The following is a 56,428-nucleotide window of genomic DNA, read 5'->3' as shown; positions in this document are numbered from 1 at the left end:
CCGACCTGATGGTCAAGGAAGGTCTGATCAATCTCGATTTCGCCGACGTGCGCTCGGTCATGCGCGAGATGGGCAAGGCGATGATGGGCACCGGCGAAGCTTCGGGCGAGGGCCGCGCGATGGCCGCCGCCGAAGCGGCGATCGCCAACCCGCTGCTCGACGAAACCTCGATGAAGGGCGCCAAGGGCCTGCTGATCTCGATCACGGGCGGCCGCGACCTGACGCTGTTCGAAGTCGACGAAGCGGCGACCCGTATCCGCGAGGAAGTCGACCAGGACGCCAACATCATCCTGGGCGCCACTTTCGACGAGGAACTCGAAGGCGTCATCCGCGTCTCGGTGGTTGCCACCGGCATCGACAAATCGGCGGCTGAAATCGCCGCTGCGCCGATCTCGATCCGCACGGCGCCTCCGAAGCCGGTCAGCCGCCCGGCGGCTCAGATCGCGGAGGCTCGCCCGGCGCCTGTTCAGCAGGCGGCCTACGAGCCACGCGCTGTCGACCCTGTCGCCGAAGCCATCCAACTGGCCGAAGCCAATGCCGCGGCGATGGCGCAGGCGCGCCCGGCTCCTGTCGCTCACGCAGAAGATTTCCGCCCACAGAGCAAGATCTTCCAGGCGCCGCCAGCACAGCCGATGCCGCAGCCGGTGGTCCAGCAGATGCAGCCGGCCCCGCAGCCGCGCGAGATGCTGCGCGAAGCCCCGCAGCCTGTTGCCATGGCACCTCAGCGTATGCCGCGCGTCGAGGACTTTCCGCCGGTCGTCAAGGCCGAGGTGGATGCCAAGAGCCGCCCGGTGGACCACGAGAACAACAGCGGACCGATGGGCCTGCTGAAGCGCCTGACCAACGGACTGACCCGCCGCGAGGAAGAACCCGCAAGGCTGCAGCCGGCGCAGCCGCGTGAGCCCAAGCTGCGCCAGGCGGCGCCCGAAGTGCGCCGCCTCGCCAGCCAGGATGCGCAGCTCTATGCGCCGCGCCGTGGCCAACTCGACGATCAGGGCCGCCTGACGCCGCAGGTGAGGACGACTCAGGAAGACGATCAGCTGGAGATTCCGGCGTTCCTGCGCCGCCAGGCCAACTGATTGGTAAACGGACTGTAACATTTGTTAACAGGCAAGCGAGGAATCGCTTGCCTGTTAACGTTTTAAATGATGTGATTTCAATAACTTACAAAGTCGCACCCATTCCAGTTCGCGGTTACACAGAGTAAGAAACCGTGATTTGGAGTCTCCCTGACGGGACATTATCTTCGCTGCCTACCATCATCGGTTTGCCGGGATTTCGGGGGAAGTCGCCCTGCCAACCGATTCACACAAGAGCCGCGCCCTCGGGCTGGAGAAGCGGACCTAGGCATTACGGGCTTATGGGGATTGTCTTGCACGACTATCAGACGACATTGAAGACGCGCGCGTCGCTTACCGGCACCGGCGTCCACAGCGGCAAGGAAGTGTCCATCAGCTTCATGCCGGCGGATGCCGACACCGGCATCGTTTTCCAGCTTTTCAACGGTGCCGAGCAGGGCCGCGAGTTTCGTGCCCTGGTTTCGGAAGTCGGCGCCACCGACCTGTGCACCATGCTTGGTGATCCCGCCGGCGAGCATATCGCCACGGTCGAGCACATCATGGCGGCGCTGTTTGGGCTCGGCATCGACAATGTCGCTGTCGAGATCGACGGTTCCGAGGTTCCGATCTTCGATGGCAGCGCCATGGCGTTCGTCGAAGCCATCGACCAGGCGGGCATCGAGACGCTTTCGGTCAAGCGCCGCTATATCAGGGTCATCAAGCCGGTCCGCATCGAGAACGGCGCCTCGTGGGCGGAGTTTCGGCCCTATGACGGAACCCGTTTCGAGATCGAGATCGACTTCGAAAGCCCGGCGATCGGCCGTCAGCTGTTTGCCTCCGACCTCAATGCCGATATTTTCCGTCGCGACATCGCGCGCGCCCGCACCTTCGGCTTCATGAAGGATGTCGAGCGGCTGTGGGCTGCAGGCTATGCGCTCGGCTCCTCGCTGGAGAATTCGCTGGTGATCGGCGACGACAACCGCGTCATCAACATGGGCGGCCTGCGCTATCCCAACGAATTCGTGCGCCATAAAACGCTGGACGCCATGGGCGACCTGGCGCTGGCCGGCGCCCGTTTCATCGGCTGCTTCCGCTCCTATCGCGGCGGCCACAGGATGAATGCCGCGGCCCTGCGCCGCCTGCTGTCGGATCGCACGGCGTTCGAGATCGTCGAGACGACGCGCCGGGAGCGTGGCCGCAGCGCCGAGATGAACGCCGTCAACGCGCCGCTCTACGCGCCCTGGATGATCTGATTTTCCCAGGTTTTTCGGGTTCCATGGGGAATTGCGCGTGTTGCAGGAATGCACCACCCGCCAGTGAAATTGCATTGATGTCCAAGCTGCGTCCGGCCGCCACAAAAATGTGCGATTGGCCGGAGATAGCGTTGCCGGGCAAGGCGGTTATGGTTTATGGCTGCTGCCGTCGATTAGTGCATGTCGTTCAAAAGTGGGGACCAGTTTTGAAACAATGGCATGCAACTGGCATTGAAATAGCGCCGAAAGGGCGAGATCCAATCATGTTCTTCAAGCGAGTTGGTCAATTGAAAGCACCGCAGAGGGCCGTTTTCCTGGCGCTTTCAGTAGTTGTTCCATCGCTCTTCCTGTCGGCCTGCATGTCGTCGGAGAAAGATATCGACCTGTCGACCTATGTCGACCAGACCGAACCGGCCGATGTTCTCTACAATCAGGGCCTTGCCAATCTCAATGCCGGACGCCTGCAGGAGGCGAGCCGCAAGTTCGACGCCGTCGACCGCCAGCACCCCTATTCGGAATGGGCTCGCAAATCGATGGTGATGGGCGCTTTCGCCGATTATCGCCAGGGCAATTACGACGAGGCGATCGGCTCGGCCAAGCGCTACCTCACGCTCTATCCATCGACCGATGACGCCGCCTATGCGCAGTACATCATCGGCTTGAGCTATTACCGCCAGATCAAGGACGTGACGCAGGACCAGAAGGAAGCGCGCCAAACCGTTCAGACAATGCAGGATCTGGTGACGCGCTGGCCGACATCGGAATATGTCGACGACGCCAAGGAAAAGATCCGCTTCGCCAACGATCAGTTGGCCGGCAAGGAAATGCAGATCGGCCGCTACTATCTCGAGCGCCGGGAATACATCGCCGCCGTCAAGCGCTTCCGCACCGTGGTCGAGAATTATTCCAACACGCGCCATGTCGAGGAGGCGCTCGCCCGCCTGACCGAAAGCTATTACGCGATGGGTCTGACTTCGGAGGCGCAGACGGCCGCCGCCGTGCTCGGCACCAACTATCCCGACAGCTCGTGGTACAAGGATTCCTACAAGCTGTTGCAAAGCAATGGGCTTGCACCGCGCGAAAATGCCGGATCGTGGATATCCAAGGCCGGGAAATTGATCACCGGGGCTTGACCCCCCAAGCAGACGTCGCGGGCTTCGCCAACGCGCCGTCTGCCTGATTTCGTTGTTTGTCGCAGGTTCTTGTCGCAAAACCGCGGAACACTTTTGCGGAACCTGCTTGGAGCATCGGATCGAAGCGTACGCAGCGCTTTTTTCGGATTGATCCGGTGCTCAAACAAAAAGATAGTGCGCCGCTGCGACTGCAAATGGTCGCGTGCCGTCCTAGATTCGGGTTCTGATGCTCTCCAGACTGTCGATCCGCGATATCGTCCTGATCGAGAAGCTGGATATCGACTTCCAGCCGGGTCTTTCGGTGCTGACCGGCGAAACCGGTGCCGGCAAGTCCATCCTGCTCGATGCCCTGTCGCTGGCGCTTGGTGCGCGCGGTGACGCGTCGCTGGTGCGCCATGGCGCGGCGCAAGGCCAGGTTATCGCCGTCTTCGACGTGCCGCGCAATCATCCGGCCCGTGCGCTGCTAGCCGACAATGCCATCGAGGATGACGGCGACATCATCCTGCGCCGCCTTCAGACCGCGGACGGCCGTACCCGTGTCTTCGTCAACGATCAGCCTTCGAGCGTCACCTTGATGCGCGATGTCGGGCGCGCGTTGGTCGAGATCCACGGCCAGCACGATGAACGTGCTCTGGTCGATCCCGGCGCTCACCGCGAGGTGCTCGATGCTTTCGGCGGCCATCTCGGCGCCGTTCGCTCGACTGGCGAGGCATGGCGGCATTGGCGCGCCTGCGAGCAGGAGTTGTCGCGCCACCGTGCCAAGGTGGCGGCGGCGGCGCGCGAGGCCGACTATCTGCGTGCGGCGGTGGCGGAATTGACAAAGCTCGATCCGCAGCCGGGTGAGGAGACCGATCTTGCCGAACTGCGCGCGTCGATGATGCGGGCCGAGAAGATCGCGTCCGAAATCCATGACGCGCAGGATGTGCTGTCCGGCCCGTCGTCGCCCTTGCCGCAACTGGCCAGCCTGCTGAGGCGGCTGCAACGCAAGGTGACGGAGGCGCCAGGCCTGCTCGACGACGTGGTCAAGTCGCTCGACGAGGCGATGCTGTCGCTCGACGCGGCCCAATCGGGCGTCGAGGCCGCACTGCGCGCCACCGAATATGATCCGCAGCGGCTGGAGAAAGCGGAGGAGCGGCTGTTCTCGTTGCGCGCGGCCTCACGCAAGCACAGCGTCGCCGTCGACGATTTGGCGCAACTGCGCGACACGATGTCGGCCGATCTCGCCGACCTCGACGCCGGCGAGGAACGCCTGCACGGGCTGGAAAAGCAGGCCGCCGCGGCACGCGAGACGTATGACATCGCAGCCGCACAGCTGTCCTCGCTTCGTCATGCGGCGGCGGTCGGCCTGACCAAGGCGGTCATGGCGGAACTGCCGGCCCTGAAGCTCGAACGCGCGGCCTTCATCGTGGAAATGAAGAGCGATGCCGAGAGCCGCATGGAAGAGGGCATTGACCAGATCGAATTCTGGGTGCGCACCAATCCAGGCACGCGGCCCGGGCCGATGATGAAGGTGGCCTCCGGCGGCGAGCTTTCGCGCTTCCTTCTGGCGCTGAAGGTGGCGCTGGCCGACCGTGGCTCGGCGCCGACGCTGGTTTTCGATGAAATCGACACCGGCGTGGGCGGCGCTGTCGCCGACGCCATCGGCCAAAGGCTGGCGCGGCTGTCGAAGCGCGTGCAGGTGCTGTCGGTGACGCACGCGCCACAGGTGGCGGCGCGCGCGGCGACGCATTTCCTGATCTCCAAATCCGGCACCACCGACCGTGTCGCGACCGGCATTGCCGAGATGGACCGGCCGGCGCGGCAAGAGGAGATCGCGCGCATGCTGGCCGGCGCCACGATCACCGACGAGGCCCGCGCCGCCGCCGAGCGACTGCTGCGCGAGAACATCGCGGCGTCCTGATGGCGCATGGTTCGGCAGTGGATCGAAGCAAAGGAAGCCGAGAAGCCAACGGTTCGCGGGCCGTATAAGAAACACTCAGCGGCTTAGGAGAATCCGATGGATTTGGAAGAGGAAACTGTCGAATTGACAAAACTTCTCTCAGGAAAAATGGTGATCCACGTTTGGCGGTTTCGTGCGGCAGAAGTACTGATTGAATTCACAGATGGAACCCGACTGTTCGTCGATGCACGGTCCGACGCGATTGAGTGCTCAGTGACCGATGGGATTTCAGACTGACCCACCACCTACGGTTCGCCGACCAGTGAAAATCCGGGCTTTGCAACAGAGTCAGCATATGGCTCCATCCCGCTGTTTCGGCGTGGTTTTGTCAGAATTCAGCTCCCTTCCATCCGAATCCTGATCTATTGTCCCGGGCCAACAGCAGCCAGGTGCAAAACCATGTCCGAAAAACCAGTCGATGCCCTGACCGAAAGCGAGGCCGAAGCCGAGCTGAAGCGTCTGGCGGAAGTGATCGCCGAGCACGACCGGCGCTACCATACCGAAGACGCGCCTATTATCACCGACGCGGAATACGATGCGCTGGCACGGCGCAACCTTGCCATCGAGGAGCGCTTTCCAGCGCTGGTGCGCGAGGATTCGCCATCGCTCAGGGTCGGTGCGGCACCCGCGGAAGGCTTTACCAAGGTGCGCCATGCGGTGCCGATGCTCAGCCTTGCCAAGGCTTATACCGACGATGACGTCGCCGATTTCATCGAACGCGGCCGGCGGTTCTTCGATCGCGACAAGGAGCTCGACATCGCCTTCACGGCCGAGCCGAAGATCGACGGGCTTTCGGCTTCGCTGCGTTACGAAAACGGTGTGTTCATGCAGGGCGCAACGCGTGGCAACGGCGCCGTCGGCGAAGACATCACCGCCAATTTGAAGACGATTGCCGATATTCCAGCGAGGCTGAAAGGTTCGGACTGGCCCGAAACCATTGAGATCCGTGGCGAGGTCTACATGACCTATGCGGAATTCGAGGCGTTGAAGCAGCGGTCGGCGGCGGTCGGCGGCCAGGACTACGTCAATCCGCGCAACACGGCGGCCGGTTCGCTGCGCCAGAAGGATCCGTCCGTTACCGCCAGCCGCAACCTCAAATTCTTTGCCTATGCCTGGGGCTATACGACAGCGGATCCGGCTCCGACCCAATATGATTCGGTGCAGAAATTCGCCGAGTGGGGGTTCAAGATCAGTCCGCTGATGGTGCGGGCGAAATCGGCCGACGAGTTGATCGCGCATTATCATCGGATCGAGGAGCAACGTTCGGCACTTGGCTATGATATCGACGGCGTCGTCTACAAGGTCGACCAGCTGGAATTGCAGCGCCGATGGGGGTTCGTCACCGGTGAGCCGCGCTGGGCCGTCGCGCACAAATTTCCGGCCGAACAGGCGATGACGACTGTGCAGAAGATCGACATCCAGGTTGGCCGTACCGGCACGCTGGCGCCGGTCGCGCGGCTGGCGCCGGTCACTGTCGGTGGCGTCGTGGTCGAGAATGTCACGCTGCACAATGAGGACTACATCAAGGGCCTGGACAGCACCGGCCAGCCGATCCGCGACGGCATCGACGTGCGCATCGGCGATACGGTGGTGATCCAGCGGGCAGGCGATGTCATTCCGCAGATCGTCAGTGTCGTCATCGACAAGCGGCCGGCCGATGCCGTGCCATACGAATTCCCGCATACCTGTCCGATCTGCGGCTCGCCGGCGACGCGCGAGATCAACGAGAAGACCGGCAAGGAAGATTCCCGCCGCCGCTGCACCGGCGAGCTGATCTGCCCGGCGCAGGCGGTGGAAGGATTGCGCCACTTCGTGTCGCGCGGTGCCCTGGACATCGAGGGGCTGGGGGCCGAGAACATAGATACGTTCTTCAATGCGGGATTGATCAAGACCGCCGCCGATATCTTCACGCTCAAGGATCGCCGTCCGGCCGTCACCAGGGCGCTGGCCGAGCGCCGCGAGGAGCAGGCCAGGCAGCGCGAGGCCGCATCGGGCAAGACACGCAAGAATGTGCGCAGCGTCGAGGATCGCAACTATGAAAGCCTCGACAAGCTGTTCGCGGCCATCGACTCGCGCCGCGAGCCGGAACTCGACCGTTTCATCTTCGCGCTCGGCATCCGCCATATCGGCGAAACGACGGCGGCCGTGCTTGCCCGCACCTTCTCGACCATCGAGGAGCTGATCCGCGTCGGCAAGGAGACAGCGGCCGCGGAGGATCCACATACTGTCTTCCCATCGGTCAACGGCATCGGCGATACGGTGATCGATGCGCTGCGCGGCTTCTTCGGCAATGAGCGCAACGACGACGTGCTTGAGAAGCTGCTCGAGCAGGTCAAGCCGAAGCCGTATGTCGTCACCGTCTCGGCCGACAGTGAGGTCGCCGGCAAGACGGTCGTGTTCACCGGCTCGCTGGAGAAGATGACGCGCTCCGAAGCCAAGGCCATGGCGGAGCGCCTCGGCGCCAAGGTCGCGGGCTCGGTTTCGGCGAAGACGGATCTGGTGGTCGCCGGGCCGGGCGCCGGCTCCAAACTCAAGCTTGCCAGTGAGCTCGGCATCGAGGTGATCGACGAGGATGCCTGGCTGGCGCGGATCGGCAAGGCGTGATGGAAGGCGCATTCAAGGGGTTCGGCCCAAAGGCCATTCCGTTCCTGAAGGCTCTGGATTTCCACCAGAACCGGGAATGGTTCCTGGAGAATCGCGACCTGTTCGAAAAGGAATTGCGCGATCCCTTCGGCGATCTGGTCGACACGCTGACCGAGCGCTTCGCAAAGGCAGGGCTCGGCCTGCGCGGCGACCGCAAGAAGTCGCTGTTCCGGATCAATCGCGACGTGCGCTTCGCCAAGGACAAGCGGCCCTACAACAGGCATTTGTCGGCCATCCTGTCGCCCGACGGCACCAAGATGGAGCAGGGCGTGTTCTACGTGCATGTCGGGCTTGAGCGCTGCTTCGCCGACATTGCGTGGTGGCAGCCGGAGCCGGCGCTGCTGCTGGCGATGCGCAAGGCCATCGCGGCAAAGCCGGGCGAATTCCAAAAGATGGTTGCGGCGTTGAAGAAAAATAGCCTCGAACTCGAGACCGAAGGCCGTATGAAGCGCACCCCACGCGGCTTCGAGCATATCAGCGATGCCGACCTGGCCGCCGCCATCCGCAACCGGCATTTTGTCGTCCAGCATGTCATCGATCCGGCGGGAATCCACACGGCTGATCTGGTCGACGAACTCGTCGATTTCACCTTGCGCGCCAAGCCGCTGCTCGACTGGGGCAGGGCGATCGAGGGCAAGATCCCGAAGGAATAAGCGTCTAACTCAGCCGATCCCGCGATCATTTCCGCTGATCGTTTGGCTCAAGCGAATTCGTGTGACACGGCAAGCCGCGCCACCTACATACCGCGCTTCCCTTGTTGTTGTGCATGTCGTTATCCCCCTTTTGGGCGACATGCATCAGGAGTGGTTGATGGCGACGGACGTAATTTCCGAGAGCGGCGACAGAAGCGATTTCTGGCAAGGCGTGCGGCTGTCGATGCCTGTGGTGGTGGCCTCGGCGCCCTTTGCGGTGCTGTTCGGCGCGCTCGCCGTGGACAATGGCTTCTCGGTCCTGGAAGCCTTTCTGATGAGTGCGCTGGTCTATGGCGGCGCCAGCCAGATGGTCGGCATCCAGCTGTTCGGCCAGCATGTGGCGCCGTGGCTGATCGTCCTGTCGATCTTCGCCGTCAATTTCCGCCACGTGCTCTATTCCGCCGGCATCGGCCGGCGCATCGCGCACTGGCCCCTCATCCAGCAGGCGCTTGGTTATTTCATCCTGACCGATCCGCAATTCGCGGTGGCCGAAGCGCGGGCGCAATCGGGCCGGACGGTCGGCTTTGCCTGGTATCTGGGACTTGGCTTGCCTGTCTATCTGTTCTGGATCCTCGAAAGCGCGCTTGGCGCGCTGTTCGGCAAGCTGATCCCCGACACGCACGCGCTGGGCATCGATTTCCTGCTGCCGATCTATTTCCTCGGTCTCGTGCTGGGCTTCCGCAAGCGGCCTCTGTGGCTGCCGGTGGTCATTGCCAGCGCTGCCGCCTCCATCATCGCCTACAAGACCGTGGGCTCGCCCTGGCATGTCTCGATTGGCGCTGTTGCCGGTGTGCTGCTGGCGGTCATCCTGCCTCCCCACCATAGCGGCGTAAAGGCACGGCCATGAGCACGACCTTCTGGATCATTATCGCCGGCGCAATCGCGACCTATCTGACGCGCATCGGCGGGCACCTGGTGATATCGCGCTTCGATACCATCCATCCCCGCGTCGAGGCCGGCCTCAATGCCGTGCCGGCGGCGGTGCTGACGACGCTGGTAGCGCCCGAGCTGTTGAACGCCGGCCCGGCGGAATGGGCCGCACTGGTGGTCACCGCCGTGGTTTCGCTGCGCGGTGGGTTGATGGCGATGTTTTTGGCGGGCGCGGCGGTATTGATCGTGGCGCGGCAGTTCGTCGGGTAGGGCGTATCGATATTCAGGTGATGACGGCCTGCAAACGGCGGCTTCCTGCGCTTCCCCGTTCTACCGCGTCGCGGTAGAACTGAGCTCACGTACCCAAAAGTACGCTTCGCTCCGGTTCACGGAACCCATCGTTTTCGCTCGTCCTGACCTGAATCTCGACACGCCCTCGGCGCCTCAGAAAAATCAAATCTTCGCGTCGTGCGGCAGCGGCGCGGTGGCCTTCTCCAGCCAGGCCAGCGTTTCGCCGTCGAGCATCGGGCCGATCTCGGCCAGCACGCGCGCGTGGTACGAGTCCAGCCAATGCAGCTCGTCACGCGTCAGAAGGTCCGACTGCACCAGCCTGGTATCGATCGGCGCCAGCGTCAGCGTCTCGAAGCCGTGCATGGCGATGTCGCCGCCCTCGATCTCTTGCGCCGGCGTCACCAGGATCAGGTTCTCGATGCGGATGCCGTAGGAGCCTTCCTTGTAGTAGCCGGGCTCGTTGGACAGCATCATGCCTTCGAGCAGCTTTTCGGTGCCGGTGCGGGCGATACGCTGCGGGCCTTCATGCACGGCCAGATACGAGCCGACGCCATGGCCGGTGCCGTGGGCGAAGTCGCAGCCGTGCTTCCACAGCGCCATGCGCGCGACGGCATCGATCTCGGAGCCGCGCGTGCCGGCGGGAAAGCGCAAGGTGGAAATGCCGATCATGCCTTTCAGCACCAGGGTGAAGCGTTCGCGCATCTCCTGCGTCGGCTGGCCGATCGGCACGGTGCGGGTGATGTCGGTGGTGCCGTCCTGATACTGCGCGCCGGAATCGAGCAGGAACAGCTCGCCGGCCTGCAGCTTGCGGCTGGTGGCGCGCGACACGCGGTAATGCATGATGGCGCCGTTCGGGCCGGCGCCCGAAATGGTGTCGAAGGAGACGTCGCGCAGCGGCATCTGGGTTTCCTCGCCGGTCCGCCGGCGCTGTTCCTCCAGCCTGGTGACGACAGCGATCTCGTCGAGCGAGCCGGGTTTTTGCCGCTCCAGCCAGCACAGCAATTTCGCCACGGCCGCACCGTCACGCCGATGCGCGGCGCGCGAGCCGTTGATCTCGGCCTGGTTCTTGGTGGCGCGCGGGATTCGGGCAGGATCTGCTGCTGCAATGACGGCGCCGCCATTGTCCTCGACCAGCATGCGCAGCCGGTCAGCCGCCAGCACCGGGTCGAGCGCGATTTTCGCGCCACTCTTGGCAAGCGCTGTGATCGCGGCTTCGAATTCGCCGGGCTCATGCGGCTCGGCGAGCTGGGTGAGGTAGGCGGCGACCTGGCGCGAGAATTTGCGCTTATCCATGAAAAGCTGGTGCGACCCATCGGCGGCGAGGATGGCGAAGCCGAGCGCCAGCGGCGTGTGCGGCACGTCGCCGCCACGGATGTTGAAGGCCCAGGCGATGGAGGAGGGGTCGGTCAGCACCGCATGGGTGGCGCCGTCCTTGGCGATCGCCGCCGCTAGCCGCGCCAGCTTGTCCTTGGCGAGCTCGCCGGCAAAGCCGATCGGGTGGAGCTCGACGGGAGCCACCGGCGCGTCGGGCTGATCCTTCCAGATGATGTCGATCGGGTTTTTGTCGAGCGGCACCAGTACGGCGCCGTTCTTGTCGACTGAGGCCTGCAGCGCCTTGACCTCGCTGATCGTGTGCAGCCATGGATCGAAGCCGAGCCGTGCGCCCTTGCCAAGATTGTCTTTCAGCCAGACAGCCGGCGGATTGTCGACCAGGCTTTCGATCGAAAAGACGTCGAGATCGACCTCGCTGCGCACCTGCAGCGTGTAGCGCCCGTCAACAAAGACGAAGGCGCGGTCGCGCAGGACGATGGCGACGCCGGCCGAGCCGCTGAAGCCGGTCAGCCATTTCAGCCGCGCCGAACGATCGGCGACATATTCGCCCTGATGCTCGTCGGCACGCGGGACGATGAAGCCGTCCAGCCCGTTGGCTTCAAGCCATTGGCGCAGCAGCGCCACGCGCGGTTTGCCGACGGCCGGGTCGCCCGCGGAATCGAAGGTCTGGAACATGGTGGGCCTCCTGCATGTCCGCGCAACCGTAGCGTACGGTCGCGGAAATCGGAATCGATTTCCGGCTGCGCGCAACCTGCTACAGCATCGCCGGACTGACAACTGGGGGAATTTGGTCCAGGCTCGGTCGGTGCCGGTCTAATGCTTCAGGTGGATCGTCACCCAGCCCTCGCGGTGCAAGGTTCTGACATGGCGGAAATTCTGGCCGACATAGGCCGAGATGACCGCGTCCCGCTGGCGCTCGAGGATGCCCGACAGCACGATCGAACCGCCAAGTGCGATATGATGGGCCATTTGCGGCGCCAGCCGCATCAGCGGCCGCGCCAATATGTTGGCGACGATCAGATCGAAGGGTGCGCGCTTGCCGAAGATCGGATGGTGAAAGCCGGGCGCGGTTGCTGTTTCCACCAGTGCCTTGACGTGGTTGAGCCGCGCATTGGCGGCAGCCACCCGCACCGCCACCGGATCAATGTCGGTGGCCAGCACCGGAATGTGCGCCAGCTTGGCGACGGCGATCGCCAGTACCGCGCTGCCGGTGCCGAGGTCGAGCGCATTGCGCGGGTGTTCGCGCCGGACCACTCTTTCCAGCATTTCCAGGCAGCCGGCGGTGGTGCCGTGATGGCCGGTGCCGAAGGCGAGGCCGGCTTCGATTTCGATGGCGAGTTCGCCGCTGTGGCGTTTCCTGCGGTCATGTGCGCCGTGGACGAAGAAACGTCCGGCACGCACCGGCTTCAACTCTTCCAGCGAATGCGCCACCCAGTCGATGTCGGGCAGGGGCTCGCGCTCGATCGGCTTCGACAGGGAAAGGCCGGCAAGGATGTCCTTCAAGCGGGTCTCGACCGCATCGACGTCGCCATCGGCATAGAGCGACACTTCGTGGATGTCCTTGTCCTCGTCGACCTCCAGCACGGCGATCGGCAGCCCCTCTTCCTCGAAGGCCGCCTCAAGCGCCGCGAAAATGCTGACGGACTCGATCTTTCCGGTGGTGAAGTAAAGGCGCGTCTGGGTCATGAAATGGTAATCAGCCTTTCGCCGCCAGCCGCTTCAGCTTGGCGATGGCCGTATCGGCGCTTTCGCCGTAGGCGATTGTGCCGGCAAAATCGCCCTTGGCGTTGAGCAGCAGCACCGAGGCGGTATGATCCATCGTGTAGTCGCCGTCGCCGGTGTCGACCTTCTTCCAATAGATGCCGAACGACTTGGCCATGGCATGGACCTTGTCCGGAGCGCCCGTGATGCCGACGATACGGTCGGAGAAATTGCTGACATAGGCGTTCATCACCTCAGGCGTGTCGCGCTCCGGATCGACCGATACGAAATAGGCGTGCAGGTTCTTGCCGTCGTCGCCGAGCGTCTTCAGCCAGCCGGCCAGTTCGAACAGCGTGGTCGGGCAGACCTCGGGGCAATGGGTGAAGCCGAAGAAGACGACGCTGGGCTGGCCCCGGAAGGCGGCTTCGGTGATCGGCGCGCCTTTCTGGTCGACCAGAGTAAAGGCGGCCCCGAATGGCTCGCCGCCATAGTGGCCGCGATACCAGTCGAAGGTCAGCCAGCCGATGCCGGCCGCCATCAGGACGAGAATACCGACCAGGATAGAACGCATCATCAGAAAAGTCCGTCTGCAGAAATCGTCGCGCCGGCTCAATGCCGCGCCTGTGTGACAGTCTTAGCGGTTCGGCCCCGCACAGGCAAAGTGCCGCGTTGCCGCAACCGCTGCGGTGTCGACCTATCTGCTTGCAAAGCCGGGCCGCTCGCCCCACCTGTGACCGGCAACTCGAACCGCAGGAGGGTCCCTTGCAACGACTGATTGGGCACGGACTGATTGGGCGAAGACTGATCGGCGGTGCCTTGGCCGCGTGCGTTGTCCTAGGTGCCGGGGCCGCCGTGGCCGATGAAGTCGGCAAGGTCGGCGTCGACTGGCTCGGCAACGACATCATCGTCGAGGCGATCAAGGACCCCAAAGTGGAGGGCGTGACATGTCACGTCTCCTATTTCGATCGCGGCATCATCGATCGCCTGCACAAGGGCAACTGGTTCGAGGATCCGTCCGATTCCTCGATCTCCTGCCGCCAGACCGGCCCGATCACCATCGGCGACATCGACATGAGCGAGGGCGGCGAGGAAGTGTTCAAGCAAGGCATCAGCCTGATCTGGAAGAAGCAGGTGGTGAACCGCATCTACGACAAGGCCAACGAGACGCTGATCTATCTCTCGCATTCGCGCCAGGTGCAGAACGGCTCGGCCAAAATGTCGGTCACCACTGTGCCGCTCTACGGCCAGAACGTGGTGTGGAGCAAAGGCAAGCCGCAATAGGCGATTCAGTTCCTTCCCGGGCGCACGATTGGCCCCGCTTGCGGGACCAATCGCCTGGGCGAATCCTTGCCGGGAAACGATCTGACGGACGATTGGCCCCGCTTGCGGGACCAATCGCCTAGGCGTAAAGCCGCCGGCATGGACCGTTCCGAAGATCTCGTCCCGAAAGACCCCGAGCCACGCATCCATCCGACCGCGGAGTTGAAGGCGTGCAAGCTTGGGCGTTATGCCTCGATCGGCGAGCGGGTGGTGCTTCGCGAGGTCACCGTCGGCGACTTCTCCTATTTCGAACGCCATTCGGAAGCGATCTACACGACGATCGGCAAATTCTGCTCGATCGCCGCCAACAGCCGCATCAATGCGCTGGAGCATCCCATAGAGCGGCTGACCCAGCACAAGCTCAGCTACCGGCCGAACGAGTATTTTCGCTGGCTGGGCGTCGATGCCGCCTTCCGCGAACGGCGGCAGGCGAAAGCCGTGACCATCGGCCATGATGTCTGGATCGGCCACGGCGCGGTGATCATGCCCGGGGTCACCATCGGCAATGGCGCGGTGGTCGGCGCCAACGCAGTGGTGACGCGTGATGTGCCGCCCTACGCGATCGTCGCCGGCGTGCCGGCGAAGGCTCTCCGGCCACGCTTCGCTCCGGATATCGCGGCGCGGATCGAAGCTCTCGCCTGGTGGAACTGGCCGGTCGAAAAGCTCGCCAGAGCGGTTCCCGACATGCAGGCAATGCCGATCGAAGCATTCCTCGATCGTTGGGAAAACGACGCCGTCTGACCAGCTCAAGACGTCGACGGTAACCAATTTTCTTAACGTAAAATATTAAAGTTAAGAAATGGAAAACGGATTGTATCCGTGAAATTAAACACTCCAAGGTTGCAAGACTTTCGGCAAAATGCACTACTCGTTTCGGGGGTAAGTCGTAAGAAGTCGAAGAAAACACTACTAGCAACAATGGAGAGAAGTCATGAAGAAGTTCGCTTTTGTACTCACCGCTGCTATGGTTTCGTTCTCGACTGTCGGCGCCTATGCCGGCGGCTGGGGAGGTAGCTCGGGTAGCCTGATCAATGTGTCGCCGTCCATCGGTGTCGGCCAGGTGACCGCGCTCAATGGCATCCTGAGTGGCAACAACATCCTGAGCGGCAATGTCGTCCAGGGCATTCTGAACGGCAACAAGACCAACGTCCTTACCGGCGTTCTCAGCGGTATCGGCGTCAATGTCCTTGGCGGCAACAGCTACAAGCTGGGCGGCCGTCACTGAGCAGGAAAGTCACGGGCATCCTTATGTCACGTGTCGTGGGCAGGAGGGTCTTCAACACCCTCCTGCCTCCGCTTGTGGGCCTACCCAGTCAAGCGCGGGAATGAGCTAGATCTTCGCCCGCAGGCCCACAAATGCATCGACCGTGTGTTCGCGCTCGTCGATCACGGTCTTGAAGGTCTCGGAAACGTCGACGCGAACGACAATGGCCATCGATTTGGTCGCGTTGTACGTCGCTTCGGCATAGACGCCCTTGCGGCGCTCCTGGTTCTCGTAGAGCAAATTGTCCTTGAGCTCATAGAAGATGCCGGAAGCGATGCCGAGGTTTTCGCGCACCTTCATGCCCAGTTCCAGTTCCGCGCGCTGCAGCCACGAAGCCAGGGGGTCGTCGGTTTCGGACGTTTCGTAGCGGCCGAAATAGGTGCCGCGCAGCTCGAAGCCGTGCGGCAGAGGCTTGCCGAAGGTGACTTGCCAGGTCGGACGCCAGCGCTGGTAGATGTTATCGGCGCCACGCAGGAACTGCGCACCCAGCGCCACGCCGAGCGTCGAACCGTCGGTGGCCTTGTAGGCCGCCTCGGCGCGCAGCGTATAGGCGTTGAACGACAGGAACAGCGGCGGGTAACCGATTTCCTCGACGCTGGCGAAGAGCGCAGACGCGGACGCGCCGAAGGCAAGCTGGCCAACTGTCCGGGTGACCCGAGCCGCCAACTGGAAGAGATTGCGGTCGGCATGCAGCTTCGCCGGCAAGATGAGATCTTCCTGGAAATGCGTCGCGCCGAGCTTTTCGTAGCTGTCGGCGGCCTCGAGGATCAGCGATGTGGCGTTGCCGAGGTCGATGCCGAGTTGTGTCTGGGCGCCGAAGACCTGCTTGAACTCGCGCGTACCCAGCGTCAGCGGGCCGATATCCAGATTGTCGCCGGTGCTGGAGACGCGATAGCTCAGCGATCCCCTCAGTTCGAGGCCCGGGCCGAGCCGGCGGAAGGCCTCGGCCGACAGCGACAATCCGCGGTCGTCCTCGATCGACGTCTTGTCGTAATGCGTTACCTGGAAGTCCGCGCTGAATTTCGCGTTGGCGTCGTTGTCGCCCCATTGCTGCTGCAGCGAACCGCGCAACAGTGTGTACCAGTCCTTGACCGCATGGTCGCTGTCCAGCGCGTTGTTGGTCCAATGCCTTTCGAGACTGCCGGTGATTGTCGGATCGGTCGCTATTTCGGCAGCCGGTGCTGTTGATGGTTCTGCCCTGGCGGTCACGGCCGCGCAGGCCATCAGCAGGCCTAGGCCGGCGCTGCCAAGCAATCTGCGGGAAAGTGGAGCGACCGTCTGTCCTTCTGCCGGTCGGCGCTTTCGGGAAACCATGCTCCGCGCTCTCCGGACTGAAACCCCTTCCGCCATGCGGGGGTGGCGCAGCGGAAGGGGCTGGAGGTAAACCGCTGTGAAGCGGAAGGAACAGGCACTCTTGCCTGCGGGAGTACTGTGGCATTGAACCCATAAGGTGTGTTTTCCAGACTATTCTCCCTATGCGTGCAGGCAATTGTACCTGAGGTATTTGTTCGCATCGGGAACCTGAAGCGGTCGCTGATTGTTTCTCATCGCGCCGCAGCGTCGAGGATTTCGATAGATGGAAAAGCATTTCACCAAGGTTGCCAACTGGGTCGCCCGCATAGCCGGCCTGCCGCCGACATTCGCCGTCTGTTGCCTCATCATCATCGCCTGGGGGGTGAGCGGTCCGTTCTTCGGCTTTTCGGACACTTGGCAACTTGTCATCAACACGGGCACGACCATCATCACCTTCCTGATGGTCTTCCTGATCCAGAACACTCAGAACCGCGACGGCGCGGCGATCCAGGCCAAGCTCGACGAACTGATCCGGGTCGGCAAGGGCCACAACCACTTCATCGGCATCGAGCATCTGACCGAATCCGAAGTCGAGGAAATCCGCGCCAAATGCGAGCGTGCGGCAAAGCGGCATGACGAACAGATCGCCGACATCGCGGCGAAGAAGGCCGTGGCACAGAAGCGCGGGTCGAAAAAGCAAGCGGCCTGAAGATCAGCCTTTCATGAAGGCTGCGAAACTGCCTTTGTGGTCCGGATGCCAGCGCGACAAAGCGGGGCGGTTCTCGATGATGTCGCCGATCGCCCAGGCCATGCGCTTTTCATCCAGCGGCCGGGCCGCCTCATTGTCCGGGCACAGGATGTAGAAATCTCCCCTGGTCAGGGATTCCAGCATGAAATCCACAACCTGTTCGCCGGTCCAGGCGCCGGCCGGTTTTTCCGTCGCACCCTCGGTCAGACCGGTAAAGGTGAAGCCGGGGATCAGCAGATGGGCAGCGACATGGGCGCCGGGTTCGTTGCGCAACGCGTGCGCCAGGCCTTCCGTGAAGGTTTTCACTCCTGCCTTGGAGACATTGTAGGCAAGATTGCCGGGCGGCGTGGTGATGCCTTGCTTGGAGCCGGTGTTGACGATCAGACCCGGCCTGGCCGAGGCCAGCATGCGCGGCGCGAAGGCCTCCACGCCATGCACAACGCCCCAGAAATTGATGTCCAGCAGCCGTTTCCAGGCATCGCGGTTTTCCCACGGCTTTCCGGGGTTGTCGCCGACGCCGGCATTGTTCATCAGCAGCGACACGCCGCCGAAGGCGCCGAACGCTCTCTCGGCGAGGCGGTCCACCTCATCCGCCTTCGAAACGTCGGCGGCGACGGCAAGCACGGCATCGTCGCCGGCAATCGCGGAAACGGCGCGCGAGGCGTCGTCAAGCCGCGCGCCGCCAATGTCGGCCAGCACGATCTTCATGCCTAGCAATGCAAGCCGCTTGGCGGCCGCCAGACCGATGCCGCTGGCAGCGCCGGTGATCACGGCGGCATTGCCTGGAGCAAGCGCGGGCAGGGCGGTCTGGATCTCGGCGTCGGTGATCATGGGCGATGGATTCCTTGTTCGATGCGCCGAACTTAGCGCCGGAACGGGCCGGTGCAAGCCTCTGCTCGTCTTGTCGGGTTGACCAGTCCGGCCGAGGCTGCGCATGTTGCCCTTTGTCCCCGCAAAAGAGATTTAGGCCTGGGGACAAACGGAGGTTCCTGATTGACGGACTGGGTTGCAATTCTGAAGGAGCAGACCGCCATTGGCGACCAGATGGGCCGCGAGGTGCCGCAGATGCTGGCCAATCCCGACATCAGCGAAGCGCAGGTGAAGACACTCTTTTCCGCGCTGGAGAAACAAGCCGAGTTCGTCGAGAAACTGCGCATGGCGCTGGAAAAATTCGGCCATGATTTCTCGATCATCAAGGCCGCGGAACGGCTGGAGGAGCTCTATGCCGACCTCGCCGCATCGGTGGCGGAAAAACTGAAAGCGATGCGCAAGTAGGGCAATTTGGGAAAGCCGTGCAGCGCTCTACCTTGAAAATGTGTGAAGACAACTACTTTTCGATCACCCGCGCAAAGCGCCTATCCGGTACGAGCCATATCATCGCGACCAGCACATAGAGCGCGACGCCGATCCACTGGCTGACGAAGGTCAGCACGACGGCCACGATATAGACAGCCAGCGAGAGCTTCCCCTTGCGGTCATTACCCAGCGCCTTGGCAAAGGCGGTATCATTGCCGTGCAGGCGATGCAGCGCGGCGGCGAGTATGGTGTAGGCGATGGCGCATAGCGCGAGGTCGGTGCCATAGACTGCTACCGGCACCGGCGCAAAGTGGTTCTCGCCCATGAAGGCTGTGGTCACCGGCATCAGCGACAGCCAGAACAGCAGATTGAGGTTCGCCCACAGCACGCGCCCGTCGACCCGCTGAACGGTGTGGAACATGTTGTGCAGATTGTTCCAGTAGATGCCGACATTGATGAAGGACAGCACGTAGCAGAAGAAGATCGGCCACAACGGCACCAAGGCGGAGAAATCCTCGCCATGCGGCACTTTCAACTCAAGCACCATGATGGTGATGATGATAGCCACGACGCCATCGGTGAATGCCTCGACCCTGCCTTTGCCCATGGATCCCACCTTTGCCCGCGATGAATTGTCGAAAGAGAGTAACGCTAGCGGATGTTGAGGAGCCAATAAATGGCAACCGCGAAATTCCTCAACCATGTCCAAGGAAAATCCGGCATCAGTCCCGCTGGCCAGGACGGTTACGGCCGCCCACCTGTTGACTTTTCTTGGCTTGGCCGCTCCTCTTGCAGGGCAGTCTTGGCCGAAGCAGATGAACGGCCGGGATTCGAATGGAGGGGACTGATGAGATTTCGTTTTCTGCTTGTGGCCGCGACCATCCTGGCCGCGGTGTTCGGGACGTCCGCCGCGGCCTTCGCCTACAGCGCTCACACCTCGACCAACCTCAACGTCCGCAGCGGGCCGGGAGCGGGATACGCCAAAGTGGGAACGCTGCCCGCCGGCTTCAGGGTCAATGTCACCGGCTGCCAGCCGGGCTGGTGTAGAATCCATGGCGGCGGCGTGAGCGGCTGGGCCAGCGCCGGTTATCTTGAACGCTCCCAGATCGTTCGCCCGCCAATCATCATCGTGCGTCCGCCGCATCGGCCGCCACACTGGCACAAGCCGCACCGTCCTCCGCACCATCGGCCGCCGCACAGGCCGCGTCCCGGCAAGTGCAAGATCGCGCCCGGCTTTGCTTGCAGGTAACGCCGACCGGTTGAACGATAGATGACGGATCGGAGCCGCTGGCCCCGATCCGAGCCTGTTCAGCCGGCGGACATCCCGCTCAAGCAATGTCCACCGTGCTGTCAGGAGCCTGCCTGTCGGTTGGAACGTCGTGGATGAAACCGCGTTAGATCCTCGATCCCCGAAATTGGTGACGAGGTTGGCCATGGCCATTCGCGATTTTGCGCATACGCACGAAGGGGCAGGTGGCGATGCTCTCGCAATCCCCACCGTCGCCGCGATGATTGCGGTGCTGTTTGCCGGCAGCACGGTGCTGACGCCGCTCTACATCGTCTACAAGCAGCAATTCGGCTTTTCACAAATCACCCTGACGCTGATCTACGCCGTGTATGTCGTCGGCAATCTGGCGGCACTTCTGATGTTGGGCAGCGTCTCCGATATTGTCGGACGCCGGCCCGCGAGCCTGGCGGCCATGCTCGTCGCCATCGTCAGTGCGCTTGTCTTCCTGTTTGCCGTAAACGTCGTCTCGCTCGACGTCGCCCGCATCCTGAGCGGGCTTGGCATCGGCGTCGGCGCGGGGACCGGAACCGCGTGGATTGCCGAGCTTCTTCCCGGCGCGGACAAGTCGCGCGCCAGTGTGATTGCCACCAGCACCAATTTCCTCGGCCTCGGCCTCGGCGCACTGATTTCGGGATTTCTGGCTGAATACGAGCCATGGCCGTTGCGGCTGATCTTCATCGTCTATCTGGCAGCACTTGTGGTGGTGACGATCCTGGTCTGGCGCACTCGCGAAACGGTGTCGAAGCCGGGCGGCCTCGGGGGGATCTCCTGGCGGCCGCGACTTTCCGTCCCGGAGGAAATCCGTGCGCGCTTCGTCGCGCCGGCGGTGACCGGCTTCGGCGCGATGGCGCTGGTCGGGTTCTACGCCGCGTTGGCGCCGAGCATCCTGGCGCAGCAGCTGCATGAGACCAACCATGCCGTCGCCGGCGCGCTGTTCTTCGAGCTGGCGATCGTCACCGCGATCAGCATTGTCGTTCTGATGCACATGAAGAGCAATAAGGCGATGCTGGCTGCGCTGGCATTGATGATCCCAAGCGTCTTGTTGGTGGTGGCGGCGCAGATATTGGCCTCGATGGCACTGATGGTTGCTGCGACGGCCTGTTGCGGCGTTGCGGCGGCGCTTGGTTACCGTGGCGGCCTGCAAGTGGTGAACGAGATCGCGCCCAAGGATCGTCGCGCCGAAGTGGTGTCCAGCTTCTTCATCTGCTGCTTTGTCGGCAACGCCTTGCCCGTCATCGGCATCGGCATCGTTTCGACCTATGCCAGTCCCGTCGCTGCCAGCCTGGCGTTCGCCGGCATGATCGTGGTGTTTGCGTTGGTGGCGCTGGCTTTTGGGCTGAAACAACAACGGCGTTGAGGGCCTGGAGCGGTCCAGCGGAACCGGGTTGGCTTCAGCCGTTCGGTGTTTCAGGCGAAAGATGCGCGCGTCCGCGCGGCACGCCAAGACCGGTGTCCGGCGGCTCGCCGGCGGCCGGCCTGTCCTCGATCATGTGCGTGGTGCGCCAGCGGCCGAAACGATAGTAGGCCGCCGCCAGTACAAGCGAGCTGATCGAACCCGCCGGGAAGCTCCACCACAACGCTTCCTCGCCGATCACGCCACGCATGAAATAGGCAAAGCCGGTGCGCACGACCAGCACCGAAATGACCAGGATGATCAGCGGCGGCATCACGGCACCCGTGGCTCGTACGGTGGCAAACAGCACGATGGTTATGCCGAACAGGATGAACGACCACGAGGCGACATTGTTGATGTGGACGGCGATGTCGATCGCCGCGCTGTCGCGGCTCAGGAACAGGCTCAGCACCGAACGGTCGAAAACCGACAGCACGGCAACCAGTGCGCCGGTCAGGACGAGGTTGAAGCCGACGCCTGAGGCGGCGATGCGGCCGATCCGGTCCCAGCGCCCGGCGCCGACATTCTGTGCCGCCATCGAGGACACCGCGGCGCCGATGGCGAGCGCCGGCATCTGGATGTAGGTCCACAGCTGGGCGGCGATGCCGTAGGCGGCGGCGACCTGTGAGCCGTAGGAATTGACGATGCCCATCACCGTCAGTGCCGCCGCCGAAATGACGATCATCTGCAGGCCCATCGGCACGCCCTTGAAGACGACGATGCGCAGCAAGGTGGGATCGGGCCGCAGCAGAGCGAGGTTGGCGCCGGCCAGCCGCAGCGGATGCTTGCGCACATAGAGCACGATCAGGATGGCGATCACGCTAACCGTCTGGCCGATCAGCGTGGACGTGGCGGAGCCCGCGATGCCGAGTTCGGGAAACGGTCCGATGCCGGCGATGAGCAATGGGTTGAGCACGATGTCGAGGACGACGGCCAGCGCCATGAAGAAGAAGGGGGTGCGTGAATCGCCGGCACCGCGCAGCACGGTCATGACGAAGGACAGAAGGTTCATCATCGGCACGGCGACGAAGATGATGCGCAGATAGGAGCGCGCCAGCGGCAAGGCGTCGGCCGGTGTGCCGAGCGTGTTGAGAATGGCGTCAACCCAGATCCAGCCGCAGACCGCGAAGACAACCGAGACGAGGAAGAAGAACGTCGCGCTGGTGCCGACAATGCGGCGCGCCTCGGGCAGGTCGCGGGCACCGACCGACTGGGCCACCAGGATGGTGGCCGCCATGCCGATGCCGAACACAGTGCCGAGGATCAGGAACAGGACGAGGTTGGCATTAGAGGTGGCGGTCAGCGCCGATTCGCCGAGAAAACGGCCGACCCAGACGGCGTTGATCGAGCCGTTGAGCGACTGCAGCACGTTGGAGCCGAGCACCGGCAGGGCGAACAGCAGAAGCGTGCGCGGGATCGGGCCGCTGGTCAGGTCGCCGGTGCGCCGGCGCGCGGGCATTTTTTCGTCCATGGCGGGCAACTCGGCGGATGGTGATTTGGATCCAGTCCACGATGATATCGCAGGCGGGACCGAGATGCACCCTTGCGAACGCGCGGCTGAAAGGCCGCTGCCCCGTTCATGCCTGCCGCGAGCCCAGCGGACGCGCCAAGCGCGCCCGCCCGTGCAGTGGCCGTTACTTCCCGGCGAGACCCGGCAGCGTGACCTGATAGACCAGGAACATGGTGTCGACATCGGCGCCGTCTTCCGCCTTGTAGGGTGCGCCGACCTGAAAACCGTCCTGGGCGAGGAAGTCGTTGTCGTTGGCGACGAACAGGAAGTAGTCGTCGGGCAGCTTCGGATCGAGAACGCTGACCACCGACATCGCCTCCCACTTCTCCGACAGGTTGTTCTTGTCGTTCGGCGCGCCATTGTGCAGGCCGAAGCGGCCGAGTTCGCCCTTGTCGTTGATGTCGATGAACGGCGTCAGCTTGGCCGGCATCACCGACGGGTCGAGCACGCCCTTGGGCGCCAGCGGCTTGTCGGCGGCATCGAAGGCGCCGCCGGCGATGTCGGTCGCGGCCGAGACGTCGACGACGAAGATCTGGCGCACCAGCGAGGTGTCGCCCTTCAGCCCCTGGCCGTTGCCGCTGTCGCGCGCCAGCATCAGGAAGGTCTTGTCGGAGAGCGCCACGATCTCGCTCTGCGCGGCGATCTTGGTCTTGCCCTTGGCATCCTTGAACACCGGCAACGGCACGACATACTCATGCGCCAGTTTGAGGTGGGCGAGGTCGGACGCGTCATAGACCAGCGCACGCGTGTTCTGGCGCGTCGCGGGCGAATCGCCGCCATCCTGCCGGGGCGCCGATTGCAGCACCGCGATCAGGAACTTGCCGTCCGGCGTCATCGCCATTCCCTCCAGGCCCTGGTTGTTCTGGCGGCCGGTCTCGGGGTCCTTCGGATCGGGCTCGGCGGCACCGGGTCCCGGATTGTCCGAGGCGAAGTTCGGCGTGCCGTGGCGCATCGGCACGAAGGCGGCCGGTGGCTGGGTTGCCGACAGCAGATGCCCGTCGGCGGAAAACCGATAGATGTTCGGGCCGTATTCGTCGGAGATGAACATCGAACCATCGGGCAGCCGCACGATCGCCTCGTTGTCGAGCGCCAGCTTGCCATTGTCGGCTTGCGGCAGGATCGGCATGTCGCCGCTTGCCGCGCGCACGCCGTTGAGTGGGTCGAGGCCTGTGGCATCAGCCCCCTTGTCGTCGGTGAGAAGCATGGTGTCGGCGAGCGTTGCCTTGACGCCCGTCTGCTCCTGGCCGGCAGCAGGTGCCGCGCCCGGTGCGACCGGAGCAAATTCGATGGCGATCGTGTTGAGGCGCGGCCGGTAGTTGGTGGTGCCGACGACATTGTAGCCACGGTCCGGCAACAGCCAGAGCGAACCCCTGTAGCCGGCGGTGTCATGCGTCCAGCCTGATGCGTCGATCGCCATGCCGGAACCCGAGCCGAAGGTCTCGCCGAACTTGTCGCGCTGAGCGGCCGGGATGCGGCCGACGCCGACCAGCCCCTTGTTGACGAGGCCGCCGACGGTCGCGGTGCTGTCGGCGAGCGCCGGCGCCAAGGCGGTGAACAAGGCCAGCGCGACGCCAAGCGACGCGGGTCGATACAGGTGCTTCATGGATAATCCTCTTTGTGACGGATGTGCCGGAGCGGCCGGGGGACGAAAAACTGAAAGAGGTACGACATCGATGATGTTGCGCAAGCCTCCCCGAAACGCGGTCTACGGCGCGAACATGATGCTTGCGTGACAGCGCGCAGTGCATGCCGGCGGTCGACGAAAAACGATGCGCGCGCGCCGGCACTGGACACTTATGTCCAGTGGATATATACTCCAGTCTTCGGACCAACCGTGGAGGGGAAGCCTTGAAGTCGCACTACCGCGCAGTCGTCATCGGAGGTGGCGTGGTCGGAGCCTCGGTGCTCTATCACCTGACGCGGTTCGGCTGGAGCGATGTGGCGCTGATCGAGCGCGCAGAACTGACGGCCGGTTCGACCTGGCACGCGGCGGCAGGCTTCCATGCGCTCAACGCCGATCCCAACGTGGCGGCGCTGCAGGACTACACCATCAATCTCTACCGGGAGATCGAGGCCGAATCCGGCTGGGATATCGGCCTGCACATGACGGGCGGCGTCAACATCGCCAGCGATCCCGCGCGCTGGGAGTGGCTGAAATCAGCCTGGGCCGTGTTCCAGTCGGTCGGCATCGAGACCGCGCGCCTGGTCACGCCCGACGAGATCAAGGCGATCTGCCCGATCGTCGACGTCAACGGTGTTCTTGGCGGCCTGCATGATTCCAACGAAGGCCATCTCGACCCGTACGGTACCACGCATGCCTATGCGGGTGCTGCGAAGAAGCGCGGCGCCGACATCATCTTGCGCAACCGGGTCGTCGAGCTGAAAGCACGTGCCGACGGGCGCTGGGACGTCATCACCGAGCAGGGCACCATCATCGCCGAGCATGTCGTCAATGCCGGCGGGCTGTGGGCGAAGCAGCTCGGCCGCATGGCCGGCGTCGACCTGCCGGTGACGCCGATGGAGCACCACTATTTCATCACCGATGACATTCCGGAGATCGCAGCACTTGACAGGGAAATCGGCATCGCCGTCGATCTCGACGGCTTTTCATACCTGCGGCAGGAGCGCAAGGGTGTGCTGCTTGGCGTCTATGAGCAGAACCCAAAGCACTGGAACATGGACGGAGCGCCGTGGGATTACGGCATAGAGCTGATCCCGGAAGACATCGACCGCATCAGCCCGGAACTCGCCAAGGCGCATGAGCGCTTCCCTTGCCTGGCGACGGCCGGTATCCGCAAATGGGTCAACGGCGCCTTCACCTTCACGCCGGACGGCAATCCGATTGTCGGGCCGGTGCGCGGCCTGAAGAACTACTGGGTCGCCTGCGGCGTCATGGCCGGTTTCAGCCAGGGCGGCGGCGTCGGCAAGTCGCTGGCCGAATGGATGATTTTCGGCGAACCGCAGGCCGACATCTTCGGCATGGATATCGCTCGCTACGGTGCCTTCGCCGCCAACCGCGAATATCTCAGGCAGACGACGCGCCAGTTCTATTCGCGCCGGTTCGTCATGACCTTTCCCAATGAACGGCTGCCCGCCGGCCGGCCGCTGAAACGCCCCGGCGCCTATGACGGCATGAGCGCGGCGGGATGCGAATGGACGGCTTCCTGGGGGCTGGAAATCCCGGCCTATTTCGCGCCGATGGGATTTGCCGAGAGCACGACGCTGCGGCGCTCCAACGCCTTCGACATCGTCGGCGAGGAGGCGCTGCAGGTGCGGCGCGCCGCCGGCCTCGTCGATATCTCGGCCTATGCGCGCTATGCGGTGTCGGGGCTGGGTGCGGAGGCGTGGCTCGACCGGCTGCTCGCCTGCCGATTGCCGAAGGCGGGGCGGGCCGGCCTGGCGCCGATGCTCGGCCATGACGGACGGCTGAAGGGCGACCTCACCGTCTTCAACTGGGGCGGCGGCTCTTATTGGCTGATGGGCTCCTACTATCTCCGGGAATTCCATATGCGCTGGTTCGAGAGCCATGCGGCGGAGGGCGTCACCATCGCCGACCTCTCCGACACGATGAGCGGCTTCCTGCTCACGGGGCCGAATGCGCGGGAGATTCTGGAGCGCACGACGCATCAGGATGTTTCCGGCGCAGCATTGCCGTTCATGGCCTGTGGCGCATTCGACATCGGTATGGTGCAGGCACGTGTGGCGCGGCTGTCGATCGCGGGCGAACTCGGCTTCGAAATCAGTTGCCCCGTGACCATGCACGCCACGTTGCGCGACACGCTGCTGGCTGCGGGCGAGGATCTGGGCCTTGCTGAAATCGGCTACTATGCGCTCAATGCGCTGCGGCTGGAGAAGAGCTTTGGCATCTGGTCGCGTGAATTCACGCAAGGCTATACGCCGGGCCAGACCGGTCTCGACCGCTTCATCGCTTTCGGCAAGAGCGACTTCATCGGCCGCGAAGCAGCGTTGAAACAGCGGGAGGCCGGCAGCGGCCAATGCCTGGTGACGCTGGAAATCGATGCGCTCGACGCCGATGCCAGCGGTTTTGAGCCTGTCTGGCATCAGGGCCGACGCGTCGGCTTCGTCACCTCGGGCGGCTATGGCTATACGGTCGGCAAGAGCCTGGCGCTGGCTCTGGTCGACCGCGATTTCGCGGGCGAGGGCACCGCGCTCTCCGTGCATGTCGTGGGTGAGGAACGGCCGGCGCGTGTCGTCGCGGCCTCGCCCTACGATCCCCTGGGCAAGGCAATGCGGCAATGAGGAGGATTTCCGATGGTCGATGACGCGGCACGGGACGGCAGGCGCGAGCGCCGGCGTGGACGCACGGGCGAGGCCGGTAGCGAAAGCAGCCGCCGTCCCAATTACCATTCGCTGAAGAACCCGTTCCTGCCGCAGCCGATCTTTTCGGACGACCAGGCGGCTTCGATCCACGACACGGCGCTGCGGGTGCTGGAAGAGCTCGGCATCAAGGTGCTGCTGCCGCAAGCGCGTGAGCATTTTGCCAATGCCGGCGCCCTGGTCGATCCAGACACCGACATGGTGCGCATCGGCCGTGACATGGTGACGGCGGCACTCGCCTCGGCGCCGAAGTCGATCCACGCTTACGCCGGTTCGCGCGCCCGCGATCTGACGCTGGAGCTCGGCTCGATGACCTTCCTGGCCGGGTGCGGGGCGCCGAACGTCACCGATCTCGAGCGCGGCCGGCGGCCGGGAACACTGGCGGATTTCGAGGATCTGATGCGGCTGGTGCAGCATTTCGATGTGCTGCATATGCTGGGGCCCTGCATCGAACCGCAGGATGTCGACAACCGCTTTCGGCACTATGCCGTCAACCGCGCGCAGTTGACGCTGTCGGACAAGCTCCCGTTCGTCTTCGCGCGCGGAACGCCGCAAGTCGAGGACGGGTTCGAGATGCTGCGGCTGGCGCGCGGCTTGTCGGAAGAGGAGTTTCTGGCAAGCGCGCATTGCTACACCGTCATCAACACCAACTCGCCGCGTCAGCTCGACATTCCGATGGCGCAAGGCATCATCGATTTCGCTCGCGCGGGGCAGGTCTCCGTCATCACGCCGTTCTGCCTGGCGGGCGCCATGGCGCCGATAACGGTCGCCGGCGCGCTGACGCTGCAGCATGCCGAAGCGCTGGCCGGGCTGACGCTGGCGCAGATCGTGAGGCCGGGTGCGCCGGTCGTCTACGGCTCGTTCTCCTCCAATGTCGACATGAAATCCGGCGCGCCCGCCTTCGGCACGCCCGAGCACGTCAAGGCGACGCTGGGCGCCGGCCAACTGGCGCGCTTCACCGGGCTGCCTTGGCGGTCCGGCGGCGGCAGTGCGGCCAACATCTCCGACGCACAGGCCGCGCACGAGACGCAGTTCGCGCTGTGGGGCTCGGTGCTGGCCGGGGCGACGATGTGCATCCATGCTGCCGGCTGGCTGGAGGGCGGCCTCAGTGTCTCCTTCGAGAAACTGATCACCGACATCGAGGCGCTGCAGACGGTGGCTGAACTTTGTGCTGCGACGCCCGGCGACACCGACACGATTGGTTTCGAAGCTATCGCCGAGGTGCAGCCGGGCGGGCATTTCTTCTCGGCCGGCCACACCATGGCGCGCTATCGCACCGCCTTCTATGAACCGCTGGTGGCCGACTGGTCGAATTTCGGCAACTGGACGCAAAGCGGCTCGAAGACGGCGAGCGAGCGCGCCACCGGCGTCTGGAGGCGGGTGCTTGCCGATTTCGCGCCGCCGACCTCGGCCGTCGCCACATCAGGCGTGCTGGACGAGTTCATCGCGCGGCGCACGGCAGAGGGCGGAGCAGCGCCGGTGTCTTGAGGCTGGCTCCCGCTGATCGCCCTGGTTGTGGCGTGATCCGGAACCTATAGCGCCTCCCGCGCATTCAAGGCTGCGGCCGGTGCACTGCGCACCGGTGTGCTGTTTGAGGGGAGGACGACATGGGTTTCGACCAGTATCACGAACCGCCTGAAGAACTGTCGCAGGAGGTGCGGACCTTTGCCCGCATGATCACCTCGCTGATCGAGGAGGCGGAAGCGATCAGCTGGTACGAACAGCGCATGTCGGTGGAGAAGGACCCGCAGGCGCGCGCCATCATGAAGAACGCGCAGGGCGAGGAGTTCAAGCATTTCGGCATGGATCTCGAATTCCTGCTGCGCCAGAAGAAGGACTGGCGCGCGGAACTGAAGGAAATCCTGTTCACCACGGGCGACATCGTCAAGGCCGGGGAGCGGGGCGAGAAGAAGGTGGACTAGGGTATGTCGATATTCAGGTGAGGCCGGCCTGCAAACGACGGCTTTCTGCGCTTCCGGTGCTCACGGACCCGAATGTCCGCTCCGCTCCGGTTCTCAAAAGCCATCATTTTCGGCTCGGCCTGACCTGAATCTCAACACACCCTGGCTCAGCGTTTGACAAATTCGCCAGGTCCTGCTGCTGCGATTAATCGCTGTCGCGCGCGACCAGTTCCAGCGGCCAGACCTCGCGGATGATCCGCGGACCCTCCGGGCCGGCGAAGGCGGGAAGCGACGCCAGCAGCATTTCCGCGAGCCGTTGTCCCATCGGCTCCAGCGCCGGGCGGAAGGCGGTCAGGGCTGGCGAGAAATAGCGGCAGAGCGGCGTGTCGACGATGACGGTCACTGCCATGTCGTGACCCGGCCTGATACCCATCTCTGCCAGCGCCTTGCAGCCGCCCAGCGCCATCGCGTCATTGTTGAAGATGATGGCGGTCGGCGGAGCCTTGGAGCGCATCACCTGCGGCGTCACCCCGTAGCCGCCGGCCTCGTTGATGAAGCCGGACGCGATCAGCTCGGGGTCTACCTCGATGCCGTGCCGCCGCAAGGCCTTGCGATAGCCGACCAAAAACAGATAGCCGAAATTAAGGTCGAGCGACGGGCGGACGGCGGCGATGCGGCGGTGGCCGCGCGCCACGAGGCGGTCGACCGCGTCGGCGCCGGCCTTCTCGAAATCGAGGTCGAGGGAAGGGTAGGACTTGGTTCCGGAGCGGCTGCGGCCGAGCGTGGCGAAGGGAAAGCCGGCCTGGGTGAGATAGTCGATGCGTTCATCCTCGCGCCGCGTCCAGGCCAGCAGCACCGCATCGGCGCGGCGCGTCTCGACGACGCGGCGCAGGCGCTCCTGCTGGTAGTCGCCCGGCGCGCCCATGACCACGGTCAGGTCGAGCCCGCTTTCCGCAAGCCTGGCCTGCAGCCCGATCAGGAACGGAATGAAGAACGGCTCGCCATATTGCTGGTCGCCCGGATGCGGCTGCAGCATGAAGGCGATCGAATGGGTGGCGCCTTGCCGCAGACTGCGGCCGGACTGGTTCGGCGAATAGTTGAGCGTCCTGGCCGCCTCGAGCACGCGCTGGCGCGTGTCGGCATTGACGTCGGCGCGGCCGTTCAGCGCCCGCGACACCGTGCCGATCGAAATGTTCAGGTGACGGGCAAGGTCATGAATGCTGGATGCCAAGTGACTGTACTCCCCTTGCTTGGCTAGCACCGGTAGCCGCTCAGGCCAAGGCGACAGGACGATTTTCACGAGCGGCCAATTGACATTCTACGCCTTCGGGTGTGTTCTCGTAAACGTTTACGGAAAAACGTTTACGGTCATGCCGTGGATGCCGTGACGATCGGTCTGGAGGGACCGAGCGGAGGAGGAGCGCCGGATGATCAATGCCGTCCTGGTCGGCTGCGGAGCGATGAGCAAGGCCTGGCTCGATGCCGCGCAGCAAGTCAACGGGCTCGCCATTGTCGGCCTTGTGGATCTCGATGCCGACAGGGCACGGGCGCGGGCGCACGAATACGGCCTCACCAATGCCGTCATCGGCAGCAGCCTCGATGCCGTCCTCGATCAGATCAAACCGCAAGCGGTGTTCGATGTCGTGGTTCCCGCCGCCCGGCGCGCGGTCGCGCTGTCCGCCTTTGCGCACAATTGCCATCTGCTGACGGAAAAGCCGCTCGCCGACAGTCCGGAAAATGCGCGCGCCATCGTCGAGGCCGCGCGCCGCGCCGGGCGCATCCATGCGGTCGTGCAGAACCGCCGCTATGTCGCCAATGTCAGGCGCATCCGGAGGTTCCTGGACTCCGGCGCCATCGGTGCGCCGACCAGCATCCACGCCGACTTCTTCGTCGCGCCGCATTTCGGCGGTTTTCGCGAGGAGATGGCCCATGTGCTGCTGCTCGACATGGCGATCCACACCTTCGACGCCGCTCGCTATATGGTGAATGGCGAGCCGGCCGGCGTCTATTGCCAGGAATGGGAGCCGGCCAGTTCCTGGTACAGGCAGGGATCTTCGGCCAGCGCCGTCTTCGATCTCGGCGACGGCAAGGTCTTCACCTACGCCGGCAGCTGGTGCGCGGCCGGCTTCCGCACCAGTTGGGAAAGTGCATGGCGCATCGTTGCCGAGCGCGGCAGCCTCATCTGGGACGGTCATGACGATTTGAGGGCAGAAGCAGTGATGCCGGGCCGCGAGGGAATGTTCGACAAAACCCAGCCGATCGAGGTGCCGCCGCTCGATGCGTCCGATCGCGTCGGCGGCCATCTCGGCATTCTCCAGGATTTCATGCACGCCATCGAGACCGGCACCGAGCCGGAAACGCGCGGCGGCGACAACATCAAGAGCCTGGCCATGGTTTTTGGCGCCATCGAAAGCGCCGAGACCGGCCGCCGCGTGACAATCGCAGAGGAAGCACAATGACGCCGAACCCGCTTCTCGACATCCGGATCGGCACCATGGTGCGGGCCAATCTCGACGACCCGGCGGCTTACATCAAGCAGATCCTGCCGCTCGGCTTCGAGAGCATCCAGCCCTTCTTCTGGCAGACGCTGGGCGGCAAGGATTTGCCGCGGCTGGCCGGCCAGATCCGCGAGGCGATCGGCGATGCCGACGTCACCGTGTCCTCGCTCGGCGTGTTCGGCAATCCGCTGGAAGACGGCGAGGTCGATCGCGGCGTGCTCAAGGCCTGGGAGACGGTCATCGACAATGCGCATCTGTTCGGCACCTCGATGGTCAGCGGCTTCACCGGCCGCCTGCGCGGCAAGAAGCTGACCGACAGCCTGCCGCGCTTCAAGGAGGTCTGGGGACCGCTGGCCAGGCGCGCCGCCGACAAGGGCGTGCGCATCGCCTTCGAGAACTGCGCGATGGACGGCAACTGGGCCGCCGGCGACTGGAACATCGCCCACAATCCGGACGCCTGGGAGCTGATGTTCAACGAAGTGCCGGACGACAATCTCGGACTGGAATGGGAGCCCTGCCACCAGCTCGTCTATCTGATCGATCCGATGCCGCAGATCCGCAAATGGGCGCCGCGCATCTTCCACGTCCACGGCAAGGACGCGACGGTGCGCTGGGATGTCATCCGCGAGCATGGCGTGTTCGGCCGGCTGCCCTTCGTGCAGATGCGAACGCCGGGCTTCGGCGACAGCGACTGGACGCGGGTGATCAGCGAATTGCGGCTGGCCGGATACAAGGGCGCCATCGACATCGAAGGCTGGCACGACCCTGTCTATCGAGGCGATCTCGAAATCACCGGGCAGGTGCGCGCGCTGGAATATCTCAAGCAATGCCGGGGAGGGGCCAGCTACCTGCCGAACCCGATGTGAGGATCGGCCGGCGGGAGGAGCCGGCCGGGATGTCTGCAACGCACATTGCCGAAGCGAATGTCGAAACCCCTCGCTTGCGAGGACAAAAAGGGAGGATAAGTGCATGAGCATGACGATGAGAAGGACAGTTCTGCGCTCGACCGTCGTGGCCGCCGCCACGGTGCTTGCCGCTGCGATCTCCACCTTGCCCGCGCAGGCGCTCGACGCCAAATGGTGCAAGGACGTCCACATCCGCTTCTTCGTCGGCGGCGCCGAGGGCGACGCTTTCGGCACCATCGTCTACAATGGCGCCAAGCAGGCAGAGGCCGATCTGGGGCCGAAGGTCGACTACATCTTCTCCCAGTGGGACATCGAAAAGATGGTGCAGCAACTGCGCGAGGCCGTCGCGGTCAAGCCCAACGGCATCGCCATGATGGGCCATCCGGGCGACGCATCAATCATGCCGCTCGCCGAACAGGCGCACAAGGACGGCATCAAGATGATGTACCAGAACGTGCCTGTGCCGAAGGTGGTGGAAGCGTTCGGCGGCGGCTATGTCGGCGCCCAGCAGGAACAGCAGGGCCGCGCGCTCGGCGCCGAGGCGTTCAAACTGGGCAAGCTGAAGGCCGGCGACAAGGCGATCATGATCGGTCCGTTCGAAAACGAAAGTCGCGGCGCGCGCGAACGCGGCACGGTGGCGGCGCTCAAGGAAGCCGGCGTCGAGGTCATCCAGTTGTCCTCACCGCCGAGCGGCGAATGGGCGTCCGATCCCAACCTGGCCATTCCGGTGATCACCGCGGCGCTGCTCAACAATCCCGACGTCAAGGCGGTCGGCTATCCCGGCGGGCAGATGCTCGGCAATGTCTCGACCTATATGCAGGCGGCCGGACGCAAGGCGGGCGAGATCTTCAATTTCGGCTTCGACACCAGCCCGCAGATCGTCGAGGGTTTCAAGGGTGGCTGGGTGCAATTGACCGCCGACCAGCAGCCGTTCCTGCAGGGCTATCTGCCGATCCTCAGCCTCTGCCAGCAGGTTGTGCTGGGGCTGGCGCCGATGAATGTCGACACCGGCGCCGGCTTCGTCACGCCCGAAAATTACGAGATCGTCGCCGAGCTCGCCAAGCAGGCGCTGCGCTGACCTCCCAAGCCGCCGGCCGGGATCTCAGGCCCCGGCCGGCGGGACCGCTGGCGACGACGCCGGCACGAGACAATGAAAGCGAGCATCCGATGGCCGAACGCCTCATCGAACTGCGCGACATCAGCAAGTCCTATGGCCAGGTCTATGCACTGGGCGGGGTCAATCTCAGCGTCGACCGCGGCGAGGTGGTCGGCCTGCTCGGCGACAATGGCGCCGGCAAGTCGACGCTGATCAAGATCCTCTCGGGCGTGGTCAAGCCGACCAGCGGCGAAATCCTCGTGCGTGGCAAGCCGGTGACCGGGTGGAGCGCGGCGCGTTCGCGCGAGGCCGGCATCGAGACGGTGTTCCAGGACCGGGCGCTGGCCGTGCAGCAGACCATCGTTCGCAACATCTTCATGGGCCGCGAGCTGACCGGCTTCATGGGCTTTCTCAGGGTCAACAAGGAGATCGAGGAGGCAAGCCGGCTGATGCGCGAGATCGGCTTCACCTCGAAAGTGTTCACGCCGCAGTCGATCGTCGGCCAGCTTTCGGGCGGCGAACGCCAGGGCGTGGCGATCGCCCGCGCCATCTACAAGCAGGCCGAGCTGATCGTCCTCGACGAACCGACGACGGCGCTGTCGCTGACCGAGACCGCCAAGGTGTTCCATTTCGTGCGCCAGGTGCGGGCGAGCGGCCGCTCGATCCTGTTCATCGGCCACAACATCCATCATGTCTTCGACATCGCCGACCGCTTCGTGGTGCTGGACCGCGGCAAGGTTGCACTGACGACCGACCGCAGCGAGGTCAAGTCGGCCGAAGATCTCATCAACTTCATGGAAGAGGTCGCGCATCCCGGCGGATTGGCCGGGCTGCACGATGCCGGCGACGCGGAGCAGAGAGCACGATGAGCAAGACCATGGAGCCCAACCTGCACGAGCCGTCCGCCGGCATTCCCCGTCCCAGTTCTCAAAAGGAATGGAGGCACCCATCCGATCACTGGATGCGCGGCTTCATCCTCGACAACCGTGCCGCGCTCGGCACGCTCGCCGTGTTCATCGTCATGATGACGGTGTTCCTGATCGCCAACCCGACCGTTTTCACCACCTGGTATCTCTACCGTTCGGTGCTGACGACGCTCCCCGTTGCGCTGTTCGTGGTGGTGCCGCTGGTCTTCGTCGTCACCTGCGGCGAGATCGACCTGTCGTTTCCGGCAACGATGGGCTTCGCCTCATGGGTCTTCGCGCTGGTCGTGCAGGCCGGCTACGATCCGTTTCTCGGCATCGCCGCGGCACTCGTCACCGGCATGCTGCTCGGCTTCCTGGTAGGCTCGCTGGTCGTCTATGGCGGGCTGTCGTCGTTGATCGCCACGCTGGGCATGAATTTCCTGCTGCGCGGCCTGATCCAGATCATCAACGAGGGCAAGTCGATGGCGCTGACCAGCCTCAGCGACAGCTGGGCCTACACGATCTTCTCCAGCCAGGTCCTGGGCGTTCCGGTGCAGATCTTCTGGGCCATCGGCTTCGTCGTGCTGTCGGCGATGCTCTACAACCGGCACCGCTTCGGCGCGCAGGTGAGGGTGGTCGGCGACAATCCAGACAGCGCCCAGCAGATGGGCATCGACGTCAAGCGTGTGCGGGTGAAAGTGTTCGTCTTCGTCGGCATCGGCGCGGCCATCGCCGGCACCTTCTCGGTGATGATCAACTTCACCTGGTGGCCGACCGCCGGCGACGGCTATCTCCTGCCGGTGCTGGCCTCGGTGTTCGTCGGCGGCACGCCGACCTGGGGCGGCATCGGCACCGTCGTCGGCGGCGCCATCGGCGCGGTTACCGTGTCCTTCATCCAGACCGGCGTCGTGGCGGCGGGATTAAGCGGTTTCTATGTGCAGTTCTTCAACGGGCTGATCATCATCCTGTCGCTGCTGGGGCACAAATGGAATCAGGCGCGGTATCGGTGAGGGGCTGTTTCGTTGGCGGACCGCATGCCTTGACGATTGGCGTAGACATCAATCACTTCGTCATCCACGGGTCTGCGCCGCGTCGCTACCCTCCTTGCTTCGCCCGTGGATGACGAAGGTGAGGCTTCCGCGGGGAAAACGCCATCTTCACACCGCGGCGACAAACCCGTCCAGCACGCGTTTCTGGCCGGCTTTGTCGAAGTCGATGGTCAGCTTGTTGCCTTCGATGGCCGAGATGTTGCCGTTGCCGAATTTCTGGTGGAAGACACGGTCGCCGACGTTGAAGGCGGACGGCTTGTCGGAGACGGATTTGGCGACCAGTTCGCCGTCGATGGTGCGGCCCTTGACCGAGGTGCGGCCGGCGCCGTAGCCGCTGTCCGTCTCGCCGTAGCCGATGCGCTCGACCTGGTGGCCGGAGCGCGAACCCCAGTTGCGGTCGGTCGCCTCGGTGCGGTTGGCCTGCGCCCGCTGCCAGCCCGGCGTCGCATAGGTGTTGGAGAAGGCGCCGGATTTTTCGCTGTCGGCGCCGACATTGTCGAAGCGCGAGGCGCCATAGGGGTTCTGCCGTCCTGCGCCCTGGCCGCCGCGGCCGGAGGCAAAGGAACCGCCGCCATAGGAATTGCCGTAGCCGCCGTAGGAGTTGCCGCTTTCAGCGACCTCGACATGGGCGTTCGGCAATTCCTCGAGGAAACGCGACGGGATCGTCGACTGCCACAGGCCATGGATCTGGCGGTTGGAGACAAACCAGATATGCAGGTTCTTCTTGGCCCGCGTCAGGCCGACATAGGCGAGGCGGCGCTCTTCCTCCAGCCCGGAGCGGCCGCCTTCGTCGAGCGCGCGCTGATGCGGGAACAGGCCTTCCTCCCAGCCGGGCAGGAAGACGGTCTCGAATTCGAGGCCCTTGGCCGAATGCAGCGTCATGATCGAGACGGCGTCGAGCCCGGCATTCTGTTCGGCGTCCATGACCAGCGCGACGTGCTCGAGGAAGGAGCGCAGCGATTCGTACTCCTCCATCGAGCGGATCAGCTCTTTCAGGTTCTCCAGCCGGCCGGGGGCTTCCACCGAGCGGTCGTTCTTCCACATGTCCGTGTAGCCGCTCTCTTCGAGAATGGTCTCGGCGAGTTCGGTGTGCGGCGTGGTTTCCAGCGCCTTCTGCCAGCGCTCGAAATTGGCCGCCACTTCGCGCAAGGCGGCGCGCGGCTTCGGCTTCAACTCGTCGCTTTCGGCGAGCTTGGCGGCGGCCTCCAGCATAGGGATGCGCAGCGCACGGGCGGTGTCGTGGATCTGGCGGATGGTGGCTTCGCCCAAGCCGCGCTTGGGCACATTGACGATGCGCTCGAAAGCGAGGTCGTCGGCGCCCTGCGCGACGACACGGAAGAAAGCCATGGCGTCGCGGATTTCCAGGCGCTCGTAGAAGCGCGGGCCACCGATGACGCGGTAGTTGAGGCCGAGTGTGATGAAGCGATCCTCGAAGGCCCGCATCTGGAAGGATGCACGGACAAGAATAGCCATGTCGTTGAGATTGTGCTTCTGGCGCTGATAGGCCTCGATGGTCTCGCCGATGGCGCGGGCTTCTTCTTCGGAATCCCAGGCGGCGTGGACATTGACCTTGCCATCCTCGGGATCGTTGCGATCCGTGAACAGCGTCTTGCCGAAGCGGCCCTCATTGTGGGCGATGAGGTGGGAGGCGGCACCAAGGATGTGCGCGGTCGAGCGGTAGTTGCGCTCCAGCCGGATGATGGTGGCGCCGGGAAAATCCTTGTCGAAACGCAGGATGTTGTCGACCTCGGCGCCGCGCCAGCCATAGATGGATTGGTCGTCATCGCCGACGCAGCAGATGTTTACGGTGGCGCGGGTTTCGGCCGAAGAGCGCCCAATCTCCCCCTCAAGGGGGGAGATCGGCTTGCCTTGAGGCCTTTGCGCCAACAGCCGCAGCCACATGTACTGGGCGGTGTTGGTGTCCTGGTACTCGTCGACGAGGATGTACTTGAAGCGCTTATGGTATTCCTTCAGCACGTCCGGATTGGCGCGGAAGATGCGGATCGGGTGGCAGAGCAGGTCGCCGAAATCGCAGGCGTTCAGCGTCTTCAGCCGCTCCTGATAGGCCTTGTAGAGTTCGCGGCCCTTGCCGTTGGCGAAGGCGCGCGCGTCGCCCTCGGCAATGTCGGCGGGGCCTTGCCCCTTGTTCTTCCAGCCGTCGATCATCTGGGCGAACTGCTTGGCCGGCCAGCGCTTGTCGTCCAGACCTTCGGCCTGGATCAGCTGCTTGATCAGCCGCACGACGTCGTCGGTGTCGAGGATGGTGAAGTCGGAGCGCAGGCCGGCGAGTTCGGCATGTCTGCGAAGCAGCTTCACTCCAATCGAGTGGAAGGTGCCGAGCCACGGCATGCCCTCTACATTGCCTTCGCCGATCAGCACGCCGATGCGGATCTTCATCTCGCGCGCGGCCTTGTTGGTGAAGGTCACCGCGAGGATCTGCGACGGAAACGCCTTGCCGGTGGCGAGGATGTGGGCGATGCGGGTCGTGAGCACGCGGGTCTTGCCGGTGCCGGCGCCGGCCAACACCAGAACCGGGCCCTCCGTTGTTTCAACAGCTAGCCGCTGCTCCGGGTTGAGGCCCTTCAGATAGTCGGGTGCGTTGTTGTGTCCGCTGCGGGCAGCCATGGCGCGCGCGGCGATACCCGACGGGGCCGAGGGCCGCGCATTGGGTTCGTCGAAAAAGGGCATGTCTTCGGAAAAGCCGGACATCGCCCCGAATGTAGTGATTCGGTGGCGAAAGACCAGAACTGTCTACGTTTTGTTCCGCTAAAGTGCTGGTGGCAAGGATGTACGGGCTGTTCAGGCCTTGCGGTAGCCGAGAGCGACGAAAAATCGCTGCCCTAACGAACGCGCCTCATCGGTCATCACGGCGCCGAGTGCCGTCTGCATCCGGTCGTAGTAATGGCTGCCCGCAGGGGACGCGAGAAATGCCGCGTAAAGCCTGAGATCGTCGAGCGACAAGTCACGATAGGCGAAAGCATTTCCTTCCATGATCCCCTTTTCGGCTTTTTCACGAAGGTTGCCGGCCTGCTTATGCACCAGCACCATTATCTGCTGATCCGATAAAGGCTGCCCGGCTGCCGCGAGCATTCCCGAAACCATCGCATAGCCCATGTTCAATGCGATCGCTTCAGCCATGTCCACGGCGCTGGTATCGTCGACGATTTTCCGGTACAGCGCGAGCCGTGCCGGATCTCCCGCCTGAAGTCCTCCAAGGATTTTCGGACCTTCGATCTTCTTGCGCCCCAGGGCTTGCGGATCGGACGCTTGGATCTCCAGGGCTGTGACCCGCCTGCCCAATGGTGAATCGAAGAAAGCAGCCAGATCGGTGAGATCGACGGGCTGCAACCGGCCCGTCATCCGCGCCTCTACGGCTTTCTCCATCCTGTCAGCGTCAAAAGCGCCTTCAGCGGCGGCGGACAAGGCTTCCTTGACTTTTTCCGGCCCCGGCACGGATTTGATGCCGGCGACTATGCTTGGGCCGAGGCCGGCCAGCATCTCGTGGAAGCCGCTTGCCTTGTTGATCTCCTCGAGCGTTTGTGCCGACGCCGGTTGACTGCCAGCCATAAGCACGACGAAGCCGAACAGCGCGCCGGCAATGCGCATCCATGGCGGAAAGACGAAGGGCATGACTCGGTCTACTCCACGGTGATGCTGCGACGGAGACTGCTCGATAACCCGACCGCAGGCAAGATGAATTGCCACCTTGGCGTGTGGGCCAGCTTGACAGGCGGGGCGGGCAGGAGAAAGCTGTGCGCAGGGCAGGAACGGGACATCGGGCTGTCCTTGGCGTGGCAAAGCGCAACAGTCGAAGGAGTATCATCTTGGCTGTCACCATCACCTCCCTCATTCTTTTCCTCATCGGCCTGGCACTCGGCGGCGGCGGCATCCGCCTGGCGATGCTGGGCGGCAGCTGGTACTATGTCGTTGCTGGCCTTGCCTTCCTGATCGCCGCCTGGCTGCTCTACCGGCGCCGGTCCACCGCACTGTGGCTCTACGCGGCGATCGTGCTCGGCACGCTGGCCTGGGCGGTCTGGGAAACCGGCTTCGACTGGTGGGAACTCGGGCCTCGCGGCGGCGTCATCGTGCTTCTCGCTTTATGGCTGCTGACGCCGTGGGCGAGACGGGGTCTTGTCGGCCCTGACGCACGCGCGCCGCTGATCCTTGCCGTGCTGGCATCACTGGCCGTCGCCGGTTATTCGATGACTTCGGATCCGAAGGACATTGCCGGCGAACTCGGCACCGACAAGGTGGTCGCCAACGCCAATCTCGGCAATGACGTGCCGGCCGGCGAGTGGCACTATTACGGCCGCACGCAGTTCGGCCAGCGCTATTCGCCGCTCGACCAGATCACACCGGACAATGTCGCCAAGCTGCAGCCTGCCTGGACCTACCAGACCGGCGACGTGAAGGGACCGGACGATGTCGGCGAGACCACCTATCAGGTGACGCCGCTGAAGATCGGCGACACGCTCTACATCTGCACGCCGCATAATTTCGCCATCGCCATCGATGCCGCGAGCGGCAAGGAGAAATGGCGCTTCGATCCCAAGGTCAAGCTCGACAAGGACCGCCAGCACCAGACCTGCCGCGGCGTGGCCTATTACGCCGATGCCGCCGGCGCCGCCGGGCAGCCCTGTGCGACCCGCGTCTACCTGCCGACCTCGGACGCGCGGCTGATCGCGCTCGACGCCGCCAACGGGCAGATCTGCCCGGCTTTCGCCGAGGGCGGCACGCTGAACCTTCTGACCAACATGCCCTATCCGAAGTCGGGCTATTATTACTCGACCTCGGCACCGCTGATCTCAGGCGGCAAGATCATTGTCGGCGGCGCGGTCAACGACAATTATTCGACGCAGGAGCCGTCCGGCGTCATCCGCGCCTACGACGCTGCCACCGGCGCGCTGGTGTGGAACTGGGATTCCGGCAATCCGGACCAGACGACGCCGCTGCCGGCCGGCCAGACCTATACCGCCAACTCGCCCAACATGTGGTCGACGCCGAGCGCCGACGAGAAGCTCGGCCTGCTCTACGTGCCGCTCGGCAACCAGACGCCGGATCAGCTCGGCGCCGGGCGCAGTGCCAATGTCGAGAAGTTCTCGTCGTCGATCACCGCGCTCGACCTCAACACCGGACAGGTGCGATGGGTGCGGCAGACCGTGCACCACGATCTCTGGGACATGGACGTACCGGCGCAGCCGAGCCTGATCGACATCACCAAACCCGACGGCACGGTGGTGCCGGCGCTGGTCGGACCGACCAAGCAGGGCGATCTGTATGTGCTCGACCGCCGCACCGGTGAGCCGGTCATCGCGGTCAACGAAGTGCCGGCGCCCGGCGGCGCGATCGAAGGCGACCACACATCGCCGACGCAGCCGGTCTCCGATCTCACCTTCATGCCGAAGCCGCTGACCGGCGCCGACATGTGGGGCCTCACCATGTTCGACCAGTTGGCCTGCCGGATCGAATTCCAGGGCCTGCGCTATGAGGGTCGCTATACGCCGCCTTCCGTCCAGGGCTCGCTGATCTACCCCGGCAATTTCGGCACCTTCAACTGGGGTGGCGTCGCCGTCGACCCGGTCCGGCAGGTGCTGTTCGGCATGCCGACCTATCTGGCGTTCAAGTCGCAGTTGATCCCGCGCGATCAGGTGCCGCCGCCGGACGAAGGGCGGGGCAGCGAACAGGGGCTGAACCGCAACGAGGGCGCGCCCTATGCGGTGGTGATGGGACCGTTCCTGTCGCCGCTCGGCATTCCTTGCCAGGCGCCGCCCTGGGGCTATGTCGCCGGTGCCGATCTCAGGACCGGCAAGATCGCCTACAAGCACCGCAACGGCACCGTCTACGATATGACGCCGCTGCCGCTGCCGCTGAAGGTCGGCGTGCCCGGCATCGGCGGGCCGATGATCACCGCCGGCGGCGTCGCCTTCCTGGGGGCCGCAGTCGACGACTATCTGCGCGCCTACGACCTGACATCGGGCAAGCAGCTGTGGCAGGCGCGGCTGCCGGCCGGCGGGCAATCGACGCCGATGACCTATACGGTCGCCGACGGCCGCCAGTTCGTGGTCATCGTCGCCGGCGGCCACGGTTCGGTCGGCACCAAGCCGGGTGACTATGTGATGGCCTACGCGCTGCCGAAGTAGGGGCGACAGGGTGACGCGATCTTTCAGAGGTCGCGCCGCCCCTCATCTGTGCCGGTGTCCTTTCCCCGCATAGTGACGGGGAAAAGTGCCCGACTGGGCGATGAGGGGCGGGAATCTTCCGATCGGCCCGTTGTCGATCAGCCAATCCCCAAATGACCCTTCAGGCTGGGCACCGAGCCGAGCACCTTGTTGGTCAGGTCGGGGCCGGCGGCGGCTTCGGCCTGCTGGATCAGCGTCGCGCCGGCCTTCTGGATCTGCGCCATGTCGAGCCCGGATGCCTTGAGCGCGGCGATGCCGTTGATCAGCGCGCCGGCCTTCTCGCCGAGAACGCCGCCAAGCGCGCCCTGCAACGACGACAGAAAACCGCCACCGCCGGCCGGAGCGGCGGCCATGACGTCATATTGATGGGCGAGGTCGTCGGCGCCGGGGATTTTGGCGAAGAACGCCGAGGCGCTGGTGCCTTCCGCCTCGTGTTCGAGCACCGAGAAAATGGTGCCGACGACTTTCTCCGTCGTCGCCTGGTCGAGGCCCGCCTTCTGCGAAACGGTGTTGACGATGTCCTGGACGTTCATGGCGTCACCTCAACCCTGGGTTTTCGTGTTGCGGTTCCGCTCAGTGCGGACCCTGATCAACGATAGTCTGCCTGCATTCACAACCATCGAGCGTAGGGCCAAAGCGGCGGCCCCCGCAAGGACGACCGCGCTGGCGAGGATCGGGGAAGGCATGGTCATGGTCTCGCTTCCTTCTGGGTCTGAGGCACGCGGTCAAGATACCGTCGATAGCCACCTTCCTTCACGATTGTGGCAGCGCCAGCAGGATTTATCGCCAATGACTAAAAAGTGATGACACGGCCGCGCATGGGCACCGGCTTTGCTGCCCGGACGCGGCCGGCGGCATACGCCTGAGGCAATCGACGGCAGCGATGAGTGCTCGACTGGATGATGCCGGCTTGGTCCCTATGTAGCTGGGAATTGAAGCCCGAAGCAGAGGAGCCCATCCATGACGAGACCCGACGCCAAGCCCACCATCACCCAGGCGATGATCGACGCCTATGACGAGTACACGCATCTGACGCTCGATCGCCGCCGGTTCATGGAGCAGTTGACCCGGCTTGCCGGATCAGGTGCGGCGGCGGCGGCGATCGCGCCTCTTCTGGCGGCAAATTCGGCGCAAGCAGGAATCGTCGCCGACAACGATCCGCGCGTGAAGGGCGAGGACATCAGCTACCGCGGCGGCAGCGGCGAGATGAAGGGCTATCTGGTCAAGCCGGCGAACCAGACGGGCAAGCTCGGTACCGTCATCGTCGTGCATGAGAACAGGGGGCTCAACCCGCATATCCGCGATGTGGCGCGGCGCGTGGCGCTGGAAGGCTTCGTGGCGCTGGCGCCGGATTTTCTGTCGCCGCTCGGCGGCACGCCGACCGACGAAGACAGGGCGCGCGACATGTTCGGCAAGCTCGATCCGGCGCAGACCATCGCTGACGGTGTTGCGACCGTCGCTTTCCTCAAGAGCGACAAAGACGGCAACGGCAAGGTCGGCGCTATCGGCTTCTGCTGGGGCGGTGGCACGGTCAACATGCTGGCCGTCAACGCGCCCGATCTCAGTGCCGGCGTTGCCTATTACGGCATGCAGCCGAAGGCCGCCGATGTATCCAAGATCAAGGCGGCCTTGCTGCTGCACTATGGCGGACTCGACGAGCGCATCAATGCCGGCATCGACGCCTTCAAGAAGGAACTCGACGCGGCGCATGTCGACTACACGGTCTATGTTTATGAAGGCGCCAACCACGCCTTCAACAACGATACGTCGGCGGCGCGCTACGACAAGAAGGCGGCTGACCTCGCCTGGGGCAGAACGATCGCCTTCCTTCGGGAAAAACTGAAATGACTTCAGCTGTCATGCCGCCGGCGCCCAGGCGGTTTCGAAGGCCGGCGACAGGGTGAAGCCGGCCGGCCGCGCCGAAACGGGGGGCGGGCGGCGCATGCCTTCCTGCAGGTACCGCAACGCCGACGTCAGCCCGTTCATCGTGTAAGGCTTGGCTATGACGCCGATCGCGCCGGCGAAATGATCGGGGATGCGCTTCGGATTGGCGGTCATGAACACCACCGTCGAACTCTTCCTTTCGCCTATGTACTTGGCCACGTCGATGCCGGACGGCCCGTCACTCAGATGGATGTCGACGAAGGCGATATCGGCTTCGGTCGCATCCGCCATGGCCATGGCTTCCGCCGAAGAGGTCGCCCAGCCGACGACGCTGTGGCCGGCGTCCTCGACAAGGCTCTCCAGCTCCATTGCCAGCAGCGCTTCGTCCTCGATGATCAGGACCTTGAGCGGCTCAATCATGACACATTCCCTTTTTCCTGAGGTTCGTTCGGGATCGAGATAACGACCTTCGTGCCGGGGCCGGTGTCGCGCCATTCGATCTCGGCATGCAACTGGCGGGCGAGCGATTTGATCAGCCGCATGCCGAACGAGGCATCGCCGTTGGCGTCGGCCATGCCGACGCCGTCGTCCGACACCTCGATATTCAAGTGGCCGTCGGGCTGGCTCATTTTGATGCCCAGGCGGCCGGCCGACATTCCGTCGGGCTTGGACTTGAAGGCATGCTTGAGAGCATTGGTGACGAGTTCGTTGACCATCAGAGCGACGGGCGTTGCCTTTTCCGCGGAAATGACGATCGGTTCCAGGTCGAGAGCCGGACTGATCTCAGAGCGCCCCGACGCCGTCAGCAGGTCTGTCACCAGATCCTTGGCGAAATCCGCCACATCGAACTTGCTGACGTCCTTCGACTGATAAAGCCGCCGATGCACGGTGCTCAGGGCTTCGATGCGCTCCAGCATGGTGGTCAACGAACGCCTGATCGCTTCGTCCCGTATGGTCCGCCGCTGCATAATGATGAGGGAAGAGATCATCTGCAGGTTGTTTTTCACCCGGTGATCCACCTCATGCAGCAAGGTGGTCTGCGCCTCGAGGGCGGCTTCCAGTTCCGCGGTGCGTTCCTTCACCGCCTTTTCGAAGCGGTCCTTGTCCGCGTTGATGCGACTCTCCGATTGTTTGCGATCCGAGACGTCGAGCTGCGATGCGAAAAAGAACTGCAAATCGCCTTTGTCGTTCGAAACGGGGCTGATGTAGAGCGCGTTCCAGAAGGTCGAGCCGTCCCTGCGGTAGTTCAGGATATCGACGCTGACATCGGTTTCATCCTCGATCGCCGCGCGTATCTGTTCGACAGCGGCCTTGTCGGTCTTCGGTCCCTGCAGGAAGCGGCAGTTCCTGCCCAGAACCTCATGACGCTCATATCCGGTCAGTCGCAGGAAAGCGTCATTGGCGAACACGATAGGATTGTCCTGCTGTCGGGGATCGGTAATGATCATCGACATGCGGGTGGCGCGGATAGCCGCCGCGAACGGATCGCCCTTGCCGTGCTCGACATGCAGATCGTCCGTCATGTGCCATGCGTCGGCAGGCTCCCTGGTCCGTTTCCATTCCATTCTGTCACTCCAAGCCATTTTCGCGGGTGACAACGGATCAGACGCCGATTTGGTTCAATCTTGAGCCTTCCTGTCGCAGTTCGTACCGAGAATCAGGCCTCCGGAGTTAGCCGGCCGATGCCGGCTTGTGGAAGGCGACGCCGGCGACCACCAGCGCAATGCCGAGGCAATCGATAAAACTCGGAATCTGGCGCAGCACGACGACGCCGATCAGCGTCGCGGTGACCGGCAGCAGCGACAGCATCAGCGCGAAGCTCGCGCGTGGCAGCCGCGACATGGCGAGCTGGTCGCAGATGTAAGGAATGACCGACGAGCAGATGCCGACGCCGATGGCGGCGAGCAGCAGCGGCAGTGAGAAAAAGGCCGGCAGCGCATCGGTGAAGCCGATCGGCAGCACGACGATGAAGGCGATCGCCATGGCAGCACCCAGGCCGGCGATGCCGCTGCCGGCGCCTGAAGCGGCGACGCGATGGCCGAGTACGATGTAACCGACAAACAGCGCCCCGTTGAGGATGGCCCAGAACAGCCCGATGGGATCGTCGGACCATCTGACATCGATGAGCAGCAAGGTGCCGGCGACGGCGATGGCAAGGGCGGCGAGATTGCGCGTGCTCCTGAGGCCGATCGCCGCGACGCCGATGATGCCGACGAATTCGATCGCCGCCACCAGCGAGATCGGCAGTCGGTCGAGCGCCAGGTAGAACGAACAGTTCATCACCGCCAGACAGGCGCCGAAGGCCAGCAACAGCAGCCGCGTCGTGCGATCGGCGCGTGCGAAGCTTCGCCATGGACGGGTCAGGGGTGCGAAGATGAGTGCTGCCGTGGCGATGCGCAGCCACGCCATGCCGAGCACGCCGACATGCGGGAAAAGCAGCACGGCGAAGGCCGGCCCGAGATAGTGGAAGACGGCGCTGACGCCGAACCAGACATGCGGCGGCAGTTTTTCCGTCAGCTTGCCCAGGGTGAAGTTGCCCGGGGCAGGGGTCGCCGCGAGAGCTTGCGTTTGATCATCCACCGGATCAGTATCGCAGGCAGATTTGCCTATTTATATAGATGATGATTAGCTCTTTCGGCTATCTTTCTCCCGGAATAAAGGAGTTTTCCATGAAGCGCCTTCGAACTGAAAGCGCCGATCTCGATGCCGCCGACATGAAGATCCTGCGCCTGCTGGAAAAGGACGCGCGCACCAGCACGGCGGAGCTGGCACGCTCGGTGGGCCTGTCGGCACCGAGTGTGGCCGAGCGCATCAAGCGGCTGCAGGAAAGCGGCGTCATCGAGGCCTATTCGGTTAGGATCAACCCGACGGCACTCGGCCTGCCGCTGTCGGCATGGCTGCGCATCCGGCCAGTGCCGGGGCAGTTGGCCGTCGTGGCCGAGATCATCCGCGAACTGCCGGAGATCGTGCAATGCGACCGCGTAACCGGAGAGGATTGTTTCATCGCGCTGGCGCATGTCGGGTCGGTGGTCGACCTCGAGCGGGTGATCGACCGCATCATTCCCTACGCGATGACCAACACGGCGATCATCCAGTCCTCGCCGGTGGTGGCGCGTTCGGCCCTGGCGGCGTTGAGGCGCCAGGCTTGACCTGCGGGGATTGTTCCGTTCGAGGACCTTATGCGTGGCCGCGCTTCATGCGCGCCTGTTTCAGGATGGCGCGCCAGCGGATCATGTCGAACGGGATCGGCTCGTTGTTGTTGGCGATGTGGAAGATCTCATTGTTGACGTTCTTGAGCGAGCGCCAGAAATCGTAGTCGGTGATGCGCGGATCGGCAGCCAACCTGTCCACCTCGACCTTGATGTCGGTTTTCATGCACTTTCCTCGAACCGGCGCCGCGCCGCCCGTGTCGCTACCTCGATGCAGATCGTTTTCGACCGGCCCGCTGAGTCGCGCAACGGCTCAAATGGCTTGTTCCCGTTAAAACCTTGGTAAGGTTAACGAGGGCGCCGCGCCGCTTCAAGCGCCGCCGCCGGTCGATGGCAAGGTTCTGCGATTTTAGATCGCCGGTGTGGCTTTGAAGCCGGAAACGAGACGTGTCGGCATCGCCCTATTTGCGTTTGATGCCGATCGAGCGGCCGGCCCGTTCCGGCATCGGCAGGGCCGAATGGGCGGCGCGCATGTCTTCGACCCTGGCCAGCACATCGGCGGGGAAGGGCGCCACCTTCGGCCCGGACATGTCGACATGCAGCGACAGCGATTCGGAAGTCGCGGCCAGCCAGCCGTCGACATGGCGGATTTCCTGATAGGCCCGCAGCCGCTTGTCGTCATGGTCGATGAGCTGGAAGGAGACCGTGACCTTGTGCTCGAGATGCAGCTCCTGCACGTAGCAGACATGGACTTCGGCGGTGTAGATGGTGAGGCGGCGATCCCTGGCATAGTTCGGTCCCATGCCCATTGCCTCGAAGGCGTCGTCCGAGCAGCGGTCGAACAGCACGTTGTAATAGGCCATGTTGAGATGGCCGTTGTAGTCGATCCAGTCCTTCTCGATGTCCATGGGTTTCGAGACGAAGGGAGTGGGGATGGGCATCGAAACTTCCTTGTTCTGGTGCTGGACAGAGCGTGGCTCCGGAGACTCTATTTGTTCTGACGCAATTTCGGACGGAAAACCGCTTCACACTTTTCCTGGAATTGCTTTACGCATCCATAGACGCATAACAAGCATGGACGCTGGTCCATTCGCGGAGGAATTCATGGCTCTGAGCGACCTCAACCCGGTCGAACGCAACGAGGAAGGCATCGCTGCGGTGCTCGGGATCCTCAAGCAGCAGCTCGGCGAGCGATTCCAGACCGGCCAGGCGATCCGCTCGCAGCATGCACATACCACCACCTACATTCCGACGCAGGCACCGGATGGCGTTGCGTTCCCCGAGACGACGGCCGAGGTGCAGGAGATCGTGCGCGCCTGTGCGGCGCACCGCGTGCCGGTGATCGCCTTCGGCGTCGGCTCCTCGCTGGAGGGTCACACCAACGCACCGGGCGGCGGCATATCGGTCGACACATCGCGCATGAACCGTATCCTGGCGGTCAATCCGCAGGATCTCGACTGCACGGTCGAACCCGGCGTCACCCGTGAGGATTTGAACCGGCATCTGCGCGACACCGGCCTGTTCTTTCCGATCGATCCCGGCGCCAATGCCTCGCTGGGCGGCATGGCCGCAACGCGGGCCTCCGGCACCAACGCGGTGCGCTACGGAACGATGCGCGAGAACGTGCTGTCGCTGACCGCCGTCATGGCCGACGGCGAAACGGTGACAACCGGCAAGCGGGCGAAAAAGAGCTCGGCCGGCTATGATCTGACGCGGCTGCTGGTCGGCTCGGAAGGCACGCTCGGCATCATCACGTCGCTGACCTTGAAGCTGCAAGGCATCCCGCAGGCGATCTCCGGCGGCGTCTGCCCGTTTCCGAGCGTCGAGGCGGCCTGCAACGCGGTCATCGCGACGATCCAGATGGGCATCCCGGTGGCGCGCATCGAACTGGTCAACGCCTTGCAGATGCGGGCGATGAAGAATTATTCCAAGCTCGACTATCCCGAGAGCCCGTGCCTGTTCGTCGAGTTTCATGGTAGCGATGCCGGCGTTGCCGAACAGGCCGAAACCTTCGGCATGATCGCGGAGGAAAATGGCGGCGGGCCGTTCCTGTGGACCAGCGTCGCCGAGGAGCGCACCAAATTGTGGAAGGCGAGGCACGACGCCTACTGGTCGTCGCTGACCCTGCGGCCGGGAGCCAAGGGGCTGTCGACCGATGTCTGCGTGCCGATCTCGCGCTTTGCCGAATGCGTCATGGAAACCGAGGCCGATATCGCCGAGATGGGCCTGATCGCGCCGATCGTCGGCCATGCCGGCGACGGCAATTTCCACGTGCTTGTGCTGATGGATGTGAACGATCCCAAGGAGATCGCGCTGTCGGAAAAATTCGTCGCGCGGCTCAACATGCGGGCCATCGCCATGGACGGCACCTGCACCGGCGAGCACGGCATCGGCCAGGGCAAGATCGGCTTCCTGCGCCACGAGCTCGGCCACGGCGTCGACATCATGCGCACCATCAAGCAGGCGCTCGATCCGCTTGATATCATGAACCCGGGCAAGATCTTGCCGGGAAACTAACCGATTTTCCGACGCAAGGTTCGTAGGCGGCCAGTCTTGACCGCGCCACCATTCGGGCCGAGGCTTGGCCGGTAGCAGGGCCTGAAGCCAACAGGCGTGCCAGCGGAGGAGGATGCCATGGCGATTTCACGCAAGGAAGAAGCGCGCGCGCTGAGTGCCGACGAACACGATCTGGTGGAGAAGTCTCACCATCCGGCGGTGCAGGAGCTCTCCGACGCCGATCTTGCCGGCCTGGTCAAGCTGTTGCGGGAGCGGCGCGACAAGGCGCAGACCGAAGCACACCGCCGCCGGCGTGAGATCCGGGGCAAGGGCGCGGCGAAGGGCGCTACGCCTTCGAAGGCTGATGGCGGGTCGCAGCTCAAGCTTGCGGTGCTGGCCATGGCCATGCGGCGCCTGAATGGCGAGGCCGAGCGGCGCCGGCAACTGGCCGCCAGCGTTTCGCTGATCGAGAATGCGCGCAAGGCATTGGTGATGAAGCAAGGGGCGGCATCGGACGGCCCCGCCTTCAACTCGCGCACCGCGCGCAGGGGTATGCGGCCGGTGGCGAACCAGAGGGCGCCGGATCTGGTCCGGCCAATGGAACTCGGCCGGCAGCGCAGGGCGGCCAAGGTGGCACAGGCAAAGCGCGACGCACGCTGAATTCGCGGTGATCGCGGGCTGAAATCGTTGAGGACGCCTGCCTACCGTGCGGCAGGCTTCGCCTGTCCGCCCTCGACAAGCGTCTGCAGCATGGGGCGGGTTGGCGCGAAGAATGTCGTGCCGGTGTGCGGTGTGGAGAAATCGAGCAGGCGGTCGTAGGCGCCCGGCGGCTCGCCGATATACATGCGCTGCAGCATTTTTTCGGTGACCCAAAGATATCTGGAATAGCCGATGAAGTAGGTGCCGAACTCGTTCTGCCCCGGCCTGCCAAACGGCATGTTGTCGCGCAAAATATCGTACTCGTTGCCGGCGGCATCCTCGATGGTGGCCAGCGACTTGTGCGATTTGCGCGGCGCATCGTCATCGTCGATTTCGATGTTGTCGATCTTGGTGCGGCCGATGATCGCTTCCTGCTCGGGCGTCGGAATGCGCGCCCAGGCCTGCATGTCGTGGAGATATTTCTGGACGACGACATAGCTGCCGCCGGCGAAGTCGGCGTCTTCATCGCCGATGAGCGCAGAGGCGGGCAAGTCGAGGCCGGTCGGGTTGGCGGTCCCGTCGACGAAGCCGAGCAGGTCGCGCGCATCGAAATAGCGAAAGCCGGAAACCTCATCGATGACGCTTACGCCGTCACCGAGATTGTCGAGCAGGATGCGCTCGAACTCGAAGCACATATCGGGTCGCTCGGAGCGGATGTGGAAGAGGAGATCGCCGGCGGTCGAAGGCGCCGAATGAACGGCACCCTTGATCGGTGCGAACGGTTTCAGTTCCAGCGGCCGCCGGTCTGGAGAAAGACGATCCCAGAGATCGCGGCCGATGCCGGCAATGCACGACAGCCGCCCGGAGAGATCGCGGAACCCGACGGTTTTGATGAGATCGTCGAGCCCGCCGAGCACGGAGGCAACCTTGGCGAGCGCGCTCTGCTCGCTGGCGACGGCGACGACAAGAAAGACCGCCGAAAGGGACAGCGGAGCGTCGACACTTTGCGCATCGATCGGCACGCGATCCCAGTTCTTGCCCGACATCCGATTTCTCCGCTTCGCCGGGATTTGTTTCAGATCACCGGAGATCGCGCAACTGGATGAATTGCCTCTTTATCGACACGCGGATGCGGGTAGAGTGCGGCAGAATTTCAATCAACCCATTCGGAGCTGATGCTCGCACGCCTGTTCGTGATCTTCGGTGGCCTGTTCGTGCTGGTGCTGTGTGCGGCGCTGGTGGTGCCGTATTTTATCGACTGGACCGGCTACCGCGCCGACTTCGAGCGCGAGGCGAGCGCCATTCTCGGCCGCAAGGTGACCGTGCAGGGCGACGCCACCGCAAGGCTGTTGCCGTTTCCCTCGGTGACCTTCTCGAATGTCGCCGTCGCCGGCGGCCCCAACGGCCAGCCGGCCATGACGGTCGAGACGTTTTCAATGGACGCGGAACTGGCGCCCTTCCTGCGCGGTGAAGTGCTGATCTTCGACATGCGGCTGGTGCGGCCGAAAGCGACCATCGATATCGCCAATGACGGCACGGTCGACTGGGCGATGCGGCCGTCCTCGCCCTTCGACCCCAGCCAGATCTCGATCGAGAAGCTGACGGTGACGGAGGGTCAGATCGAAGTTCGCCATGCCGCTGGCGGGCGCAGCCATCTGTTTTCCGAGATCAATTCGACCGTCTCGGCCAAGTCGCTGGCCGGCCCATGGCGCATGGACGGCACGCTGCGGCTGGACGGGTTGCGCACCGCGGTCACCGCGTCCACCGGCAAGGCCGAAGGCTCAGGACAGATGCGGTTTCGGCTGAAAGCCAATCCGGACGCGTATCCGCTGGTCATCGAGACCGACGGCAATGCCGGCATCGTCAATGGAGCCGCCGTCTACTCCGGCCAGTTCAAGATTTCAAATCCTGACAAGAATGGTGCCGACAAGAACAGCGCCGAGCTGCGCGGCACCGATGGCGAGACGGTGAAAGTCTCGGCCGGCAAGCCCGATCCGGGCTTTCGGCTGAACGGCAAGTTTTCGCTAGACCACCAGAAGCTGGGTGTCGACGAATTCCGCTTCGAGACCGGGCCTCTCGACAACCCCTACACCGCCGATGGCAAGGCTTCTGTCGATCTCGGGCTGAAACCGAGTTTCGCCATCGAGGCCAATGGCGCGCAGGTGCAGTTCGACGAGGCGGTGGGCGCCGAAGCCGGCGCCGGCCTGACGCTGGACCAGCGCATCGCGGCGTTCGAGCAAGCGCTGCTCGATATGCCGAAGCCGACCATCCCCGGCACGGTCGAGGTCAAGCTGCCGGCGGTGGTGGTCGGCGACACCACGGTGCGCGACGTGCATCTTTCCGCCGAGCCGGTCGATGGCGGCTGGTCGGTGAAATCGCTTGCCGCGACCTTGCCCGGCCGCACCACGCTGGAAGCGGATGGCATGCTGGTGCTCAATTTGGAGGGTCATTTCGGCTTCAACGGCTCGCTGCTGCTGGCCGTGGCCCAACCTTCCGGCTTTGCCGCCTGGCTGTCGAAGGATGTCGACGAGGCGATCCGCCGCCTGCCGGCCGCCGGCTTCAAGGCCAAGGTCGACCTCTCGCAGAAGCGCCAGGCCTTCAGCGATCTCGAACTGATCCTGGGCAAGGCGAAGTTTTCCGGCCGCATCGATTCCAGCCAGCCCGACGATGCCAAGCCCTCGGTGCTGATGCGGCTTGAAGGCGGTGATCTCGATGTCGACGGGCTGGCGGCCTTCGCCTCGATCTTCGTCAGCGACAAGGGCGCCAATCGCTTTGCCGACCGCGACCTCGATTTCCAGATCAAGGCCGGGCCGGTCAACGCCGGTGGGTTGACCGCCGACACGGTCGACACGGCGCTCAGGCTGCGCGACGGGCTGCTCGAAATCGACCGGCTTTCGGTGGGCGGGCTGGCCGGCGCCTCGATCAGCGCCACCGGCCGGATCAAGGATTTCCCCGCGAGCCCGACCGGCAAGCTCGATGCGTCGGTGGTTGCCGTCGATCTGAAGCCGCTGATCGATGTCGCCGCCCAGCACTATCCCGACAGTGCCGTGCTCAGGGGACTGTCGAGCCGTGCTGCTGCCTATCCCGAGCTGTTCCAGGATGCGCGCATCGACCTGGTGGCGAGTGCAGCCGACAATGGCGACGGCACCACGGGCCTGGCGGTAAGCGGGCAAGGCAAGGCCGGCGGCTCGGCCTTTTCGGCGTCGCTGTCGGGGAAGGGCGTGGTGGACAAGCTTCTCGAAGCGCCGGTGGCGCTGACCTTCAACGCCAAGAACCCTGATGCCACCGCGCTGCTGGCGCTCTATGGCCTGCCGGCGCTGCCGCTCGGCATGCTGGGCGAGGCAAACACCGATATTCAGGCCAAGGGCACGTTTGGCGGCGGCCTGGCGACGAATTTCAGCCTTGCCGGCAATGACTTCAAGGCCGGTTTCGAGGGAACGATCGCCGACACGCCGCAAGGCCTCGCCGCCAAGGGCAAGCTCAGCCTCGATGCCGCCGACATCGAGCCGTGGCTGATGACGTCGGGCATCGGCCTGCCAGGCATGGGGGCGGGCATGTCGACGTCGCTCGCCGCGCAGGGCGACTACGGCAACGGCCTGCTGGTGCTGGACGAACTCAGCGGCGCCATCAACGAAGCGGCGGTGTCCGGCGACGTCAATATCGATGTAAAGGACGGCGTGCCACATCTGGCCGGGGCGCTGGCGCTCGACGAACTCGACCTCGATCCCCTGGCGGTGGCGCTGTTCGGCGACTCCGCCTTTCTAGCCGACAAGGAGGGCGCAGCCAAAGACCGGGCAGGCAAGGGTGGCGTGTGGCCGGCGACACCGTTCAGCCAGAAATCCAGCCTGCCATTCACCGCCGACCTCGACCTGACGACGGCAGCACTGGCCGCCGGCCGGTTCGCCACCGCCTATGACGCCGCCTTTTCGCTCAAGCTCGACCAGGAAGGCATCCGCGTTTCGGATCTCAAGGCGAAGTTGCTGGGCGGGGCGCTGACCGGCCTATTCGAGTTGAAGAACAACAACGGCACCGGACTGTTCTCTGGCCAGATGAAACTGGCGGGCGCCGATCTGGCGACCGTGCTGCCGGATGCCGGCATCAGCGGCATCGGCGATTTCTCGACGGCGCTGTCAAGCAGCGGCAAATCGGTCGAAGGGATGGTGGCTGCCTTGTCAGGCTCCGGAACTGCGGCGTTGAAGGGCGTGAAAGTTGCTGGCCTCAATCCAGATGCGTTCAGTGCGTTCCTCGCCAAGGCGGATGCGATCGGGCGCGACATCGATGCGGCCAAGACCGCCGGCTTCGCGCCCGAGATTGCCGCTGATGGCAGCTTTGCCGCTGGCGATACCGACATAGCCTTCACGGTTGCCGGCGGCACGCTGCGGGCGCCGCCGGTCAGCCTGGAAAATCCAGCGGCGACCTTGTCCGCCGACATCACGGCGGATCTCAACGCGGCCACGGTGTCGGCCAAGGGTGCGATCACCTATCGGCCTGGCGACGAGGCGCTGGTCGGCTCCGAGCCGGTTGTGAATTTCACCGCCGAAGGGCCGTTCGGCGCGGTCAAACGAGCATTCGACAGTGAGCCGCTGGCGCAGTTCCTGACCCAGCGCGCGCTGGAGAAGGAGCAGCAGCGCGTCGAGGCGATGCAGGCCGCGCTGCTCGAGAAGCAGCGGCTGCGGCGCGAAGTGCGCTATTACGCTGCGCGGCAGGATGCTCGCGACAAGGCGGCCGAGGAATTGCGCCGGCAGGAGGAAGCAGCGCGGCTCAAAGCCGAAGCTGACGCCAAGGCCAAGGCCGAAGCGGATGCACAGGCTCAGGCTGAGGCGGACGCAAAGGCTCAGGCCGACGCGGAGGCGAAAGCCAAGGCGGACGCAGATGCCAAAGCCAAGGCCGATGCCGAAGCGAAGGCGGCTGCCGAAAAGCAGGCCGCCGACGAGGCCGCCAAGGCGCAGGCCGAGCAGGAGCGGCAGAAGGCGGAAGAGGCGATGCGTATTGCCTCGCAGGAAAAGGCAAGGCTCGAAGCCGAACGCAAGGCCGCGCAGTCTCCGAAGGTGGAGCGGGCGCCGCTGCCGCAGGCCAACGACAATCCGCCGCCGGCCAAGCCGAAGGCCAATCCGTTCACGATCGACAATCTGCTGAAGTCGCTGCAGTAGTAGTCGACTACCCACGGTCTCGATCGAGCAGCCGCCGCAGCATCGGTTCGATGCGTGACAGTTCGTCGAGATGCGCCGCCGACAGCTCGGCCAGGCAATCGTCGGCGCGCTCGGTCAGTTGCAGCAGCACGCGGCGATGGTCGTCCTTGTCCTGATCCCTTGTGACCAGCCCTGCCTCGCCGAGACGGTTGACCAGTTCGACGGCGCTGTGGTGGCGAATGCGCAGGCGTTCCGCGAGATCGCCAACCGTCACCGGGCCGCCGCCGGGGAATCCCTTGATCGCCAGCAGCGCCTGATGCTGGCGCGGGGTCAGGCCGGCGTCTTCCGCCTGGACCTGGCTGAATTCGAGGAACCGGCGGATCAGGTAGCGAAACTCCGACAGCCGCTGGTAATCGGCCTGGCTGATGGCGGGACGTTGTTCTCGTGGCTGCGACATATCAGACATGTGTTCGTTTTCCGGCGAAAGCTCAAACGGATTTCGGGCGAAACCGGCTTGAATATTTATATCGTGTTACGATACATAGCCACCGACAAACCCGGCTGGCCGCTTCGACCGTGCCGCACCCCAGACATACGGCCGCCGCCAGGAAGCAACTGCCATGAAGACCCATCATTCGAACCCGGAGCACCTGCGCGATTTCACCACGGATCCCAGGGTTCTGCTCGTCGCCGCCATTGCCGTGGTGGTGGCGACAGCCGGGTTGTTTGCCGGCATCGCGCTTTTGAAGCTGATCCGGCTTGCCACCAACATTGCCTATTTCGGCCAGTTCTCGCTTGCCGACCTGAAGCTCGAGAACACGCCGCTTGGGCTTGCCGCCGTCCTCGTTCCGGTGATCGGTGCGCTGATCATCGGCCTGATGGCGCGCTATGGCAGCGAGAAGATCCGCGGCCACGGCATTCCCGAAGCCATCGAGGCGATCCTGCTCGGGCGCTCGAAACTCGACGCCAAGGTGGCGATCCTGAAGCCGCTGTCGTCGGCGATCTCGATCGGTTCCGGCGGACCGTTCGGCGCGGAAGGACCGATCATCATGACAGGCGGCGCGATCGGCTCGCTGATCGCGCAGATGCTGCCGGTCAGCGACAACGAGCGCAAGACCCTGCTGGTGGCTGGTGCGGCAGCGGGCATGACCACGGTGTTCGGAACACCGATCGCCGCCATCATGCTGGCGGTCGAACTGCTGCTATTCGAATGGACCCCGCGCAGCTTCATTCCGG

Annotated in this window: 50 protein-coding genes (2 of these 50 only partly in view); 31 read left to right on the top strand and 19 right to left on the bottom strand. The window is 64.0% G+C overall.

Going from position 1 to position 56,428, the window contains the following annotated elements:
- The 9 genes from ftsZ to EOC83_RS16285 all read left to right on the top strand — a co-directional run.
- Nucleotides 1-1,079, top strand: partial view of a cell division protein FtsZ gene (ftsZ, locus tag EOC83_RS16325; protein WP_063168307.1) — the 3' portion only. 601 nt of this gene lie to the left of the window's left edge; 1,079 of the gene's 1,680 nt are visible here — the last part of the coding sequence; the start codon falls outside the window, past its left edge; it ends in the stop codon at nt 1,077-1,079.
- 281 nt (nt 1,080-1,360) lie between these two features.
- The gene (gene lpxC / locus EOC83_RS16320) at nt 1,361-2,311 is read left to right on the top strand and encodes a UDP-3-O-acyl-N-acetylglucosamine deacetylase (protein WP_013530964.1); all 951 of its coding nucleotides are present in this window, start codon (nt 1,361-1,363) and stop codon (nt 2,309-2,311) included.
- Nucleotides 2,312-2,574: 263 nt separating this feature from the next.
- The gene (locus tag EOC83_RS16315) at nt 2,575-3,444 is read left to right on the top strand and encodes an outer membrane protein assembly factor BamD (protein WP_063168306.1); all 870 of its coding nucleotides are present in this window, start codon (nt 2,575-2,577) and stop codon (nt 3,442-3,444) included.
- 226 nt (nt 3,445-3,670) lie between these two features.
- A complete protein-coding gene (gene recN, locus EOC83_RS16310; RefSeq protein ID WP_063168305.1) occupies nt 3,671-5,344 on the top strand; it encodes a DNA repair protein RecN in 1,674 nt (557 codons plus the stop codon).
- Between the two features lie 96 nt (nt 5,345-5,440).
- Nucleotides 5,441-5,620 carry a hypothetical protein gene (locus EOC83_RS16305; protein WP_063168304.1) on the top strand — a complete coding sequence of 60 codons (180 nt, stop codon included), beginning with the start codon at nt 5,441-5,443 and terminating at the stop codon, nt 5,618-5,620.
- 162 nt (nt 5,621-5,782) lie between these two features.
- Nucleotides 5,783-7,987, top strand: a complete 2,205-nt coding sequence (ligA, locus tag EOC83_RS16300) for an NAD-dependent DNA ligase LigA (RefSeq protein ID WP_063168303.1) — start codon at nt 5,783-5,785, stop codon at nt 7,985-7,987.
- Nucleotides 7,987-8,679: a TIGR02453 family protein gene (locus tag EOC83_RS16295; protein WP_063168302.1), complete on the top strand. Its 693-nt coding sequence runs from the start codon at nt 7,987-7,989 to the stop codon at nt 8,677-8,679. Before ligA ends, EOC83_RS16295 begins: the two co-directional genes overlap by 1 nt.
- 157 nt (nt 8,680-8,836) lie before the next feature.
- Complete coding sequence (locus EOC83_RS16290; RefSeq protein WP_063168301.1) at nt 8,837-9,565, top strand: AzlC family ABC transporter permease; 729 nt, start codon at nt 8,837-8,839, stop codon at nt 9,563-9,565.
- Complete coding sequence (locus EOC83_RS16285; RefSeq protein ID WP_013530970.1) at nt 9,562-9,858, top strand: AzlD family protein; 297 nt, start codon at nt 9,562-9,564, stop codon at nt 9,856-9,858. The genes EOC83_RS16290 and EOC83_RS16285 overlap by 4 nt, the downstream gene beginning before the upstream one ends.
- A 183-nt stretch (nt 9,859-10,041) precedes the next feature.
- On the opposite strand, the gene EOC83_RS16280 is transcribed toward EOC83_RS16285, so the two are convergent.
- The 3 genes from EOC83_RS16280 to EOC83_RS16270 all read right to left on the bottom strand — a co-directional run bounded on the left by EOC83_RS16280 (nt 10,042) and on the right by EOC83_RS16270 (nt 13,486).
- On the bottom strand, nt 10,042-11,886 hold the full coding sequence (locus EOC83_RS16280; RefSeq protein ID WP_063168300.1) for an aminopeptidase P family protein: 1,845 nt from the start codon (nt 11,884-11,886) through the stop codon (nt 10,042-10,044).
- A gap of 138 nt (nt 11,887-12,024) precedes the next feature.
- The gene (locus tag EOC83_RS16275; protein ID WP_013530972.1) at nt 12,025-12,897 is read right to left on the bottom strand and encodes a 50S ribosomal protein L11 methyltransferase; all 873 of its coding nucleotides are present in this window, start codon (nt 12,895-12,897) and stop codon (nt 12,025-12,027) included.
- A gap of 10 nt (nt 12,898-12,907) precedes the next feature.
- On the bottom strand, nt 12,908-13,486 hold the full coding sequence (locus tag EOC83_RS16270) for an SCO family protein (protein WP_013530973.1): 579 nt from the start codon (nt 13,484-13,486) through the stop codon (nt 12,908-12,910).
- A 188-nt stretch (nt 13,487-13,674) separates the two neighbouring features.
- Here EOC83_RS16270 and EOC83_RS16265 point away from each other — a divergent pair, with 188 nt between their 5' ends.
- The 3 genes from EOC83_RS16265 (at nt 13,675) to EOC83_RS16255 (ending at nt 15,457) form a co-directional block, all read left to right on the top strand.
- Complete coding sequence (locus EOC83_RS16265; protein ID WP_024501452.1) at nt 13,675-14,193, top strand: CreA family protein; 519 nt, start codon at nt 13,675-13,677, stop codon at nt 14,191-14,193.
- 138 nt (nt 14,194-14,331) lie between these two features.
- Nucleotides 14,332-14,973: a DapH/DapD/GlmU-related protein gene (locus tag EOC83_RS16260; RefSeq protein WP_063168299.1), complete on the top strand. Its 642-nt coding sequence runs from the start codon at nt 14,332-14,334 to the stop codon at nt 14,971-14,973.
- 190 nt (nt 14,974-15,163) lie between these two features.
- Complete coding sequence (locus tag EOC83_RS16255) at nt 15,164-15,457, top strand: hypothetical protein (protein WP_013530976.1); 294 nt, start codon at nt 15,164-15,166, stop codon at nt 15,455-15,457.
- A gap of 105 nt (nt 15,458-15,562) precedes the next feature.
- Here the strand turns inward: EOC83_RS16255 and EOC83_RS16250 are convergent, their stop codons facing one another.
- Nucleotides 15,563-16,810, bottom strand: coding sequence for a hypothetical protein (locus EOC83_RS16250; RefSeq protein WP_013530977.1), 1,248 nt, complete (start codon nt 16,808-16,810; stop codon nt 15,563-15,565).
- A 262-nt stretch (nt 16,811-17,072) separates the two neighbouring features.
- Here EOC83_RS16250 and EOC83_RS16245 point away from each other — a divergent pair, with 262 nt between their 5' ends.
- Nucleotides 17,073-17,498: a low affinity iron permease family protein gene (locus EOC83_RS16245; protein ID WP_013530978.1), complete on the top strand. Its 426-nt coding sequence runs from the start codon at nt 17,073-17,075 to the stop codon at nt 17,496-17,498.
- Between the two features lie 3 nt (nt 17,499-17,501).
- Here the strand turns inward: EOC83_RS16245 and EOC83_RS16240 are convergent, their stop codons facing one another.
- Entirely contained in the window at nt 17,502-18,368 is an 867-nt protein-coding gene (locus tag EOC83_RS16240; RefSeq protein WP_013530979.1) for an SDR family NAD(P)-dependent oxidoreductase, read from the bottom strand.
- A 162-nt stretch (nt 18,369-18,530) separates the two neighbouring features.
- Between EOC83_RS16240 and EOC83_RS16235 the strand changes: the two genes are divergently transcribed.
- Complete coding sequence (locus EOC83_RS16235; protein WP_027160626.1) at nt 18,531-18,812, top strand: hypothetical protein; 282 nt, start codon at nt 18,531-18,533, stop codon at nt 18,810-18,812.
- A gap of 52 nt (nt 18,813-18,864) precedes the next feature.
- On the opposite strand, the gene EOC83_RS16230 is transcribed toward EOC83_RS16235, so the two are convergent.
- Nucleotides 18,865-19,440 carry a TMEM175 family protein gene (locus EOC83_RS16230; protein WP_013530981.1) on the bottom strand — a complete coding sequence of 192 codons (576 nt, stop codon included), beginning with the start codon at nt 19,438-19,440 and terminating at the stop codon, nt 18,865-18,867.
- A gap of 240 nt (nt 19,441-19,680) precedes the next feature.
- On the opposite strand from EOC83_RS16230, the gene EOC83_RS16225 reads away from it, so the two are divergent.
- Entirely contained in the window at nt 19,681-20,082 is a 402-nt protein-coding gene (locus EOC83_RS16225) for an SH3 domain-containing protein (protein ID WP_063168298.1), read from the top strand.
- A gap of 184 nt (nt 20,083-20,266) precedes the next feature.
- Nucleotides 20,267-21,478: an MFS transporter gene (locus EOC83_RS16220; RefSeq protein WP_063168297.1), complete on the top strand. Its 1,212-nt coding sequence runs from the start codon at nt 20,267-20,269 to the stop codon at nt 21,476-21,478.
- A gap of 34 nt (nt 21,479-21,512) precedes the next feature.
- Here the strand turns inward: EOC83_RS16220 and EOC83_RS16215 are convergent, their stop codons facing one another.
- Nucleotides 21,513-22,973 (bottom strand): MATE family efflux transporter, encoded by a 1,461-nt coding sequence (locus EOC83_RS16215; RefSeq protein ID WP_244506837.1) that lies wholly within the window; start codon nt 22,971-22,973, stop codon nt 21,513-21,515.
- Between the two features lie 175 nt (nt 22,974-23,148).
- The gene (locus tag EOC83_RS16210) at nt 23,149-24,627 is read right to left on the bottom strand and encodes an esterase-like activity of phytase family protein (RefSeq protein WP_063168295.1); all 1,479 of its coding nucleotides are present in this window, start codon (nt 24,625-24,627) and stop codon (nt 23,149-23,151) included.
- A 245-nt stretch (nt 24,628-24,872) separates the two neighbouring features.
- On the opposite strand from EOC83_RS16210, the gene EOC83_RS16205 reads away from it, so the two are divergent.
- From EOC83_RS16205 to EOC83_RS16195, 3 genes are all read left to right on the top strand, one after another.
- Nucleotides 24,873-27,284 (top strand): FAD-dependent oxidoreductase, encoded by a 2,412-nt coding sequence (locus EOC83_RS16205; RefSeq protein ID WP_063168294.1) that lies wholly within the window; start codon nt 24,873-24,875, stop codon nt 27,282-27,284.
- A gap of 12 nt (nt 27,285-27,296) precedes the next feature.
- Complete coding sequence (locus tag EOC83_RS16200; RefSeq protein ID WP_063168293.1) at nt 27,297-28,850, top strand: trimethylamine methyltransferase family protein; 1,554 nt, start codon at nt 27,297-27,299, stop codon at nt 28,848-28,850.
- Nucleotides 28,851-28,969: 119 nt separating this feature from the next.
- Nucleotides 28,970-29,284 (top strand): hypothetical protein, encoded by a 315-nt coding sequence (locus EOC83_RS16195; protein WP_013530988.1) that lies wholly within the window; start codon nt 28,970-28,972, stop codon nt 29,282-29,284.
- A gap of 184 nt (nt 29,285-29,468) precedes the next feature.
- Here the strand turns inward: EOC83_RS16195 and EOC83_RS16190 are convergent, their stop codons facing one another.
- Nucleotides 29,469-30,494, bottom strand: a complete 1,026-nt coding sequence (locus EOC83_RS16190) for a LacI family DNA-binding transcriptional regulator (RefSeq protein WP_063168292.1) — start codon at nt 30,492-30,494, stop codon at nt 29,469-29,471.
- A gap of 196 nt (nt 30,495-30,690) precedes the next feature.
- Between EOC83_RS16190 and EOC83_RS16185 the strand changes: the two genes are divergently transcribed.
- The 5 genes from EOC83_RS16185 (at nt 30,691) to EOC83_RS16165 (ending at nt 35,677) form a co-directional block, all read left to right on the top strand.
- A complete protein-coding gene (locus tag EOC83_RS16185; protein WP_063168291.1) occupies nt 30,691-31,722 on the top strand; it encodes a Gfo/Idh/MocA family oxidoreductase in 1,032 nt (343 codons plus the stop codon).
- The gene (locus EOC83_RS16180) at nt 31,719-32,627 is read left to right on the top strand and encodes a sugar phosphate isomerase/epimerase (RefSeq protein ID WP_013530991.1); all 909 of its coding nucleotides are present in this window, start codon (nt 31,719-31,721) and stop codon (nt 32,625-32,627) included. Before EOC83_RS16185 ends, EOC83_RS16180 begins: the two co-directional genes overlap by 4 nt.
- Nucleotides 32,628-32,730: 103 nt before the next feature.
- Nucleotides 32,731-33,744, top strand: coding sequence for a substrate-binding domain-containing protein (locus tag EOC83_RS16175; protein WP_013530992.1), 1,014 nt, complete (start codon nt 32,731-32,733; stop codon nt 33,742-33,744).
- An 89-nt stretch (nt 33,745-33,833) separates the two neighbouring features.
- Nucleotides 33,834-34,631, top strand: coding sequence for an ATP-binding cassette domain-containing protein (locus EOC83_RS16170; RefSeq protein WP_013530993.1), 798 nt, complete (start codon nt 33,834-33,836; stop codon nt 34,629-34,631).
- Nucleotides 34,628-35,677: an ABC transporter permease gene (locus tag EOC83_RS16165; protein WP_063168290.1), complete on the top strand. Its 1,050-nt coding sequence runs from the start codon at nt 34,628-34,630 to the stop codon at nt 35,675-35,677. The genes EOC83_RS16170 and EOC83_RS16165 overlap by 4 nt, the downstream gene beginning before the upstream one ends.
- A 147-nt stretch (nt 35,678-35,824) precedes the next feature.
- Here EOC83_RS16165 and EOC83_RS16160 read toward each other — a convergent pair whose 3' ends face one another.
- Nucleotides 35,825-38,425, bottom strand: a complete 2,601-nt coding sequence (locus EOC83_RS16160; protein ID WP_024501437.1) for a UvrD-helicase domain-containing protein — start codon at nt 38,423-38,425, stop codon at nt 35,825-35,827.
- Between the two features lie 90 nt (nt 38,426-38,515).
- Nucleotides 38,516-39,346, bottom strand: a complete 831-nt coding sequence (locus EOC83_RS16155; protein WP_013530997.1) for a DUF2059 domain-containing protein — start codon at nt 39,344-39,346, stop codon at nt 38,516-38,518.
- A gap of 194 nt (nt 39,347-39,540) precedes the next feature.
- Between EOC83_RS16155 and EOC83_RS16150 the strand changes: the two genes are divergently transcribed.
- Nucleotides 39,541-41,856 carry a glucose/quinate/shikimate family membrane-bound PQQ-dependent dehydrogenase gene (locus tag EOC83_RS16150; RefSeq protein WP_063168289.1) on the top strand — a complete coding sequence of 772 codons (2,316 nt, stop codon included), beginning with the start codon at nt 39,541-39,543 and terminating at the stop codon, nt 41,854-41,856.
- Nucleotides 41,857-41,993: 137 nt separating this feature from the next.
- Here the strand turns inward: EOC83_RS16150 and EOC83_RS16145 are convergent, their stop codons facing one another.
- The gene (locus tag EOC83_RS16145; RefSeq protein WP_013530999.1) at nt 41,994-42,428 is read right to left on the bottom strand and encodes a hypothetical protein; all 435 of its coding nucleotides are present in this window, start codon (nt 42,426-42,428) and stop codon (nt 41,994-41,996) included.
- Between the two features lie 427 nt (nt 42,429-42,855).
- Here EOC83_RS16145 and EOC83_RS16135 point away from each other — a divergent pair, with 427 nt between their 5' ends.
- Nucleotides 42,856-43,743: a dienelactone hydrolase family protein gene (locus tag EOC83_RS16135; protein WP_063168288.1), complete on the top strand. Its 888-nt coding sequence runs from the start codon at nt 42,856-42,858 to the stop codon at nt 43,741-43,743.
- Between the two features lie 9 nt (nt 43,744-43,752).
- On the opposite strand, the gene EOC83_RS16130 is transcribed toward EOC83_RS16135, so the two are convergent.
- From EOC83_RS16130 to EOC83_RS16120, 3 genes are all read right to left on the bottom strand, one after another.
- Complete coding sequence (locus EOC83_RS16130) at nt 43,753-44,199, bottom strand: response regulator (protein WP_063168287.1); 447 nt, start codon at nt 44,197-44,199, stop codon at nt 43,753-43,755.
- Nucleotides 44,196-45,344, bottom strand: a complete 1,149-nt coding sequence (locus EOC83_RS16125) for a histidine kinase dimerization/phosphoacceptor domain -containing protein (RefSeq protein WP_027160613.1) — start codon at nt 45,342-45,344, stop codon at nt 44,196-44,198. Before EOC83_RS16125 ends, EOC83_RS16130 begins: the two co-directional genes overlap by 4 nt.
- Nucleotides 45,345-45,450: 106 nt before the next feature.
- Complete coding sequence (locus tag EOC83_RS16120; RefSeq protein WP_164747161.1) at nt 45,451-46,305, bottom strand: DMT family transporter; 855 nt, start codon at nt 46,303-46,305, stop codon at nt 45,451-45,453.
- Between the two features lie 143 nt (nt 46,306-46,448).
- Here EOC83_RS16120 and EOC83_RS16115 point away from each other — a divergent pair, with 143 nt between their 5' ends.
- Nucleotides 46,449-46,928, top strand: a complete 480-nt coding sequence (locus EOC83_RS16115; RefSeq protein ID WP_013531005.1) for an Lrp/AsnC family transcriptional regulator — start codon at nt 46,449-46,451, stop codon at nt 46,926-46,928.
- Nucleotides 46,929-46,956: 28 nt separating this feature from the next.
- Here EOC83_RS16115 and EOC83_RS16110 read toward each other — a convergent pair whose 3' ends face one another.
- Together EOC83_RS16110 and EOC83_RS16105 are read right to left on the bottom strand one after the other, a co-directional pair.
- Nucleotides 46,957-47,154 carry a hypothetical protein gene (locus tag EOC83_RS16110; RefSeq protein WP_013531006.1) on the bottom strand — a complete coding sequence of 66 codons (198 nt, stop codon included), beginning with the start codon at nt 47,152-47,154 and terminating at the stop codon, nt 46,957-46,959.
- Between the two features lie 235 nt (nt 47,155-47,389).
- Nucleotides 47,390-47,869 carry a thioesterase family protein gene (locus EOC83_RS16105; RefSeq protein WP_013531007.1) on the bottom strand — a complete coding sequence of 160 codons (480 nt, stop codon included), beginning with the start codon at nt 47,867-47,869 and terminating at the stop codon, nt 47,390-47,392.
- Between the two features lie 163 nt (nt 47,870-48,032).
- Between EOC83_RS16105 and EOC83_RS16100 the strand changes: the two genes are divergently transcribed.
- The gene (locus EOC83_RS16100; RefSeq protein WP_013531008.1) at nt 48,033-49,445 is read left to right on the top strand and encodes an FAD-linked oxidase C-terminal domain-containing protein; all 1,413 of its coding nucleotides are present in this window, start codon (nt 48,033-48,035) and stop codon (nt 49,443-49,445) included.
- A gap of 117 nt (nt 49,446-49,562) precedes the next feature.
- Nucleotides 49,563-50,084 carry a hypothetical protein gene (locus EOC83_RS16095; protein WP_013531009.1) on the top strand — a complete coding sequence of 174 codons (522 nt, stop codon included), beginning with the start codon at nt 49,563-49,565 and terminating at the stop codon, nt 50,082-50,084.
- Between the two features lie 41 nt (nt 50,085-50,125).
- Here EOC83_RS16095 and EOC83_RS16090 read toward each other — a convergent pair whose 3' ends face one another.
- Nucleotides 50,126-51,109 (bottom strand): Dyp-type peroxidase, encoded by a 984-nt coding sequence (locus tag EOC83_RS16090; protein WP_063168286.1) that lies wholly within the window; start codon nt 51,107-51,109, stop codon nt 50,126-50,128.
- A 129-nt stretch (nt 51,110-51,238) separates the two neighbouring features.
- On the opposite strand from EOC83_RS16090, the gene EOC83_RS16085 reads away from it, so the two are divergent.
- The gene (locus EOC83_RS16085; RefSeq protein WP_063168285.1) at nt 51,239-55,213 is read left to right on the top strand and encodes an AsmA family protein; all 3,975 of its coding nucleotides are present in this window, start codon (nt 51,239-51,241) and stop codon (nt 55,211-55,213) included.
- 7 nt (nt 55,214-55,220) lie between these two features.
- Here the strand turns inward: EOC83_RS16085 and EOC83_RS16080 are convergent, their stop codons facing one another.
- The gene (locus tag EOC83_RS16080; protein ID WP_013531012.1) at nt 55,221-55,658 is read right to left on the bottom strand and encodes a helix-turn-helix domain-containing protein; all 438 of its coding nucleotides are present in this window, start codon (nt 55,656-55,658) and stop codon (nt 55,221-55,223) included.
- Nucleotides 55,659-55,812: 154 nt separating this feature from the next.
- On the opposite strand from EOC83_RS16080, the gene EOC83_RS16075 reads away from it, so the two are divergent.
- On the top strand, nt 55,813-56,428 hold the 5' end (the start) of the coding sequence (locus EOC83_RS16075) for a chloride channel protein (protein WP_013531013.1). The gene runs 1,187 nt beyond the window's last position; only the first 616 of its 1,803 coding nucleotides appear in the window; its start codon is at nt 55,813-55,815; its stop codon lies beyond the right edge, outside the window.

This window comes from Mesorhizobium sp. Primo-A (assembly GCF_003997175.1).
Taxonomy (GTDB): Bacteria; Pseudomonadota; Alphaproteobacteria; order Rhizobiales; family Rhizobiaceae; genus Mesorhizobium; species Mesorhizobium ciceri.
Note: the sequence above shows the minus strand (reverse complement) of the source record. Positions and strands in the feature narration are given on the sequence as shown.

Excerpts from the sequence above, each read along its gene's own strand:
- lpxC (WP_013530964.1), top strand. The coding sequence starts at position 1,361 with ATGGGGATTGTCTTGCACGACTATCAGACGACATTGAAGACGCGCGCG.
- EOC83_RS16315 (WP_063168306.1), top strand. The coding sequence starts at position 2,575 with ATGTTCTTCAAGCGAGTTGGTCAATTGAAAGCACCGCAGAGGGCCGTT.
- recN (WP_063168305.1), top strand. The coding sequence starts at position 3,671 with ATGCTCTCCAGACTGTCGATCCGCGATATCGTCCTGATCGAGAAGCTG.
- EOC83_RS16305 (WP_063168304.1), top strand. The coding sequence starts at position 5,441 with ATGGATTTGGAAGAGGAAACTGTCGAATTGACAAAACTTCTCTCAGGA.
- ligA (WP_063168303.1), top strand. The coding sequence starts at position 5,783 with ATGTCCGAAAAACCAGTCGATGCCCTGACCGAAAGCGAGGCCGAAGCC.
- EOC83_RS16295 (WP_063168302.1), top strand. The coding sequence starts at position 7,987 with ATGGAAGGCGCATTCAAGGGGTTCGGCCCAAAGGCCATTCCGTTCCTG.
- EOC83_RS16290 (WP_063168301.1), top strand. The coding sequence starts at position 8,837 with ATGGCGACGGACGTAATTTCCGAGAGCGGCGACAGAAGCGATTTCTGG.
- EOC83_RS16285 (WP_013530970.1), top strand. The coding sequence starts at position 9,562 with ATGAGCACGACCTTCTGGATCATTATCGCCGGCGCAATCGCGACCTAT.
- EOC83_RS16280 (WP_063168300.1), bottom strand. The coding sequence starts at position 11,886 with ATGTTCCAGACCTTCGATTCCGCGGGCGACCCGGCCGTCGGCAAACCG.
- EOC83_RS16275 (WP_013530972.1), bottom strand. The coding sequence starts at position 12,897 with ATGACCCAGACGCGCCTTTACTTCACCACCGGAAAGATCGAGTCCGTC.
- EOC83_RS16270 (WP_013530973.1), bottom strand. The coding sequence starts at position 13,486 with ATGATGCGTTCTATCCTGGTCGGTATTCTCGTCCTGATGGCGGCCGGC.
- EOC83_RS16260 (WP_063168299.1), top strand. The coding sequence starts at position 14,332 with ATGGACCGTTCCGAAGATCTCGTCCCGAAAGACCCCGAGCCACGCATC.
- EOC83_RS16255 (WP_013530976.1), top strand. The coding sequence starts at position 15,164 with ATGAAGAAGTTCGCTTTTGTACTCACCGCTGCTATGGTTTCGTTCTCG.
- EOC83_RS16250 (WP_013530977.1), bottom strand. The coding sequence starts at position 16,810 with ATGGTTTCCCGAAAGCGCCGACCGGCAGAAGGACAGACGGTCGCTCCA.
- EOC83_RS16245 (WP_013530978.1), top strand. The coding sequence starts at position 17,073 with ATGGAAAAGCATTTCACCAAGGTTGCCAACTGGGTCGCCCGCATAGCC.
- EOC83_RS16240 (WP_013530979.1), bottom strand. The coding sequence starts at position 18,368 with ATGATCACCGACGCCGAGATCCAGACCGCCCTGCCCGCGCTTGCTCCA.
- EOC83_RS16230 (WP_013530981.1), bottom strand. The coding sequence starts at position 19,440 with ATGGGCAAAGGCAGGGTCGAGGCATTCACCGATGGCGTCGTGGCTATC.
- EOC83_RS16225 (WP_063168298.1), top strand. The coding sequence starts at position 19,681 with ATGAGATTTCGTTTTCTGCTTGTGGCCGCGACCATCCTGGCCGCGGTG.
- EOC83_RS16220 (WP_063168297.1), top strand. The coding sequence starts at position 20,267 with ATGGCCATTCGCGATTTTGCGCATACGCACGAAGGGGCAGGTGGCGAT.
- EOC83_RS16215 (WP_244506837.1), bottom strand. The coding sequence starts at position 22,973 with ATGCCCGCGCGCCGGCGCACCGGCGACCTGACCAGCGGCCCGATCCCG.
- EOC83_RS16210 (WP_063168295.1), bottom strand. The coding sequence starts at position 24,627 with ATGAAGCACCTGTATCGACCCGCGTCGCTTGGCGTCGCGCTGGCCTTG.
- EOC83_RS16200 (WP_063168293.1), top strand. The coding sequence starts at position 27,297 with ATGGTCGATGACGCGGCACGGGACGGCAGGCGCGAGCGCCGGCGTGGA.
- EOC83_RS16195 (WP_013530988.1), top strand. The coding sequence starts at position 28,970 with ATGGGTTTCGACCAGTATCACGAACCGCCTGAAGAACTGTCGCAGGAG.
- EOC83_RS16185 (WP_063168291.1), top strand. The coding sequence starts at position 30,691 with ATGATCAATGCCGTCCTGGTCGGCTGCGGAGCGATGAGCAAGGCCTGG.
- EOC83_RS16180 (WP_013530991.1), top strand. The coding sequence starts at position 31,719 with ATGACGCCGAACCCGCTTCTCGACATCCGGATCGGCACCATGGTGCGG.
- EOC83_RS16175 (WP_013530992.1), top strand. The coding sequence starts at position 32,731 with ATGAGCATGACGATGAGAAGGACAGTTCTGCGCTCGACCGTCGTGGCC.
- EOC83_RS16170 (WP_013530993.1), top strand. The coding sequence starts at position 33,834 with ATGGCCGAACGCCTCATCGAACTGCGCGACATCAGCAAGTCCTATGGC.
- EOC83_RS16165 (WP_063168290.1), top strand. The coding sequence starts at position 34,628 with ATGAGCAAGACCATGGAGCCCAACCTGCACGAGCCGTCCGCCGGCATT.
- EOC83_RS16160 (WP_024501437.1), bottom strand. The coding sequence starts at position 38,425 with ATGTCCGGCTTTTCCGAAGACATGCCCTTTTTCGACGAACCCAATGCG.
- EOC83_RS16155 (WP_013530997.1), bottom strand. The coding sequence starts at position 39,346 with ATGCCCTTCGTCTTTCCGCCATGGATGCGCATTGCCGGCGCGCTGTTC.
- EOC83_RS16145 (WP_013530999.1), bottom strand. The coding sequence starts at position 42,428 with ATGAACGTCCAGGACATCGTCAACACCGTTTCGCAGAAGGCGGGCCTC.
- EOC83_RS16135 (WP_063168288.1), top strand. The coding sequence starts at position 42,856 with ATGACGAGACCCGACGCCAAGCCCACCATCACCCAGGCGATGATCGAC.
- EOC83_RS16130 (WP_063168287.1), bottom strand. The coding sequence starts at position 44,199 with ATGATTGAGCCGCTCAAGGTCCTGATCATCGAGGACGAAGCGCTGCTG.
- EOC83_RS16125 (WP_027160613.1), bottom strand. The coding sequence starts at position 45,344 with ATGGAATGGAAACGGACCAGGGAGCCTGCCGACGCATGGCACATGACG.
- EOC83_RS16115 (WP_013531005.1), top strand. The coding sequence starts at position 46,449 with ATGAAGCGCCTTCGAACTGAAAGCGCCGATCTCGATGCCGCCGACATG.
- EOC83_RS16110 (WP_013531006.1), bottom strand. The coding sequence starts at position 47,154 with ATGAAAACCGACATCAAGGTCGAGGTGGACAGGTTGGCTGCCGATCCG.
- EOC83_RS16105 (WP_013531007.1), bottom strand. The coding sequence starts at position 47,869 with ATGCCCATCCCCACTCCCTTCGTCTCGAAACCCATGGACATCGAGAAG.
- EOC83_RS16100 (WP_013531008.1), top strand. The coding sequence starts at position 48,033 with ATGGCTCTGAGCGACCTCAACCCGGTCGAACGCAACGAGGAAGGCATC.
- EOC83_RS16095 (WP_013531009.1), top strand. The coding sequence starts at position 49,563 with ATGGCGATTTCACGCAAGGAAGAAGCGCGCGCGCTGAGTGCCGACGAA.
- EOC83_RS16090 (WP_063168286.1), bottom strand. The coding sequence starts at position 51,109 with ATGTCGGGCAAGAACTGGGATCGCGTGCCGATCGATGCGCAAAGTGTC.
- EOC83_RS16085 (WP_063168285.1), top strand. The coding sequence starts at position 51,239 with ATGCTCGCACGCCTGTTCGTGATCTTCGGTGGCCTGTTCGTGCTGGTG.
- EOC83_RS16080 (WP_013531012.1), bottom strand. The coding sequence starts at position 55,658 with ATGTCTGATATGTCGCAGCCACGAGAACAACGTCCCGCCATCAGCCAG.